At 73.9% G+C, this 57,671-nt stretch carries 38 protein-coding genes (1 of these 38 running past the window's edge); 23 read left to right on the top strand and 15 right to left on the bottom strand.

The features are described 5' to 3' along the window. Positions 1–422, bottom strand: the 5' portion of a protein-coding gene (locus ACF061_RS32375; protein WP_392270566.1) for a serine/threonine-protein kinase. Its footprint begins 1,297 nt before the window's first position; the window shows 422 of its 1,719 coding nt (coding positions 1–422); its start codon is at positions 420–422; its stop codon lies beyond the left edge, outside the window. A gap of 441 nt (positions 423–863) precedes the next feature. Here ACF061_RS32375 and ACF061_RS32370 point away from each other — a divergent pair, with 441 nt between their 5' ends. From ACF061_RS32370 to ACF061_RS32330, 9 genes are all read left to right on the top strand, one after another. Continuing rightward, positions 864–4,673, top strand: a complete 3,810-nt coding sequence (locus tag ACF061_RS32370) for an FHA domain-containing protein (protein WP_392270565.1) — start codon at positions 864–866, stop codon at positions 4,671–4,673. Positions 4,674–5,145: 472 nt separating this feature from the next. After that, complete coding sequence (locus tag ACF061_RS32365) at positions 5,146–6,558, top strand: ABC transporter substrate-binding protein (RefSeq protein WP_392270564.1); 1,413 nt, start codon at positions 5,146–5,148, stop codon at positions 6,556–6,558. 39 nt (positions 6,559–6,597) lie between these two features. Continuing rightward, positions 6,598–7,950, top strand: a complete 1,353-nt coding sequence (locus ACF061_RS32360; protein ID WP_392270563.1) for a carbohydrate ABC transporter permease — start codon at positions 6,598–6,600, stop codon at positions 7,948–7,950. Beyond that, entirely contained in the window at positions 7,947–8,852 is a 906-nt protein-coding gene (locus ACF061_RS32355) for a carbohydrate ABC transporter permease (protein WP_392270562.1), read from the top strand. Before ACF061_RS32360 ends, ACF061_RS32355 begins: the two co-directional genes overlap by 4 nt. A 178-nt stretch (positions 8,853–9,030) precedes the next feature. Further along, positions 9,031–11,328 (top strand): CDP-glycerol glycerophosphotransferase family protein, encoded by a 2,298-nt coding sequence (locus ACF061_RS32350; protein ID WP_392270561.1) that lies wholly within the window; start codon positions 9,031–9,033, stop codon positions 11,326–11,328. A gap of 206 nt (positions 11,329–11,534) precedes the next feature. After that, positions 11,535–13,841 (top strand): bifunctional glycosyltransferase family 2 protein/CDP-glycerol:glycerophosphate glycerophosphotransferase, encoded by a 2,307-nt coding sequence (locus ACF061_RS32345; protein ID WP_392270560.1) that lies wholly within the window; start codon positions 11,535–11,537, stop codon positions 13,839–13,841. 8 nt (positions 13,842–13,849) lie between these two features. After that, a complete protein-coding gene (locus tag ACF061_RS32340; protein WP_392270559.1) occupies positions 13,850–16,132 on the top strand; it encodes a CDP-glycerol glycerophosphotransferase family protein in 2,283 nt (760 codons plus the stop codon). Further along, entirely contained in the window at positions 16,129–17,466 is a 1,338-nt protein-coding gene (locus ACF061_RS32335; RefSeq protein WP_392270558.1) for a hypothetical protein, read from the top strand. Before ACF061_RS32340 ends, ACF061_RS32335 begins: the two co-directional genes overlap by 4 nt. 138 nt (positions 17,467–17,604) lie before the next feature. Next, entirely contained in the window at positions 17,605–19,215 is a 1,611-nt protein-coding gene (locus tag ACF061_RS32330; protein ID WP_392270630.1) for a hypothetical protein, read from the top strand. Between the two features lie 22 nt (positions 19,216–19,237). Here the strand turns inward: ACF061_RS32330 and ACF061_RS32325 are convergent, their stop codons facing one another. Continuing rightward, positions 19,238–19,651, bottom strand: a complete 414-nt coding sequence (locus tag ACF061_RS32325) for an organic hydroperoxide resistance protein (RefSeq protein ID WP_392270557.1) — start codon at positions 19,649–19,651, stop codon at positions 19,238–19,240. Positions 19,652–19,805: 154 nt separating this feature from the next. Here ACF061_RS32325 and ACF061_RS32320 point away from each other — a divergent pair, with 154 nt between their 5' ends. From ACF061_RS32320 to galE, 4 genes are all read left to right on the top strand, one after another. Then, on the top strand, positions 19,806–20,297 hold the full coding sequence (locus tag ACF061_RS32320) for a MarR family winged helix-turn-helix transcriptional regulator (protein ID WP_392270556.1): 492 nt from the start codon (positions 19,806–19,808) through the stop codon (positions 20,295–20,297). 200 nt (positions 20,298–20,497) lie between these two features. Then, the gene (locus ACF061_RS32315) at positions 20,498–21,784 is read left to right on the top strand and encodes a glycosyltransferase 87 family protein (protein ID WP_392270555.1); all 1,287 of its coding nucleotides are present in this window, start codon (positions 20,498–20,500) and stop codon (positions 21,782–21,784) included. 70 nt (positions 21,785–21,854) lie between these two features. Further along, complete coding sequence (locus ACF061_RS32310) at positions 21,855–23,459, top strand: glycosyltransferase family 2 protein (protein WP_392270629.1); 1,605 nt, start codon at positions 21,855–21,857, stop codon at positions 23,457–23,459. A gap of 53 nt (positions 23,460–23,512) precedes the next feature. After that, positions 23,513–24,493: a UDP-glucose 4-epimerase GalE gene (gene galE / locus ACF061_RS32305; RefSeq protein ID WP_392270554.1), complete on the top strand. Its 981-nt coding sequence runs from the start codon at positions 23,513–23,515 to the stop codon at positions 24,491–24,493. A 198-nt stretch (positions 24,494–24,691) separates the two neighbouring features. On the opposite strand, the gene ACF061_RS32300 is transcribed toward galE, so the two are convergent. After that, positions 24,692–25,318, bottom strand: coding sequence for a TetR/AcrR family transcriptional regulator (locus ACF061_RS32300; RefSeq protein ID WP_392270553.1), 627 nt, complete (start codon positions 25,316–25,318; stop codon positions 24,692–24,694). Positions 25,319–25,499: 181 nt separating this feature from the next. On the opposite strand from ACF061_RS32300, the gene ACF061_RS32295 reads away from it, so the two are divergent. Then, positions 25,500–26,414, top strand: coding sequence for an ABC transporter permease (locus ACF061_RS32295; RefSeq protein WP_392270552.1), 915 nt, complete (start codon positions 25,500–25,502; stop codon positions 26,412–26,414). Continuing rightward, complete coding sequence (locus tag ACF061_RS32290) at positions 26,407–27,195, top strand: ABC transporter ATP-binding protein (RefSeq protein ID WP_392270551.1); 789 nt, start codon at positions 26,407–26,409, stop codon at positions 27,193–27,195. The genes ACF061_RS32295 and ACF061_RS32290 overlap by 8 nt, the downstream gene beginning before the upstream one ends. Positions 27,196–27,230: 35 nt before the next feature. Here ACF061_RS32290 and ACF061_RS32285 read toward each other — a convergent pair whose 3' ends face one another. The 4 genes from ACF061_RS32285 to ACF061_RS32270 all read right to left on the bottom strand — a co-directional run bounded on the left by ACF061_RS32285 (position 27,231) and on the right by ACF061_RS32270 (position 36,159). Then, positions 27,231–28,739, bottom strand: a complete 1,509-nt coding sequence (locus tag ACF061_RS32285) for a hypothetical protein (protein ID WP_392270550.1) — start codon at positions 28,737–28,739, stop codon at positions 27,231–27,233. Between the two features lie 623 nt (positions 28,740–29,362). Then, entirely contained in the window at positions 29,363–34,297 is a 4,935-nt protein-coding gene (locus ACF061_RS32280) for an NAD-glutamate dehydrogenase (protein WP_392270549.1), read from the bottom strand. Positions 34,298–34,938: 641 nt separating this feature from the next. Continuing rightward, positions 34,939–35,607, bottom strand: coding sequence for an HAD family hydrolase (locus tag ACF061_RS32275; RefSeq protein ID WP_392270548.1), 669 nt, complete (start codon positions 35,605–35,607; stop codon positions 34,939–34,941). 30 nt (positions 35,608–35,637) lie between these two features. Next, positions 35,638–36,159: a DUF6912 family protein gene (locus ACF061_RS32270; RefSeq protein WP_392270547.1), complete on the bottom strand. Its 522-nt coding sequence runs from the start codon at positions 36,157–36,159 to the stop codon at positions 35,638–35,640. Positions 36,160–36,623: 464 nt separating this feature from the next. Here ACF061_RS32270 and ACF061_RS32265 point away from each other — a divergent pair, with 464 nt between their 5' ends. Continuing rightward, the gene (locus ACF061_RS32265; RefSeq protein WP_392270546.1) at positions 36,624–37,274 is read left to right on the top strand and encodes an Rv3235 family protein; all 651 of its coding nucleotides are present in this window, start codon (positions 36,624–36,626) and stop codon (positions 37,272–37,274) included. Between the two features lie 156 nt (positions 37,275–37,430). On the opposite strand, the gene secA is transcribed toward ACF061_RS32265, so the two are convergent. Beyond that, entirely contained in the window at positions 37,431–40,250 is a 2,820-nt protein-coding gene (secA, locus tag ACF061_RS32260; protein WP_392270545.1) for a preprotein translocase subunit SecA, read from the bottom strand. Between the two features lie 271 nt (positions 40,251–40,521). Here secA and ACF061_RS32255 point away from each other — a divergent pair, with 271 nt between their 5' ends. Both ACF061_RS32255 and ACF061_RS32250 read left to right on the top strand, forming a co-directional pair. Then, positions 40,522–41,094, top strand: coding sequence for a GNAT family N-acetyltransferase (locus ACF061_RS32255; protein WP_392270544.1), 573 nt, complete (start codon positions 40,522–40,524; stop codon positions 41,092–41,094). 67 nt (positions 41,095–41,161) lie between these two features. Then, complete coding sequence (locus ACF061_RS32250; protein ID WP_392270543.1) at positions 41,162–42,337, top strand: winged helix-turn-helix domain-containing protein; 1,176 nt, start codon at positions 41,162–41,164, stop codon at positions 42,335–42,337. A gap of 3 nt (positions 42,338–42,340) precedes the next feature. On the opposite strand, the gene ACF061_RS32245 is transcribed toward ACF061_RS32250, so the two are convergent. The 7 genes from ACF061_RS32245 to mtnA form a co-directional block, all read right to left on the bottom strand. Continuing rightward, the gene (locus ACF061_RS32245) at positions 42,341–43,087 is read right to left on the bottom strand and encodes a response regulator (protein ID WP_392270542.1); all 747 of its coding nucleotides are present in this window, start codon (positions 43,085–43,087) and stop codon (positions 42,341–42,343) included. A gap of 207 nt (positions 43,088–43,294) precedes the next feature. After that, positions 43,295–43,984: a ribosome hibernation-promoting factor, HPF/YfiA family gene (gene hpf / locus ACF061_RS32240; RefSeq protein WP_392270541.1), complete on the bottom strand. Its 690-nt coding sequence runs from the start codon at positions 43,982–43,984 to the stop codon at positions 43,295–43,297. A 339-nt stretch (positions 43,985–44,323) separates the two neighbouring features. After that, entirely contained in the window at positions 44,324–45,142 is an 819-nt protein-coding gene (locus ACF061_RS32235; RefSeq protein ID WP_392270540.1) for a ComF family protein, read from the bottom strand. Between the two features lie 206 nt (positions 45,143–45,348). After that, the gene (locus ACF061_RS32230; RefSeq protein ID WP_392270539.1) at positions 45,349–47,184 is read right to left on the bottom strand and encodes an LpqB family beta-propeller domain-containing protein; all 1,836 of its coding nucleotides are present in this window, start codon (positions 47,182–47,184) and stop codon (positions 45,349–45,351) included. Continuing rightward, the gene (gene mtrB, locus ACF061_RS32225; RefSeq protein ID WP_392270538.1) at positions 47,174–49,258 is read right to left on the bottom strand and encodes an MtrAB system histidine kinase MtrB; all 2,085 of its coding nucleotides are present in this window, start codon (positions 49,256–49,258) and stop codon (positions 47,174–47,176) included. Before mtrB ends, ACF061_RS32230 begins: the two co-directional genes overlap by 11 nt. 1 nt (position 49,259) lies before the next feature. Next, positions 49,260–49,949: a two-component system response regulator MtrA gene (gene mtrA / locus ACF061_RS32220; protein ID WP_009188938.1), complete on the bottom strand. Its 690-nt coding sequence runs from the start codon at positions 49,947–49,949 to the stop codon at positions 49,260–49,262. A 646-nt stretch (positions 49,950–50,595) separates the two neighbouring features. Next, positions 50,596–51,738, bottom strand: coding sequence for an S-methyl-5-thioribose-1-phosphate isomerase (gene mtnA / locus ACF061_RS32215; protein ID WP_392270537.1), 1,143 nt, complete (start codon positions 51,736–51,738; stop codon positions 50,596–50,598). 140 nt (positions 51,739–51,878) lie between these two features. Between mtnA and ACF061_RS32210 the strand changes: the two genes are divergently transcribed. Genes ACF061_RS32210 through ACF061_RS32190 form a run of 5 tightly spaced genes read left to right on the top strand, consistent with a single transcriptional unit; the run spans position 51,879 to position 57,531 of the window. Continuing rightward, complete coding sequence (locus ACF061_RS32210; RefSeq protein ID WP_392270536.1) at positions 51,879–53,249, top strand: glycerophosphoryl diester phosphodiesterase membrane domain-containing protein; 1,371 nt, start codon at positions 51,879–51,881, stop codon at positions 53,247–53,249. Between the two features lie 4 nt (positions 53,250–53,253). After that, positions 53,254–54,030 (top strand): DUF4129 domain-containing protein, encoded by a 777-nt coding sequence (locus ACF061_RS32205; RefSeq protein ID WP_392270535.1) that lies wholly within the window; start codon positions 53,254–53,256, stop codon positions 54,028–54,030. Continuing rightward, entirely contained in the window at positions 54,027–55,232 is a 1,206-nt protein-coding gene (locus tag ACF061_RS32200; RefSeq protein WP_392270534.1) for a DUF4350 domain-containing protein, read from the top strand. Before ACF061_RS32205 ends, ACF061_RS32200 begins: the two co-directional genes overlap by 4 nt. Beyond that, on the top strand, positions 55,232–56,221 hold the full coding sequence (locus tag ACF061_RS32195; protein ID WP_392270628.1) for an AAA family ATPase: 990 nt from the start codon (positions 55,232–55,234) through the stop codon (positions 56,219–56,221). Before ACF061_RS32200 ends, ACF061_RS32195 begins: the two co-directional genes overlap by 1 nt. After that, on the top strand, positions 56,221–57,531 hold the full coding sequence (locus ACF061_RS32190; RefSeq protein ID WP_392270533.1) for a DUF58 domain-containing protein: 1,311 nt from the start codon (positions 56,221–56,223) through the stop codon (positions 57,529–57,531). Before ACF061_RS32195 ends, ACF061_RS32190 begins: the two co-directional genes overlap by 1 nt. Positions 57,532–57,671 lie beyond the last annotated feature (140 nt).

Genomic DNA, 57,671 nt, shown 5'->3' with positions numbered 1-57,671 from the left:
CGGTGGACCACTCCGTCGGCGTGGCTCGCGGCGAGGGCGTCGGAGATCTGGGCGGTGAGCAGCGCGGCGGCGACCGGGGTGAACGGGCCGTTCTCGCGCAGGTGGCGGTGCAGGTCGGGACCGTCGACGAGGTCCATGACCAGCGCCAGCAGGTCGCCCTCGACCACCAGGTCGCGGACCCGGACGATGTTCGGGTGGGTGAGCCGGAGCAGCACGGAGCGCTCCCGCAGGAACCGCATCACGACATCGGCGTCGTTCGCCAGCTCCTCCTTGAGGACCTTGATCGCGACGGTCTCGCCGGGCTGGCCCGGCACGGCCGCCTCGGCGCCCGCGGTCTCCCGCTGGCGGGCTCGCCAGACGGTGCCCGTGGCGCCGCGTCCGAGCGGCTCCTCGAGCAGGTACTTGCTGCCTACCGGCCGCACGTCATGCGCTCCCTGCTGCTTGCTTGCCTGTACCCCGCCACCCTCCGGGGCCTCCCGCGGGTGTTCCGCCCCACTGTAGTGCCGCTCCTCGACCTCGCTCCGGCTCCCGCGGAGCCAGGTGCGCGGAGGACGTACATGTTCGACGGGAAGACGCTCGACTCGGGGCGGTTGGTTGCCCAGAGGCGGACGTGACCGATCTCAAGGCGTTATCAAGCAAACATTCGCCGGGCACCGGTCAGGCACTTTTGGGGGCAGAGCCGACCAATCAAGATCACTTGCCGGTGGGCGGCGGGCGCGGTGTCAGCGGCAGGTGCGAGGATGCTGGCAGTACTGGCCGACGTGCTCGCGCGGCGGTGGGGGGAAGTCAGCGGTGGGGGGATCGCTGGGCGGCTTCGTCCTCCCCGTGCCCGGGCGCCCGCGCAGAAGGGACCGCTGACGGCGATGCAGATCCGGCTGACCGTCGTAGACCCGCTGGGCCCGCCGTCCCCCAAGCCCTCGACTCCGCTCGGGCAGGGAGGACCCCCATCGCCCCGGGGCCGCGCCGTGAGCTGTGACGTGCTGGTCACGGCGCCCGCGGGCACGGCGCTGGCCGCGGTGGCGTCGGCGCTCGCCGCCGCGGTCGCCGGGGACGGCGGGACGGCCCCGGAGCGCGGCGGCCGGGAGCGCGGCGCCGAGCGCGGCGGCCGGGAGCCCGGCGCGGGCCCCGTGGTGCTGTACGCGGGCACGGAGCGGCTCGACACCCAGCGCTGCACGCTCGGCGAACCGCCGCTGCTGGACGGCGCGGTGCTGTCGCTGGGCGCCCCCGCCGAGACCGAGCCGCACCCCGAGCTCGACGAGGCCCCCACCCAGTTGCACGTGGTCGCGGGGCCGGACGCCGGCGGGGTCCATCTGCTGCACGGCGGTCAGATCACCGTGGGCCGCTCCGCCGACGCCGACGTACCGCTCGACGACCCCGACGTCTCCCGGGTGCACTGCGCGGTGACGGTCGCCCCGGACGGCCGCGTCCAGGTCGCCGACCTCGGCTCCACCAACGGCACGGTGCTCGACGACCGGCAGGTCGGCGCCCGCCCGGTCCGGTTCGCCCCGGGCGCGCTGCTGCGCATCGGCGAGTCGGTGCTGCGCCTGACCCCGGCCGCCGGACCGGCGGTGCGCGTGGCGACGGCCCCGGACGGCGAGGGGCACGTGCGGATCTCCGTGCCGGGCGGCGCCGGGCCCGTCGCGGGCGACGGCGCGGCACACGCGCGTGTGCCGGTCGGCGGTGCCGACGGTGCGGGCCCGGGCGCGGCCACGACGACGGGCACCGGCACCGCCAGGGGCATGAGCGCCGGCACCGGCCCGCGGCAGGCGTCCGGAGGCACGCCGGGGGGCGCGCCCGCGCCGGACGCGCCGGGGAGCCCGGGACACGGCGGAGGAGGAAGCCGGGAACACGGCTTCACCGAGTCTCCCGGGCTGCCCCCGCGGGGCCGCGCGTACCGGGTCGACAGCCATGACGGAGGGGACACCCACGCCGGTCGCGGCGGGGTCGGCGGCCACCCCGGCGCCTTCGCCGGGGACCCGGACGACGCCGTCGCGGGGACCGGGGAGAGCGGGCGCAAGGGGACCCCCCTGCGAGGCACCGAGGTTCCGCCGGGCCTGCGCAGGCGGGGCGGGCTCGGGGCGTGGGCACGGCGCCTGGCCGGCGGGCGCGGCGAGTCCGCGGCGGTCCGGACCGGGGCGTACGACGACCCGGCGCCCGGCCTGCCGGAGCGGGACGCGCCCACGCCGCACGGGACGCCCCAGCTGCCTGAGACCTGGCCGGACCCGGCGGCACTGCTGCTGACCGCGCTGGGACCGGGACCACGGCTGTGGGAGCGCGGCCCGGGGCATCCGGAGGCGCTCACGGTGCGGCTCGGCACGGCCGACCGGCCGGTCCCCGACGGCTCGGGGCGGCTGCTGGCCGCGGTGCCGGTGACCGCGGGACTGCGCGAGGTGGGCGCGCTGGGCCTGGCCGGGCCGCGCGCCCGTCTGTCCGGGCTGGCCCGCGCGGTGCTGGCGCAGCTCGCCGCGCTGCACTCCCCGGAGGGCCTCGAGATCGTCCTGATCAGCGCCGACCGCGCCCGCCCCCTGGAGGAACGCACGGCCGAGTGGGCCTGGCTCGGCTGGCTCCCGCATGTGCGGCCGGGCCACGGCCAGGACTGCCGGCTCCTGCTGGCGCACGACCGCGAACAGGCCGAGGCCCGCACGGACGAACTCCTGCGCCGCCTCGACGACCACCTGACCGACACGCGTGCGGCCGGTCCCGCCCGGACCGGCGCCGACGCCGGGGGCGCGCCCGCGCCGCGGCACTCGCCGGGCCCCGGGGACCTCGGCCACGCGGCGCCGGGCGGGCCGTCGTCCATGCCGTCGTCCGCGAGCGGCGCCGCCCGACGGCCCTCCTGGGCCAGGGACGGGGACCCGGTGGGCGAGCGGGCGTTCGCGGGGCCGTACACCGTGGTCGTCGTGGACGGCGACCCGGGCGGGGCCGTGGTGCGCGAGGCGGTGGCGCGGCTGGCGCAGGAGGGGCCGCGGGCCGGGATACACGTTCTGTGCCTCGCCGAGGCGGTGCCCGCCTCGCCCGCTTCACCGGTGACGGAGACGTACGAGGCGGCGTGCGCGGTGTCGCCGGTGTTCCGCGAGTGCGGGGCCGTCGCGCTGCTCAGCGGTGACGTGGCGACGGCGCTGCGGCTGATGCGCGTCGCGCGGTCCGGCGCGGAAGCGCGCCGGCCCGGCCCCGCGCACGCCGTCACGTCGGCGCAGGCGGGCCCGCACGCGCACCGGCGGGCGCAGGCGCGTCCGGACGCCTACGCCTCCGCGCCGCCCGCGCGGGCGCAGGACGTGGAGACCGCCCGCCCCACTCCGGTGGCCCCCGGCACCGTCGCCGTCGTCGACGCCGTGTCCCTCGCGTGGGCCGAGCGCTTCGCGCGGGCGCTGGCGCCCCTGCGGACGGCGGACCCGGCCGACGACGAGCGGCCCGCGCGGGTGTCCGCGCCGCTGCCGCTGTCGGCTCGGCTGCTCGACGAGCTGGGACTGGCCCGGGCCACGCCGGCGTCGCTCCAGGCGCGCTGGGCCGACGCGGCGGACGACGCCGGGGCTCTCGGCGGGCGGGCGGTGCTGATACTCGGCGCCGGTCCGCGCGGGCCGGTCTGCGCCGACCTCGTGGCCGACGGCCCGCACCTGCTGATCGAGGGGCCGGCCGGCAGCGGCCGTACGGAGCTGCTGCGGTCGGTCGTCGCCTCGCTCGCCACCGCCGAGCGCCCGGACCGGCTCGGCATCGTCCTGCTGGACGGCCGGGACGGCGTCGGCGCGGGCGGCGGGCACGGCGACGGGCTGCGGGTCTGTACGGACGTACCGCATGTCACCACCCACCTCACCGCCAACGATCCGGTGCGCATGCGGGAGTTCGCCCAGTCGCTGAGCGCCGAGCTGAAGCGGCGGGCAGAGCTGCTGGGGCTGGCCGACTTCGCCGAGTGGCACACCCGGCGCGAGGTGTCCGGCCGTATCGTCGCCCAGCGCACCGCGCCGGGCCGCGGCGTCGCGGGCCGCACCCCGGCACAGCCGAGGCCGGCCGACGCCGCGCCGGGCGGCGCGGCGGCCTTCGGGGCGGCCGATCTCGACGCGCCGCCCAGTTCCACCCTGCGGCTGCGGCCGCCGGCGGCCCGGGCGCGGGCCGAGGCGGCTCCGCCGCTGCCCCGGCTCGTCGTGGTCGTGGACGACCTGGACCTCCTGGTCTCCCCCGCGCTCGGCTCGCCCGGGCGTCCCGCGGCCGGCTCGGTGATACGCGCGCTGGAGGCGGTGGCCCGGGACGGCGAGCGGCTCGGCGTCCACCTGGTCGCGGCCACCGCCCCCGGGGGCCGTACGGCGGAGACGGAACCGGCCCGCCGGGCCACGCTCCGGGTCGTCCTGGACGCCCCCGCCAGCGGCCGTGGGAGCGCCTCGCCGATGGAGGGAAGCCGGGAGCCCGCGGGAGAGCCGGCGCCGGGGCGCGGTCGGCTGACCGGCGCGGACGGCCGTGCCGTCCCGTTCCAGGGCGGCCGGGTCACGGGCCGTATCCCGCGGACGGCGACCCAGCGCCCCACGGTCGTCCCCCTGGAGTGGCAGCGCATGGGCGACCCGCCGGCCCGCCGCTCGGTACGGGAGCTGGGCAACGGACCGACGGACCTGGCCCTGCTGGCCAGCGCGCTGGAACGGGCGGCGCGGGAGGTGTCGGCCGCACAGGTCCCCTCCCTGCTGTGACCACCCCGCCGCGGCACTCCGGTGCCGCGGCGCTGTGGCGCTCCGGGACGCCCGGCCCCTGCCGCCGCCGGCCGTCCCCGGTCCCGCACCACCGCCGTCACCGCGGGGTGCCCCGGTCCCGCACCGCCGCCGTCACCGCCCGGCGTCACCCGCCCACGCCAGCCGTCGCCTCCTGCCACCACCCGCCGACGACCTCCGCACCGCACCACAGGACACCTCCGCGCCCCGCCACCGGACGCCACCGCGCCGCACCGCAGGACGCCACCGCGCCGCACCGCAGGACGCCACCGCGCCGCACCGCAGGACGTACCCCACCGCATCGCCGGACGCCAACGCTGACGGTGAGTCACGACGTGTTAACGATCGCGTGGTTGACACCGTGGGCGCTCTTGCCGACGTCCGGAGCCCGGCGTAGACCAGAGCGCACGGGACAGCCCTCGGACGTTCGACGAGTACGAAGAACGGGGCAGTGATGCGCAGCACGAGCAGCACCATCCGCAAACGCAGGGCCGCCAGGACCGCGGCGGCCGTCGCCGCGGGGGCCCTGGCCCTCTCCCTCACCGCGTGCGGCGGCGGGAACGACGACGACAAGACCAGCGGCGACAAGAGCAGCACGGGCGCCGGCGGCGGGGGCGGCGGCACGGAGACCGGCGCCACCGTCACCCTTCCGAAGCTGAACGGCACGACCCTGGAGGTCGCGGCCGTCTGGACCGGCGGCGAGCAGGCCAACTTCAAGAAGGTCCTCGCGGAGTTCACCCGGCGCACCGGCGCCAAGGTCACCTTCGTGCCCGCCCAGGACCCGATCATCAACTTCCTCGGCTCGAAGGTCGCGGGCGGACAGCCGCCGGACGTGGCGCTGCTCCCGCAGCCGGGCGCCATCAAGCAGGCCGTGGACAAGAAGTGGGCCAAGCCGCTCGGGCCCGAGGCGCGGGCGCAGCTCGCCAAGAACTACGCGCAGGGCTGGCAGGACATCGGCAAGGTCGGCGGCAAGCAATACGGCGCCTACTACAAGGCCGCCAACAAGTCGCTGATCTGGTACAACACCAAGGTCTTCGAGGGCGCGGGCGCGGCCGAGCCCAAGACCTGGAAGGACCTGCTCACCACCGCGCAGAAGGTCTACGACTCCGGTGTCACCCCGTTCTCGGTCGGCGGCGCCGACGGCTGGACCCTCACCGACTGGTTCGAGAACGTCTACCTCTCCCAGGCGGGCCCGGAGAAGTACGACCAGCTCGCCCAGCACAAGATCAAGTGGACGGACCCGTCCGTCAAGCAGGCCCTGACCACCCTGGCGCAGATCTGGTCCAGGAAGGACTACATCGCGGGCGGCCCGGCCGGCGCGCTCCAGGTGGAGTTCCCCGCCTCCGTCACGCAGACCTTCACCGGCGGCGACCAGCCGAAGGCCGGCATGGTCTACGAGGGCGACTTCGCCCAGGTCAACATCGGCGAGACCAAGGCCAAGGTGGGCACGGACGCCAAGGTGTTCCCGTTCCCGGCCGTGGGCTCCACGGCGCCCGTGGTCTCCGGCGGCGACGCGGCGGTGATCCTGAAGGACTCCAGGGCGGCGCAGGCGCTGGTCACCTTCCTGGCCTCGCCGGACGCGGCGACCATCCAGGCCAGGCTGGGCGGTTACCTCTCGCCGAACAAGAACGTGCCGGAGTCGGCGTACCCGAACGAGGTGCAGCGAACCATCGCCAAGGCGCTGATCGCGTCGGGCGACTCCTTCCGCTTCGACATGTCCGACCAGGCCCCGCAGGCGTTCGGCGGAACGCCCGGCAAGGGCGAGTGGAAGGACCTCCAGGACTTCCTGAAGAACCCGTCGGACGTCGCGGGCACCCAGGCGAGGCTGGAGCGGGACGCGGCGGCGGCGTACGGCGGCGGGAGCTGATCCGGCGATGACGGCTCGCACCCACCGAGGACGGGACCGATGACGTCGGCAGCCGCCAAGGGCGTCGCCGGGACCCCGGTGACGCCGCCCGCCCCCCGCCGGCGCAAGAGCGTGACCGGCACCCGCAAGACCGTGGCGGCCCTCTTCCTGCTGCCCGCCCTGGTGCTGCTCGGCGCGCTCGTGGTCTACCCGATCGGGTACTCGATCGTCCGCAGCTTCTACGACTCCTCCGGCGACGGCTTCGCCGGGTTCGACAACTACCGGGCGCTCTTCACCGACGACGGCATCCGCACCGCGCTGAAGAACAACGTCATCTGGGTGGTGTTCGCCCCGGCGGTGGCCACCGCGCTCGGTCTGGTCTTCGCGGTGCTGACCGAACGGGTGCGCTGGGGAACGGCGTTCAAGCTGGTCGTCTTCATGCCGATGGCGATCTCGATGCTGGCGGCCGGGATCATCTTCCGGCTGGTGTACGACCAGGACCCGGACAAGGGCGTCGCCAACGCGGTGTGGGTCGGCGTCCACGACACCTTCGCCCAGTCCTCGGCGTTCCCGAAGGCGCACCCGGGCCGCGACTCGCCGCTCGCGCCCGACCACGGCGGGTTCCTCACCACGAGCCCCGTCCACACGGGCCAGTCGGTCGCCCTGCCGCTCGTCGGCGTCGCCCCCGACCAGATGCCGGCCGGCGCGAAGAGGGCCGTGCGGGCCGGGGCCGAGCCGGGGAGGATCACCGGCACCACCTGGCAGGACTTCACCCGCGGCAAGGGCGTCGGGCGGCTCGGCGCGGTCGACCCGTCGGAGCTGGGCTACTCCGGGATGCGGATCGAGGCGGTCAGGGACGGCAAGGTGGTGGCGACCGCGAAGGCCGCGGCCGACGGCACCTTCACCCTGCCCGCGAAGGCCGACGGCGCCCGGCTCCGACTCCCGGCGAGCAACTTCAAGGCGCCGTACAACGGGGTGGACTGGCTCGGCCCCTCGCTGGTCACCCCGGCGATCATCGGGGCGTACGTGTGGATGTGGGCCGGGTTCGCGATGGTGCTGATCGCGGCCGGTCTGGCGGGCGTGCCGCGGGAGCTGCTGGAGGCCGCCCGGGTGGACGGCGCGGGCGAGTGGCAGGTGTTCCGGCGGATCACCGTCCCCCTGCTGGCGCCGGTGCTCGCGGTCGTCGCCGTCACCTTGATGATCAACGTGCTGAAGATCTTCGACCTGGTCTTCATCATCGCCCCCGGTTCCTCCCAGGACGACGCCGACGTGCTGGCCCTGGAGCTGTACCGCAAGGGCTTCTCGGAGGACCGCCCGGGCGTGGCCAGCGCCATCTCGGTCTTCCTGCTCCTGCTGGTGATCCCGGTGATGCTGTTCAACATGCGGCGGTTGCGACGGGAGGCGCGGCGATGACCACAGAGGCCGTCACGAAGGCGACCCCCGCTTCCCGGCCCGTAGGAGCCCGGCGGCCGCTCGGCTCCCGGCTCGCCGAGGCCGTCGGCGGCGGCCTGGTCCGGGTGTTCCTGATCCTGGTGGGCCTGTTCTGGCTGGTCCCGACGATCGGACTGCTGCTGTCGTCGCTGCGCTCGCCCGAGGACATGAGCGCGAGCGGGTGGTGGTCGGTGTTCGGCAAGCCCTCGCAGCTCACCTTCGACAGCTACCAGAAGCTCCTGGAGAACGGCGACATCACCGACTCCCTGCTGAACACCGCCCTGATCACCGTCCCGGCGACGGTCCTGGTGGTCGTGGTCGGCTCGCTCGCGGGCTACGCGTTCGCGTGGATGGAGTTCCCCGGCCGCGACTGGTGGTTCCTGGCGGTGGTCGGGCTGCTGGTCGTGCCGGTGCAGGTCGCTCTCATTCCGATCGCCGAACTGTTCGGCCGGATCGGCCTGTTCGGGACGATCCTCGGCGTGGTCCTGTTCCACACCGGCTTCGGGCTGCCGTTCGCGGTGTTCCTGCTGCGGAACTTCTTCGCGGAGATCCCGCGCGAACTGCTGGAGGCCGCCCGGCTCGACGGCGCCGGCGAACTGCGCCTGTTCGCCAGGGTGGTGATGCCGCTCGGCGGCCCGGCCATCGCCAGCCTGGGCATCTTCCAGTTCCTGTGGGTGTGGAACGACATGCTGGTCGCGCTGGTGTTCACCAAGTCCGGCACGCAGCCGGTCACGGTCGCGCTGCAGACCCAGGTGCGCCAGTTCGGCAACAACGTCGACGTGCTGGCGCCCGGCGCGTTCATCTCGATGGTGATACCGCTGGCCGTGTTCTTCGCGTTCCAGCGGCAGTTCGTGTCCGGTGTGATGGCGGGCGCCGTCAAGTGACCGCGTGACGGCCCGGGGTGGGAGGGGCCGGGCCGTCACCGGGCCGCCCTCTCCCGTTCACCTCTTGTCCCCCACATGCCGTATCGGACCGTAACCGATTCACTCCATCGGCCGTTGCCGGGCACAGCCCCCTCGTGACGACGGGGCCGACCGCCCGCGCCGACCCTTGGATGGCCCGTTGCCCAGGTTCAGTGTCATCGTCCCCGCGTACCGGGTCCAGGCGTATCTGCCCGAGTGCCTGGAGTCGGTGCTCTCCCAGTCCTTCACGGACTTCGAACTGATCGCCGTCGACGACTGCTCGCCGGACGCCTGCGGCGCGATCGCCGACGAGTTCGCGGCCCGTGACCCGCGGGTCCGCGCCGTCCACCTGCCGCACAACCAGGGCCTCGGTCCCGCCCGCAACGCGGGGATGGCCGAGGCCGGCGGCGACTACCTGGTCTTCCTGGACGGCGACGACACGCTCACGCCGGACGCGCTGCGGTCGATCGCCGACCGCCTGGCTCGGACCGGTGAACCCGACGTGCTGGTCTACGGCTTCGCCCGCACCCACTGGAACGGCGAGACCGTCCGCGACCCGATCCGCGCCCCGCTCGCCCAGGACGGCCCCGCCCCCTTCCGGCCGGCCGACCGTCCGGAGCTGCTCCGGGTGCTGATGGTGGCCTGGAACAAGGCGTGCCGGCGGGACTTCGTGGCGCGCGAGGGCTTCGCCTTCCCCACCGGCTACTACGAGGACACGCCGTGGACCTACCCGGTCCTGCTGGCGGCGGGCTCCGTCGCGACCCTGGACCGGGTGTGCGTGCACTACCGGCAGCGCCGCCGGGGCAGCATCCTGGGCACCACCAGCCGCCGGCACTTCGAGGTGTTCGAGCAGTACGACCGGGTCTTCGCCTTCCTCGACACACGGCCCGAACTGGCCCGCTGGCGGCCGTTGCTGTTCCGCCGGATGGTCGACCACCTCTGCACGGTGTTCACCCGGCCCGGCCGGCTGCCGCGCGGCTCCCGCGCCGAGTTCCTGCGCAGGGCACGGACGTACTACCGCCGCTACCGCGCCCCGGGGGCCGAGCCCGGACCGCGCTCCCGGCTGCGGCACGCCCTGGTCCGCCTCGGCGCGCACCGCGTCTTCCGCGCGCTGCTGCTGGCGACGGCGCTGCGCCGCCGGGCCGGCGCGGTGACCGTCCGGTCGCTGCGGGCGCTGCGCGCGGCCCTGCTCCAGGCGCACTACCGGATCCAGCTGTGCCTGCCGGTGCGCGCCGACCGCGCCGTCTTCGCCGCGTACTGGGGACTCGGGCACTGCTGCCACCCGGGCGCGCTGGAGACGGCGTTCCGCGAGTTCGCGCCGCACATCCGCACGGCGTGGATCGCCCGGCCCGAGCACCACGGCACGGTCCCGGCCGGCACCCGCCCGCTGGCGCCGGGCACCGCCGCGTACTGGACGGCGCTGGCCCGCTCCAGGTACCTGGTCAACAACGTCAACTTCGACCACCGCCTGGTCAAGCGCCGCGGTCAGGTGTTCGTCCAGACCCAGCACGGCACCCCGCTCAAGCACATGGGCCTGGACCTCCAGGAGCGTCCGGCGGCGGCCCGCGGCATGGACTTCGCGCGGCTGCTGGCCAACGTCGACAAGTGGGACTACGTCCTGTCCGGCAACCGGCACACCACGCTGACCTGGGAACGGGTCTACCCCGGCCGCTACACCACCCTGGAGTACGGCGGTCCGCGCAACGACGTCTTCCAGCGGGCGACCTCGGTCGACGTGGCCCGGCTGCGCGAGTCGCTGGGCGTCCCGGAGGGCGCGGTGGCCCTGCTGTACGCGCCGACCCACCGCGACCACCGCCGCACCCAGCACACCGCCCTGGACCTGGAGCGCCTCCTGAACCGCCTCGGCCCGCGCTTCGTCGTCCTGGCCCGCGCCCACTACGCGCGGGGCGGCCCGCTCGCCACCGCCTCCGGGGCGACGCCGGACGCGGACGGCCGGGTCATCGACGTCAGCGGGCACCCGAGCGTGGAGTCCCTGTGCCTGGCCTCCGACGCGCTGATCACCGACTACTCGTCGATCATGTTCGACTACGCCAACCTGGACCGGCCGATCGTGCTCCTCACCGACGACTGGGAGGCGTACGAGGCGGCCCGCGGTACCTACTTCGACGTGCGCGCCCACCCGCCGGGCGCGGTCGCGCGCAGTGCCGACGAGCTGGCCGACATCCTCGCCGGCGACCACTGGCGCGGCTCCCGCTCCGCCCAGTTGCGCGCCGCGTTCCGGGAGCGGTTCTGCGCGTACGACGACGGGCGCGCCGCCGAGCGGGTCGTACGCCACGTGGTGCTCGGGCAGACCGACGAGGCGGCCGGGCTGCCGCCCGTCGTCCCGCCCGCCCGGCGGCACCCGGTGCCGTCGCAGGCCGCGGCGGGCCCGGCCCGTTCCCTGCTCGCCACCGTGCCGCAACCCGCGGGCCCCCAGACCGTCACCGAGAGCCGCTGAACACCGTTTGACCTTCCGGGAGTCCGCGTGCGCCCCGGTATCCCGCGGCCCGCCGCCGGCCCGGCCCGGCGGCCGCCGGGGCGGGGCGGGCCGGGGCGCCGGGAGGCACACCCGGACGGCAGGCCGGGACACCGGCGGACGCGCCCGTGGCGCGGTCCGGCCCGCCGTCGGGCGCACCGGACCAGGACATCGACGAAAAGAGCAGAATGCCCCGCTTCAGCATCATCGTCCCGTCCCATGGGGTGGCGGGCCGGCTGTCCCAGGCGCTGGACTCCGTCCTCGCCCAGTCCTTCGGCGACTTCGAGCTGATCCCGGTGTGCGACGCGCCCGACGCCCCGGCCGCCGACGTCGCCGCCGGCCACGCCGGGCGGGACGCCCGGGTGACCGTGGTGCACTCGCCGCCGGCCGCGGGACTCGCCGGGGCGCGCAACGCCGGGATGCGGGCGGCGACCGGGGCGTACCTGCTGTTCCTCGACGGTGACGACGTGCTCCTGCCGGGCGCGCTGGGCGCGCTGGCCGCCCGGCTGGCGGAGACCGGCGACGTCGACGCGCTGTACTTCGAGCACGAGCGGACGCCCTGGTGGGAGGAGATGCCGGCCGGTCCGGCCGGACGGCTGCCGGTGGAGCTGCCCGCGCACGCCGTGGCGCCCGGCGAGGCTCCGCGCCTGACGGGCGTGCGGTGGCCCGCCTGGAGCGCCGCCTACCGCCGTGCCTTCGTGACCGGCCGGGGCATCGGCTTCCCCGCCGGGCACCACACCGACCTCGGCTGGGGCGGTTTGGTCACCGTGGCCGCCGAGCGGATCGCGGTGCTGCGCCGGGTCGTCGTACAGCACCGGGAACGCCGGCAGGGCAGCCGGCTCGATCACCCGGGCGAGCACCAGTTCGACCTCCTCGACCAGTCCGAGCGGGTGCTCGCCCGGGCCGCCGAGCAGGGCCTGTCCGCCGAACGGTTCGCGCCGCTGTTCGAGCAGGTCCTGGCCGCCGTGCTGGAGACGGCCGCGCACCCGCGACGGCTGCCCGCGCGCCGCCGACGCGTCTTCCTGCGCCGGGCCCGCGACCTCTACCGCCGCCACCGTCCGGCGGGGTTCCGCCCGGCCGGGCCGCGCCGGACCGCGCCGCCGGCGGCCGGGCCGCTGCCGGACGGCGGCGGGCCCGAGGGCCGGCCGCCCGAGCGGCCCCCCGGCCGCCTCGCCGGCCGGATCGGCCTCGGCGGCCCGCTGCCCACGGTCGTGGCGTACCCCGTCTTCCGCGCCCTGTGCGCGGCCGGCCGGGCCGCCCGGCGGGCCGCCCGGGCGCGCACCGGCTGCCTGGACCGGGTCCGGGGCCGGTGCGCGCGCCTGGCCTACCGGTGGCACCTGCGCCGCCCCCTCGACGAGGGCCTCGTCGTGTACTGCGCCTACTGGGGCCGCGGTTACGCCTGCAACCCGGCGGCGCTGCACGCCGCCGCCCGTGAACTCGCCCCGCACCTGCGGGCGGTGTTCCTGGTGGAGCCCGGCCAGGAGCACACCGTCCCCGAGGACGTCGACCACGCGCTGATCGGCAGCCGCCGGTACTGGGAGGTGCTGGCCCGCGCCAAGTACCTGGTGAACAACGCCAACTTCGCCGACGCCGTCGTCAAGCGCCCCGGCAGCGTGCACCTCCAGACGCAGCACGGCACCCCGCTGAAGATGATGGGCTGCGACCAGTCGACGTACCCGGTGGTGGCGGCGCGGACCGGCAGCTTCACCAAGCTGCTGCGCCGCGTGGACCGCTGGGACTACAACCTCTCCGCCAACCGGCACTCCACCGAGATGTGGGAGCGGGCCTTCCCCGGCTCCTACGAGACCCTGGAGTACGGCTATCCGCGCAACGACGTCTTCTGCACGGCGCGCGCCGAGGACGTGGCCCGGGTCCGCCGCGAACTGGGCGTCCCCGAGGGCGCGACGGCCGTCCTGTACGCGCCCACCCACCGCGACCACCGCACCGGTTTCGAGACGGGCCTCGACCTTGAGGCGTTCTGCGCGGCGGCCGGCGAGAACGTCGTCGTGCTGCTGCGCGCCCACTACTTCTACGACCGGGGCGGGCGGCACGGCTCCGGCCGGGTCATCGACGTGACCGCGCACCGCTCGACCGAGGAGGTGTGCCTGGCCGCCGACGCTCTGGTCACCGACTACTCGTCGATCATGTTCGACTACGCCAACCTCGACCGGCCGATCGTGGTCCTCGCCGACGACTGGGAGGTGTACCGGGAGACGCGGGGCGTCTACTTCGACCTGCTGGGGACTCCGCCGGGCCCGGTGGCGCGCACCCCGGGCGAACTGGCGGCCCTCTTCCGCGACGGCTCGTACGCGGGCGCGCGGTCGGCCGCGCTGCGGGCCGCGTTCCGCGAGCGGTTCTGCCAGTTCGACGACGGCCGCGCCGCCGAGCGCGTCGTACGCCGGGTGTTCCTCGGCCAGCCGCCGGAGACGCTGCCGCCCCTCGTCCCCCTGGCACAGCGCGTCCCGGCCCCCGCCGCCACCCTCACAAGGAGCTGACAACAGCCGTGCCCCGCTTCAGCGTCATCGTCCCCTGCTTCAAGGTGCAGGGCTTCCTGCGCGAGTGCCTGGACTCGGTCCTCGGGCAGTCCTTCCGGGACATCGAGGTGATCGCCGTGGACGACCGCTCCCCGGACGGCTCCGGCGCGATCCTCGACGAGTACGCCGACCGTGACCGGCGGGTCCGGGTGCTGCACCTGCCGGAGAACGTCGGGCTCGGCCGGGCCCGCAACGCCGCGCTGCCGCTCGCCTCCGGCGACTTCCTCCTCTTCCTGGACAGCGACGACACCCTCGCCCCGGGCGCGCTGCGCGCCATGGCCGACCGGCTGGCCGAGGCCGCCGACCCGGACGTGCTGGTCTTCGACTACGCGCGCACCTACTGGTGGGGCGGTACCCGGCGCAACGCCCTGGCACGGGTGCTGGCCGAGGCCGCCGACGGCACCTTCACGGCGGCCGAACGCCCCGACGTGCTGGACCTCCTGATGGTGGTGTGGAACAAGGCCTACCGGCGGGAGTTCGTCGAGGAGGGGCGTTTCGAGTTCCCGCCCGGCTACTACGAGGACACGCCCTGGACGTTCCCGGTCATGCTCAGCGCGGGCCGGATCGCCGCGCTGGACCGGATCTGCCTGTACTACCGCCAGCGCCGGCAGGGCAGCATCCTGTCCACCACCAGCCGGAAGCACTTCGACGTCCACGACCAGTACGAGCGGGTGTTCGCCTTCGTCGACTCCCGCCCGGAGCTGGCCTGCTGGCGGCCCTACCTGCACCGGAAGATGGGCGAGCACTGTCTGGACATCCTCGCCAAGCCGGACCGGCTGCCCCCGTCGGACCGGGCCGAGTTCTTCCGCCGCACGGCCGAGCTGTTCCGCGCCCACCGGCCCCCGGGAGCAGTCCTGGACGGCGATGTCCGTGTGCTGGAGGGCGGTTACGCCGCCTACCGGCTGCGGCGGCAGGCGGGGCGGGCCGAACGGGAGCTGGCACGGCGGGCGCTGAAGGTCCGCAAGGCGGCGGCCCGGCGGGGCAAGGACGGCTGGGCCGCCCTGCACGCCCGCCGGCCGCTGGACCCCGACCTCGTCCTGTACTCGGCGTTCCACAGCCGCGGGGTGCTCGGCGACCCGGCGGCGGTCCACCGGGCGGCGCGCGAGGTCGCCCCGCACCTGCGCGGGGTGTGGGTGGTGCGCGACCCCGAGCAGGCGCGGGAGACCGGGCTGCTGCCGCCCGAGGTGGAGTACGTCCTGCCCGGCACCCCGCGCTACCGCCGGCTCGCGGCACGGGCCTCGTACTTCGTCAACAACGTCAACTGGCCCAACGCACCCGCCAAACGCCCCGGCAGCGTGCACATCCACACCCATCTGGGCACGCCGCTGAAGTACATGGGCGCCGATCTGCTGGACAGGCCGGGCGCCCGGCGCGGCCTGGACGTGCCGCGAATGCTGGACCGCGCCGACCGCTGGGACCACAGTCTGGTCGCCAACCGCCATTCCGAGCTGGTCTGGGAGCGGGCCTACCCCTGCCGGTTCGCCTCCGCGCGCACCGGTAGCCCGCGCAACGACGTGCTGGTCGGCGCGGCGGCCCGGGGCGGGCCGGACGCGTCGGACGGCTCGGCGGTCCGCGCCCGCCTCGGCATCGCGGCGGACCACACGGTGGTGCTGTACGCGCCGACCCGGCGCGAGTACCGGCGCGGCGGGCACGTCGAACGGATCGACCTGGCCCGGTTCGCCGAGGACCTGGGCGCTGGCCACACACTGGTGGTCCGGCTGCACCCCTCGCTGGCGGCCGGCCCGGCGCGCGGGACGGGCCTGGCCGAACTGCACCGGCGCGGGGTGCTCGTCGACGCGACCGACGAGCCGCACGTCGAGGAGGTGATGCTCGCCTCGGACGTGCTGGTCACCGACTACTCCGCCCTGATGTTCGACTACGCCAACCTGGACCGGCCGATCGTGGTGCACGCCGACGACTGGGCCGCGTACGCGGCGAGCCGGGGCGTCTACTTCGACGTGCGGGCCGAACCGCCCGGCCATGTGTCGCGCTCCTACCCGGAACTGGTGCGGCTGTTCGCGTCCGGCCGCTGGCGGGACGCCGAGTCGGCGCGGCTGCGGACGGCGTTCCGGGCGCGCTTCTGCGAGTTCGACGACGGCTGGGCGGCCGAGCGGGTGGTGCGGACGCTGATCCTCGGCGAGGAGGACTGGACCCCGCCGGAGCCGTCCGCCGGGACCGCCGCGCCGTCCCCCGGCACGGCCGGCCAGGTGCCCGCGCAGGCCTCCGGCCGCGACCGGCTCACGTCCTCATGAGGGCGCTCGCCGGGCCGCGTGACCGGCTCCGCCCGCGAAGCCCGCGCGGCTGGGTGCTGCTGCTGGCCGTGCTCTTCGCGCTGCTCCAGCTCGGCACCGTCACCGGCCGGGACTCCCCCGACACCAAGAACTACCTGTCCTACGCCCTGAGCCTGCGCGGCGAGGACAAGCGTGAGACGGCGGCCGTCACGATCGACTACGCCTGCGCCGGCCGGGCCGCGCGGGCGCGCCGCCGGCACGGCGTGGACGTGCTGCGCTTCCGGGAACCGAGCCCGGCCGCCCGGGTGACCGAGGAGTGCCGGGCCCGGCTGTGGCGCGAGGTGGACGCCCGGCTGCGGGCCGGGCAGACCGGCGGGCACACCCTGCCGTTCATGCCGGTGCGGTTCATGCGGATCTTCGAGGCGCGGCCGGGCTATCCGGTGCTCCTGGTCCCGTTCGTCACGGTGTTCGGCGTGACCTGGGGCCTGTGGGCGGCGGGCGTGGCGGTCACGGTGGCGGGCGGCGTCCTGGTCTACCTGGTGCTGCGCACCCGGCGGGTGCCCGTGCCCCTGGCGCTGACCGGTCAGGCCCTCTACTACGTCCTGCCGTGCGGCACCACCGCGATGCGGCCGATGGCCGAGGGCCTGATGCTGGCGCTGACCCTGGCGGCGCTGTGGGGCTGCGCGCTGGCCCTGGACGGGCGCGGCCGGTCCGGCGTCGTCCTGGTCGGCGGGGCGCTGGCCGCCCTGTTCGCGGTCAAGCACTCCCAGGCGCTGTTCCTCGCACTGGGCATGGCCGCCGCGAGCGCGCTGGTCACCGTGCGGCCCTGGCCGCGACGCGGGCCGGCGCGGCGCGCGGTGCCGGCGATCACGGCGGTGGCCTGCTGCGCCGTGGCCGGCACGCTGCTGCTGGCGCGGGCGCTGCACTACCCGACCGAGACCGACAGTCTCCAGGACCTGCTCACCGATCACTACGCCCTGCCCGACCGGGCCCGGCCGTGGCCGGAGCTGCTGCGGCTGGAGGGCGGCTTCTGGCGGGAGTGGCTGCGGCGGCAGTTGTGGCAGCCGCTGTTCGCCGCCCTGCTCGCCGCCGGCGCGTGGGGCGCGCTGCGGCGGGGCGGGCGGGCGTTCGGCGTCTTCGTGGTGGCGGCCGCGTCCACCGGGTTCCTCACCCAGGCGGCGCATCCGGACATCACCGTGTGGGGCGAGCGGCTGATCGTGCTGGCCTGGCTGCTGCCGGTGGTGGGGGTGCCGCTGCTGCTGGACCGGGTGGCGCGCGCGGCGCCCTGGTCGGCGGCGGGCGTCCCGGGGCCGCGGTCGGCCGGGGGCACGGCGACCGGGGCGGTCACCCGATGAGGTGATGCGGACGGGCCGGGCGTACACCGGTCGGAGTGACACGGGCGGGGCCGCCGAGGCAGGTGGGAACATACGAACAATGCCCCGTAGATCCCCGTCCGCCCCCGCGTCCACACCGGCGCCGTGAGCGCCGGCGTCATGAGCGCCGGGGTCCTCGCCGGGCGGCGGCCCGTGCGCGGCCGGACCGCGCCGGAGGGCGCCCGCGGCCGGCGGCCGAGCCCCTACCTGGTGTGCGGACTGCTGTTCTGGCTGGTGATGTCCCTGGCGTACTGGCGGGTGCCGCTGTGCTGCGACGCCGGCCAGCACGCCGCGGTGATCGAACGGCTCAGGGCCGATCTCCTCCACCCCCGCCACCCGATGGCGGACCTGCCGGGAGCGGGCAGCCCGTACTACTCGCCCTACGCCCTGGCCGAGGGTCTCTTCGCGCGGCTGACCGGGCTGTCGGGGTGGCATGTGCTGCGGCTCGCCGGGCCGTTGAACCTGCTGGTCCTGCTGACCGGTCTCGGGCGCTTCGTGCGCGCGCTGACCCCGCGGCGCTGGGCGCCGGTGCTCGCGCTCGGCTCGATGACGCTGCTGTGGGGCACCGAGCGGGCCTGGTGGAGCGGCTACCTCGGGCTGATGTCGATGACGGGCAATCTCGGCTACCCGTCGACGTTCGCGACCGGTCTCGCCTTCTGGGCGTGGGCGCTGACCGGACGCCTGGCGCGGGACGCGGGGCCGGAGCGCGCAGTGGGGCCGCGGCGGTGGGCGGACGGTGTGCGCTTCGTGGGGCCGGGTGGGCTGCCCGGCTTCTCCGGCTACGCGGCGCTCGGCGCGCTGTGCGGACTGGTCCTGCTGGTCCACCCGATCACCTCGGTGGCGGCCGGCGCGGGCGTGGTCGCCTGCGCGGCGGGCCCGTGGGGCGCCCGGCGGGGGGCCCGGCGGGGCGCGCTGGCGGGCCGCTGGGCGCTGGCGGCGGCCGTGGCGCTGGCCGTCGCGGCGAGCTGGCCGTACTTCGACGTGTTCGCGCTGGCCGGGGACGGCCGGCTGGACGGACTGCACCGGTCGCTCTACGACGGCCTCGGCGGCCACTTCTGGCTGGCGCTGCTCGGGCTGCCCGCGCTGTGGAAGCGGGCGCGCCGCTCGCGCGGCCCGGACCCGTTGGCGCTGATGTTCCTGCTCGACTGCGCGGTGGTGGCGTACGGCTGGTTCAGCGGCCACTACACCTACGGCCGGATCCTCGGCCTGACGCTGCTGGGGCCGCAGCTCGCGCTCGCCGTGGAGCTGGCGGCCCCGCGCCCCTGGGGGCCCTGGCGCCACGCGCTCGGCCTGCTGGCTGCCGCCGGCGCCTGCGTCGGACTGGTGACCGTGCAGGCCGGGGCGGTGGTGCCGCGCTCACTGGATCCGGTCGGCTTCGCCCAGCCGCCGCGCTGGCCGTCGTACGACTGGGCGGCACGGTACCTGCGGCGCGGCGACGTGGTGCTCGCCGACGGCTACTACGCCCGGCACGCCGTCGCCGGGTACGGCGTCGGCCTGGTCGCGCCCCTGTGGCCGGACCCCGCGCTGGACGAGCGGGAGCGGGCGCGGCGGACGGCCGCCGTGCGCGCCTACCTCGCTCCGGCGGCCGGCCGCGCCGCCCGCACCGCCGTCGTCCACCGCTACCACGTGCGCTGGCTGCTGCTGACGCGGTGGCGCGCGGTGCCCGGGGAGGCGGTGGTGGTGGCGTGGAACCGGCGGACCGGGGAGGTGCTGGCACGGGTCGCGGGCTGAACCGTCGCCGGGCCGGGAGGTGTTACTCGATGACGAGTTCGACCGGGATGTTGCCGCGGGTGGCGTTGGAGTACGGGCAGACCTGGTGGGCCTGCTCGACCAGTTCGCGGCCGGTCGCCTCGTCCACGGACTCGGGCAGCTCCACGCGCAGGGTGACGGCGAGCGCGAAGCCCTCGCCCTGCCGGCCGATGCCGACCTCGCCGGTGACGGCGGCGTCGCTCACGTCCACCTTGGCCCGGCGGCCGACGAGGGCGAGGGCGCTGGCGAAACAGGCGGCGTAACCGGCGGCGAACAGCTGCTCGGGGTTGGTGCCCTCTCCGTCGCCGCCGAGCTCCACCGGCGGGGCGAGCTGCACGTCCAGCTTGCCGTCGGTGGTGAAGGCGCGGCCCTCCCGGCCGTGGGTGGCGGTGGCGACGGCGGTGTAGAGCGCGTCCATGGAAAACCATCCCTCTCGAGAACGGGTGAACGTCGGGTCCGGGCAGTCGGCGCGGCCCGGACGGTCCGGGCGTCCGGGCCGCCCGGACGACCACGAGTAGAGCACACAATTAAGTTGTGCACAACTTAATGATGCCCAGAGCTATCCTGGGGGCATGACTACCGAGCTTCCGACGGCCGCCGCACCGGACGAGGACTGGCTGCGCCTGGACGACCAGATCTGCTTCTCGCTGCACGCCGCCGCACGCGCCTTCAACGGCGTGTACCGGGTGCTCCTCAAGGAACTGGGCCTGACCTACCCCCAGTACCTGGTGATGCTGGTGCTGTGGGAGGACGGCGAGACTCCCGTGAAGCGGCTCGGCGAGCGCCTGCGCCTCGACTCCGGCACCCTGTCCCCGCTGCTCAAGCGGCTGGAGGCGGCCGGCCTGGTGAGCCGGGAGCGCAGCGCGCGCGACGAGCGGTCGGTTCAGGTGCGGCCCACCGCGCGGGGCGCGGCGCTGCGCGAGCGCGCCGCCCTGGTGCCGCGCCGGATCATGACGGCCACCGGCTTCACCCTCGACGAGATCCGCGACCTGCGCGCTCGCCTCGACCGGCTCACCGGCGCCCTGGACGCGGCCGCCCTGGAGGAGACACCGGGCTGCCGGTGACCGGCCGGGCGCACCGCCGCCGGTGACCGGCCCGCCCGCGCGGCGGCCGCACCGCGCCGCACCGCGCCGCACCGGGCGGGCGGGCAGGCGGGCCGCCCGGCCGGCGTCGGCCGGGCGGTTCGACGCGGTTGGCGGCCTTTTCGCCGGTGGACGGCGTATCGGCGCTCACACGGCATTCGCGAGGTCTACGATCCGCCGTGATGAGTGCCTTCCGGAGCGTGCCGCGCGCCCTCGCCCGCGCGTCGACGAGACACCGCCTGCTCGCCCTGACGGCCGCCTGGCTCCTCACGCGCGCCGCCATGCTGTGGCTGCTCGCCCACAACACGCGGCCGCTGCTGGGCCGGGGCGCGGTGGCGCGCGAGGTGTGGAAGCTGTACCAGCACTGGTACGCGGTGCTGTCCCACGGCGCCTTCCCCGCCCACGACACGCTGTGGCAGTACCCGCCGGGCGCCGGGCCGGTGCTGCTGTCGCCCTCGCTGCTGCCGGGCCTGACGTACTTCCAGTCCTTCGTGGCGCTGACCCTGGCCGGCGACGCGCTGATCGCGCTCGCGCTGGCCCGCGCGGGCACCCGCCCCGGACGCCGGCTGCTCGGGGCCGGCTACTGGACGCTGGGCCTGCCGCTCCTGCTGCACGTGCCGCTCGCCCGCTACGACGTCCAGGTCACCGCGTTCGCCGTGCTCTCGCTGCTGGCCCTGGGACGCTCCACGCGCGCGTGCGGCGCGCTCGCCGCCCTGGGCGCGCTGGTGAAGGTGTGGCCGGCCCTGGTGCTGCTGGGCACCCCCCGGGGCCGCGGCAGCCGGTCCGCGTGGACCTGGGCGGCGGTCACCGGGGCCGCCGCCGCGCTGGTCCTGGTCGGCGTGTTCCGCAACCCGCTGGCCTTCCTCCGGCAGCAGGGCGGGCGGGGGGTGCAGATCGAGTCGCTGGGCGGCACGGCGCTGGCCTTCGCCACGCACGCCGGGTGGCCGGGGAGGGTGCGCTACCAGTACGGGGCGCTGGAGTTCACCGGACCGCACGTGACCACCGTGGCGCACGTCTCGCTGGCCCTGTCGGCGGCGGCGTTCGGGCCGCTGCTGCTGTGGCGCCTGCGGGCCCGCCGGTGGACGCCGGCGACCCCGTACGACGCCGCGCTGAGCGCCGTGCTGCTGTTCACCGTCACCAGCCGGGTGATCAGCCCGCAGTACATGATCTGGCTGCTGGGGCTGGCCGCGGTGTGCCTGACCTCGCGGGAGACCGGGCAGCGGCCGGTGGCCGCGCTGGTCGCGGCCGCGTGCCTGGTCAGCGCGGCCGCCTACCCCACGCTCTACCACCTGGTGGCGTCCTGCACCTGGACGGGCTGCGCGCTGATGCTCGTCCGCAACGGTCTGCTCACCGCCGCCGCGGTACTCTCTTTCGCCCGGCTGTGGGGCGCGACGAGACCGGCGGCGCCGCGCAGGCAACCCGGGCCGGGCCCGCACCGTCTTCCGCGGGGGACTCTGAGTCCCTCCTGACGGTAAGGACCGCCCTCCCCCCCAACAGCAGATTTACCGCCCTCGCCTACGATTCCCGCCCGTGGACCCCATGCACCCGCACCCCCACCAGACACCCCGCGTCGGCGTCGTCGTCATCGGATACGACGACGCCGCCCACATCGCCCATGCGGTGCGCTCGGCGCTCGCGCAGGGGCCCGCCGTCCGCGAGGTCGTCGCCGTCGACGACTGTTCGACCGACGGCAGCCACGAGCTGCTCACCCGTCTTGCCGGGACGGAGCCGAGAGTGCGGGTGATCCGGCGCGAGACCAACAGCGGCGGCTGCGGCAGCCCGCGCAACGCCGGCATCGACGCGGTGACGTCGCCGTACGTGATGTTCCTCGACAGCGACGACGTGCTGCCGCCGGGCGCGGTGGACGCGCTGCTCGCGGCCGCCGAGGAGGAGCTCGCGGAGGTGGTCGGCGGCCTGTGCGTGCGCCGGGAGCTGCCCTCCGGGCGCGAGGTGCCGTGGCAGGAGTCGCTGTACGCGCGACGGACCGTCCTCACCCGCCCCGAGCAGCTTCCGCGCCTGGTGCACGACACCCTCTGCGTCAACAAGCTGTACCGCACCGACTTCCTGCGCGAGCACGCCATCCGCTTCCCCGAGGGCCGCTTCCCCTACGAGGACATCGTGTTCACCGCGCGGGTGCTGGCCGCCGCACCGCGCCTGGCCCTGATCCCGGACCGGGTGTACGTGTGGAACGTGCGCCGGTCCGCCGCGCGGCTGTCGATCTCGCTGGACCGCGCGGACGTCGGCAACTGGCGGGCGCGCACCGAGGCGAACCGGCAGGCGTACGAGATCCTGCTGGGCGCCGGGCGGAAGAAGCTCGCGCGGACGGCCCGCGCCAAGTTCCTCGACCACGAGCTGCGCATGTACGCGCGCGAGCTGGGCCTGCGCGACGCGGAGTACCGTCGCGCCTGGTGGGCGCAGACCCGGGAGCACCTCGGCGAGTACGACGCGGCCGACTGGGCCGCCGACCCGGCCGCGCCCGGCCGGCTCCTCGCCCGGGTGGTCATGGCCTCGCCCGAGCCGCGCGACCTGGGTCGGCTGAAGGAGCTCGCCGCCCGCCCGGCCCGGCTGTGCCCGCCCTACGCGCGCGCCGAGGACGGCACCCCCCTCTGGTCGGCCGACCTGCCGCAGGTCACCCTGGAGCCGTACCTGACCCGGCCGGCCCACCAGCTCCCGCTCGCCGTGGACGCGGCGCTGCGCCCCCGGGCGCGTGCCACCGTCCTGCGGCTGCGCCTGCACGAGATGTACGGCCGGGTGGCGGCCGCGCGGCCGCGGGCGCTGGAGGTGGAGTGGCGGCACCGGGAGACGGGCCGCCCGGCCGCCGGGCCCGTCACCGTGCCGCTCGCGCTCTCCGCCGACGACACCTGGTCGGCGGAGACGACCGTGGACCTGACGACGCTGGGCGCGGGGACCTGGGACCTGCGCCTGAGCGTGAGCTTCGCCGACGGCACCTCCCGCGAGGTGACGGCGCACGCCCGCACGGGCGCCGGCCTGCTGCGCCGCAGCGTCGTGCCGAGCCTCCGGTTCGGCGTCCTGCTGGCCCAGCCGTACGCCACCCACTCCAGCGCGCTCTCCGTGCGCCTGGCGACCGGCCTGCGCGGCGTGACGTCCGTTCTGCGCGGCAGGCTCCGCCGCCTGCTGCGCTGAGGCCGCGTCCGGCAAGACGACGACCCCTGCCTTCCCTGACGAGGAGACGCTCCATGACCTGGCTGATCACCGGCGGCGCCGGCTACATCGGAGCGCACGTGGTCCGCGCGATGACCGAGGCGGGACTGCGGGCCGTGGTGCTCGACGACCTGTCCACCGGCATCGCCGAGCGCGTGCCGGACGGGGTCCCGCTGGTGGTGGGCTCCACGCTGGACGCGGACCGGGTGGCCCGGGCACTCGCCGAGCACGAGGTCACCGGCGTCGTGCACATGGCGGCGAAGAAGCAGGTCGGCGAGTCGGTGGAGCGACCGCTGCACTACTACCGGGAGAACGTCGAGGGCCTGCGGGTGCTGCTGGAGGCGGTGACGGCAGCCGGGGTCGGCTCGTTCGTGTTCTCCTCCTCGGCGGCGGTGTACGGCATGCCGGACGTGGAGCTGGTCACGGAGGAGACCCCGTGCGCGCCCCTGTCGCCGTACGGCGAGACCAAGCTGGCGGGCGAGTGGCTGGTCCGCGCCACGGGGCGCGCCACCGGCCTGTCCACGGCCTGTCTGCGGTACTTCAACGTGGCGGGCGCGGCACGTCCCGAGCTGGCGGACACCGGCGTGTTCAACCTGGTCCCGATGGTCTTCCAGAAGCTCACCGAGGGCGCCTCGCCGCTGATCTTCGGCGACGACTACGCCACGCCCGACGGCACCTGCGTCCGCGACTACATCCACGTGGTGGACCTCGCGGAGGCCCATGTGGCCACGGCCCGCGCCCTGCAGGCCTCCCCCGGCCGCGCCCTGACCCTGAACATCGGCCGCGGCGAGGGCGTCTCCGTGCGTGAGATGATCGACACGATCCACGCCGTGACCGGCCACCACCGCCCCCTGGCGGTCGCCCCGCGCCGCCCCGGCGACCCGGCCCGCGTCGTCGCCTCGGCCGACCGCGCCGCCGCCGAACTCGGCTGGAAGTCCCGGCACGACGTCCACGACATGATCGGCTCGGCCTGGTCCGGCTGGCTGCGCCTGCACCCGGAGGCGGCCCGGGACTGACCCGGGGACCGCCCGCGCGCCAGGCCGGAGACCGCCTCGGCCCCGGTGCGCACGCGATGAGCCCGCGCCGGAAGATCCGGCCGCCCGCACGCGGGGGACGGGGCCCGCTTCGGCGGGCTCCGTCCCCCGCGTGTTTTGGTCCCCAGGGCCTGTGGTCGCCTTCCCGTCGTCGGGAAGGCGACCACAGGCCCTCCGGCCTCAGAGAGCCTTGATCGCCTCCGCCGTGCCGCGGGCCAGGGCGCCCAGGTAGCCCTTGGGCAGTTTCGGGGTGCGGATGACGACCGAACGCCAGTACAGCGGTCCGGAGATCAGGTCCAGGGCCAGGTCGCGGTCGAGGCCGGCGCGGATCTCCCCGCGCTCCTCGGCCGCCGCGAGGATGCTGCTGGCGACGCTCTCCTGGCCGTCGCGCAGCGCCTTCTGCATGGCTTCGGCGATGTCGGGGTTGCGGGCCGCCTCGGCCTGGAGGTCGGGGATGATCTGCGAGGCCACGGGGTGGCGCAGGGCCCGGGAGGTCACCTCGTACAGCAGCCGCAGATCCGTCTGAAGGGAGCCGGTGTCGGGCGCGGGCAGGCCCTGGACCGCCAGCGCGGAGACGACGTCGAGCACCAGGTGCAGCTTGGAGCGCCAGCGGCGGTACACCGCAGTCTTGCCGACGCCCGCGCGCCGGGCGATCCCCTCGATGGACATGCGCGCGTAGCCGACGGCCGCGAGCTCCCCGAAGACGGCCGCCCGGATCGCCTCGGTCACGTCCTCGCGGAGTACGGCCGCCCCGGCGGGAGCGCGGCGGCGCGGACGCGTCTGGGGTTCGTCGGCGTTCGTCGTCATGCCGTCCAGCATAGGGCGTGACGACGATACGGTTGCGTTCCGACGCCCGTTGGCCCTACGCTCCCGTTGCGACGATACGGTCCCGTTCCGACGTAAGAGAACGAGAAGAGAACCGTAAGGAAACGGACGACGGACACGGAGCGGACGCCGCACCCCCTCCCCCCGAGCGAAAGCAGCGGATGTGAGCCAGGTCCTCCACACACCGCCCCCCGCCCCGGCCCAGGCCGAGGACGACCTCGCGGCGCTCGCCGCCCGCCACGGCCTGTCCGTCAGCGGCGCCCGCCCCTCCCTGCCGGAGTACGTCCGCCAGCTGTGGGCGCGGCGCCACTTCATCACCGCGTTCGCCACCGCCAAGCTCACCGCCCAGTACAGCCAGGCGAAGCTCGGGCAGGTCTGGCAGGTGGCCACCCCGCTGCTGAACGCGGCGGTCTACTACTTCATCTTCGGTGTGCTGCTCGGCACCAAGCACGGCGTGGCCGACTACATCCCGTTCCTGGTCACCGGCGTGTTCGTGTGGACGTTCACGCAGAGCTCGGTCATGGCGGGCACCCGCGCCATCTCCGGAAACCTCGGTCTGGTGCGGGCCCTGCACTTCCCGCGGGCCGCGCTGCCCATCTCCTTCGCGCTCCAGCAGCTCCAGCAGCTGCTGTTCTCCATGGCCGCGCTGGTGCTGATCCTCTTCCTGTGCGGCGTGCCGGTCGCCCTGTCCTGGGTGCTGACGGTCCCGGCGCTGCTGCTCCAGTTCGTCTTCAACGCCGGCGTGTCGATGATCATGGCCCGGATGGGCGCCAAGACACCGGACCTCGCCCAGCTCATGCCGTTCGTCCTGCGCACCTGGATGTACGTCTCGGGCGTCATGTTCAGCATCGACAAGACGCTGAAGAACACCACCCTGCCGCACTCGGTACAGGTGCTGCTGGAGGCCAACCCCGCCGCCGTCTACATCGACCTGATGCGCTTCGCGCTGATCGACAGCTTCCACGCCAAGCAGCTCCCGCCCCATGTGTGGGCGTACGCGCTGGGCTGGGCGCTGCTCGCCGGCGTCGGCGGCTTCGTCTACTTCTGGAAGGCTGAGGAGAGGTACGGCCGTGGCTGAGCAGAGCACCGAGAAGGTCCCCACCGTCGTCGCCGACAAGGTCGACATCGTCTACCGGGTGCACGGCACCGGCGCCGGGCGCGGTTCCGCCACCGCCGCCCTCAACCGCATCATGCGCCCCGGGAAGGCCGCCAAGGCCGCCGGCGTGCGCCGGGTGCACGCGGTGAAGAAGGTGTCGTTCGTCGCCTACAAGGGCGAGGCGATCGGCCTGATCGGCACCAACGGCTCCGGCAAGTCCACCCTGCTCAAGGCGGTGGCGGGCCTGCTGCCGGTGGAGAGCGGCAAGATCTACACCAATGGCCAGCCCTCCCTTCTCGGCGTCAACGCGGCGCTGATGAACGACCTGACCGGCGAGCGCAACGTCCACCTCGGCGGCCTGGCCATGGGCATGTCCCGGGAGCAGGTCAAGGAGCGCTACCAGGACATCGTCGACTTCTCCGGGATCAACGAGAAGGGCGACTTCATCACGCTGCCGATGCGGACGTACTCCTCCGGCATGGCGGCCCGGCTGCGGTTCTCCATCGCCGCCGCCAAGGACCACGACGTGCTCCTCATCGACGAGGCCCTGGCCACCGGCGACCGCTCCTTCCAGAAGCGCTCGGAGGAACGCATCCGGGAACTGCGCCGGCACGCGGGAACGGTGTTCCTGGTCAGCCACAACAACAACTCAATCCGCGACACCTGCGAACGCGTCCTGTGGCTGGAGCGCGGCGAACTGCGCATGGACGGCCCCACCGAGGAGGTCCTGAAGGCCTACGAGTCCTTCACCGGCGGCAAGTGACCCGCCGGGCCGGGGCGCGGCGGGTCACGGCCGGATCACGGTGCCACCGCGTACAGGACCTGGCCCCCCGGGCCCCGGGCGACCGGGCGCAGTCCGGGGGCCGCCGCGGCGCTGTCCACGACCCAGCGGACGCCGTACGTCCGCAGGATGCGCCCGCGGACGTCGCGCGGCGTCCCGCGCCGGTAGTAGCGCTGGACGGCGTGCTCGCGCTCCGCCTCGTCCGGCAGGAAGAACTCCGGGTAGCCGGGGACGACGGTGAAGGCGCCGTAGGCCGGGATCAGCCGGGAGGGGAAGTCGCGGGCCATGACCACGTCGCCGTACCTCACGTACGGGGTGATCCAGTGGTAGCCGGCCCAGGGTGACGTGTAGTTGACGGAGAGCGCCGCGGGCAGCCGGGCGCGGCCCACCACGTATCCGAGCACCCCGGACTGGGTCCACGCGCCCACCGCGAGCGCCGCCGCCAGCGCCCAGGCCCAGCGGATCCGCACCGCGCGCGGGCCGCCCTGGACCACCGCCAGCGCGGCGGCGAGCTGGGCCGGGACGAGGGCGGCGGGCAGCGCCCGCCCCCAGGAGTAGTGCCCGCTCACGAAGCCCGCCGCGCACACCAGCGCGCCCAGCGCGAAGAACACGACCAGGGGGTCCCGGTGGTCGCGTCGCCACCGCGGGACGAGCGCGGCCGCCCCGAGCAGCGCCAGCCAGTACCGGCCGGCGAAGTGGTCGTAGAGGGCTCGGTGCACCTCCTCCAGGTCGCCGCCGGCCGAGAACAGCGCGAAGAAGTCGTAGTACGGCCACAGCCACAGCACCAGCAGCCCGAGCGCGGCGCCGGCGGCGAGCCTCGGCCACTGTGCGCGTGGGGGCCGGGCGGCGAGCACCGCGGCGAGGGCGCCGAGGGTGGCCACGACCCCGGTGAACTGGTGGCACAGCAGGATCACCGCCCACAGTGCCCCCAGTCCGAGCCAGGTCCCCCACCCGGTCGGCGCGCGCAGCGCCCGGCTGAGCCAGGCCCAGTGGTGGAAGGCGAGGCCGAGGGCGAGGACGCTCGGGTACGACACGGTCAGCGCGAACGAGTTCAGGGAGAGGAAGCCGCTCCAGTTGATGAGGACGGTGCCCCACAGCAGGACGAGGCTCAGGGCGGCCAGGGCGGGCGCCGCCCGGTGCGCGCTCAGCGTGCGCACGTACCGCCATACGCCCGTCGCCAGCAGCACCGACCCGGTGAGCGCCGCGAGCCGCAGCACGACGAAGACCGACAGTCCGCTCACCCGGGCCACGCAGCCGAGCACCAGCATCCACGGCGAGTAGTACGGGCTCGGCGTGTCGACGTCGACGAGCGGGTTGCCCGGGTGCCGGAGGCTGTGGCGCAGGCGCTGGATGGTGGCCGCGTGCATGCCGAGGTCGCCGGCCCACGGCAGCCGGACGATCACCAGGAGGAGCAGGACGCCGAGGAGCGCGACGGCTGCCCAGGGTGCGACGGAACGTTTCGCGACCACCGGTGGCCGGGGGGCGGCCCTTCCGGCGGGACGCGCCTCAGGCGGCGCGGAGTGCATTGTTCCGGGAAAGCCGGGCGCGGTGGACGAGGAAACGGAATGCCGGCGCCGGGCCGAGGGAGAGGACCTTTGGCGTATTCACGACGGTCGGGCCGCGCATTCCGGGACCGTGACCGGCGGGACGGAACCGGCCGCTTTCCCCGGTCCCCTCGAACTCGCCGGAGACGGGAAAGAGGGCGCTTCGGCGGGGCGTGCGGGCGGCCCGGGGACGCCGGGCGGAAGGACGGGAGCCCAGGTGGTTCCCGTTCCTGGTGGGACGGCCGGCCGGGGCTGCGGCGGGCGTCGCCCGTCGCGCCGTGCCACGCGACGGGAAAACCCAAAAGTTGATGATTACACGACTACCGGGGAAGGGAACGGCGAATTCCGCCGCCGCCAGGAGGCCGCGCGTGACTGACAGAGGCCGAGGAGGAGGGCCCGCGCTCACCGCGACACGTGCGGGTACGGGAATGGGTGCGGCCGGACGACTCTCGGCGAGATTCACAGTCACTCGACAACGCTACCCGAATGATCCCGATAAACAGGAAAGGTTAAATTCCCGTGTGGCGTTCCCTGGAAAGTGACAAGAAACGACATGACCGCGCCCCCGGCCGTGACGGCCGGGGGCGCGAATCGGCGAGGGACGACTACGAATGCGTGCGCAGCAGCGTCCGCATCGTCCGCATCGCCACCGACAGGTTGGCGAGGTCGAACGCGTCCGAACCGCGGATCTCCTCGAGCGTGGTGCGCGCCCGGGACAGGATCGCCGCGTTCTTCTGCTCCCACACCTTGAACCGCTGTTCCGGCGTCGAGGTGCCGTTGCCGGCGGCCAGGACGTCCGCCGTCAGCGCCGAGTGCGCCGCGTACAGGTCCTCGCGGATCGCCGCGCGGGCCATGGACTGCCAGCGGTCCGCGCGCGGCAGCTCGATGATGCGGTCCATCAGCTGGGTGATGCTGAGCCGGTCGGCGAGGTCGTAGTACACCTCGGCGACGTCCATCGGGTCCTTGCCCATGCGGTCGGCCACCGAGACGATGTCGAGCGCCGGGAAGGCGGAGGAGAACCCCGCCACCCGCGTGGCCAGCTCGTCCGGGACGCCGGCGCCGGACAGCTCGTCGTAGACCTGCTGGTACCACTCCAGGTCCGTGCCCTTGAGCAGCTTGGGCAGCTGCGCCCACACCTGCTCCACCCGCTCGGCGAAGAACTCCACCGTCTCGCCGAGCTGGAGCGGCTGCGGCCGGTTGTTCAGCAGCCAGCGCGTGCCGCGCTCGACCAAGCGGCGCGAGTGCAGCCGGATCCGGGTCTGGACATCGGCCTCGACCTGGTTGTCCAGTGCCTCCACCGCGTCCCACACGGGTGCGGAGCGGAAGATCGCACGGGCCACGGTCTGCGCCCGGACGATCTCCTCCAGCGACGCGCCGGTCTCCTCCCGCAGCCGGTGCAGATAGGTCGTGCCACCGGTGTTGACCGTGTCGTTGACCAGGACGGTCGTGGTGATCTCGCGGTGCAGCGGGTGGCTGTCGATCTGCTCGCCGAACTGCTCGCGCAGCTGGGTCGGGAAGTAGGCGTGCAGCAGCGTGCGCAGGTACGGGTCGTCGGGCAGCGAGGTGTGCAGCAGCTCCTCGGCGACCGTGATCTTCGTGTACGCCAGCAGGACGGCCGTCTCCGGGCCGGTCAGGCCGTGCCCGGCGGCCAGTCGCTCGCGGATCTGCCGGTCGGTGGGCAGGAACTCCAGCGCCCGGTCGAGATGGCCCTCGCGCACCAGGTGCCTCATGAAGCGCTGCTGGGCGTGGACCATGTCCTTGGACTGGGCGAGCGCGTTGGCGATCGCCGTGTTCTGCGCGTAGTTGTTGCGCAGCACCAGCGCGCCGACCTCGTCGGTCATCTGGGCGAGCAGCTTGTTGCGCTGCTTGACGGTCATGTCGCCGTCCGTGACCAGACCGTTGAGCAGGACCTTGATGTTCACCTCGTGGTCGGAGGTGTCCACGCCCGCGCTGTTGTCGATGGCGTCGGTGTTGACCCTGCCGCCGTCCTGCGCGAACTCGATCCGGCCGAGCTGGGTGCAGCCCAGGTTGCCGCCCTCGCCGACGACGGCCACCCGCAGGTCCTTGCCGTCGACCCGGATGGCGTCGTTGGCCTTGTCGCCGACGTCGGCGTTGGACTCGGTGGACGCCTTGACGTAGGTGCCGATGCCGCCGTTCCACAGCAGGTCCACGGGGGCCTTGAGGATCGCCCGCATCAGGTCGGCCGGGGTCAGCTTGGTGACGCCGGACTCGATGCCGAGGGCCTCGCGGATGTGCGCGTTGACCGGGATGGACTTCAGGCTGCGCGGGAAGATCCCGCCGCCGGCCGACAGCAGTCCGGTGTCGTAGTCGGCCCAGCTGGAGCGCGGCAGGTCGAACAGGCGGCGCCGCTCGGCGTAGCCGGTGGCCGCGTCCGGGTTCGGGTCGATGAAGATGTGCCGGTGGTCGAAGGCGGCCACCAGCCGGATGTGCTCGCTCAGCAGCATGCCGTTGCCGAACACGTCACCGGACATGTCACCGATGCCGACGACCGTGAAGTCCTGGCTCTGGGTGTCCACGCCCAGCTCCCGGAAGTGCCGCTTGACCGACTCCCAGGCACCGCGGGCGGTGATGCCCATGCCCTTGTGGTCGTAGCCGGCCGAGCCGCCGGAAGCGAAGGCGTCGCCGAGCCAGAAGTCGTACGACTGGGCGACCTCGTTGGCGATGTCGGAGAACGTCGCCGTGCCCTTGTCGGCCGCGACCACCAGATAGGTGTCGTCGCCGTCGTGGCGCACCACGTCCTGCGGGGGAACGACCTCGCCCGCGACCATGTTGTCGGTGATGTCGAGCAGCGCCGAGATGAACGTCCGGTAGCTGGCGACGCCCTCGGCCAGCCAGGCGTCCCGGTCCACGCCCGGGTCGGGGAGCTGCTTGGCGACGAAGCCGCCCTTGGCGCCCACCGGCACGATGACGGTGTTCTTCACCATCTGCGCCTTGACCAGGCCGAGGATCTCGGTGCGGAAGTCCTCGCGCCGGTCGGACCAGCGAAGACCACCCCGGGCGACCTTGCCGAAGCGCAGGTGCACGCCCTCCACCCGCGGCGAGTACACCCAGATCTCGTACGCCGGGCGCGGCGCCGGCAGGTCCGGGATGGCCTGCGGGTCGAACTTCATGGAGACGTAGTCGTGCGGCCGGCCGGCCGCGGCCTCCTGGAAGAAGTTGGTGCGCAGGGTCGCCTTGACGACGGTGAGGAAGGACCTGAGGATCCGGTCCTCGTCGAGGGAGGCCACCTGGTCGAGGGCCGCGTCGACCTCTTCGAGCAGGGCGTCCACCAGTTCGTGCCCGGCCCGCTGCCGCTCCGGCGCCATCCGCGCCTCGAACAGGGAGACGAGCAGGCGGGTGGTGTGGACGTTGTTGCGGAGGGTGTCCTCCATGTAGTCCTGGCTGAAGGTGGACCCGGCCTGGCGCAGGTACTTGGCGTAGGCGCGCAGCACCATGGCCTGCCGCCAGGTCAGCCCGGCGCTCAGCACCAGCGCGTTGAACCCGTCGTTCTCCGCCTTGCCGGTCCAGGCGGCGGCGAACGCGTCCTGGAAGCGCTCACGGGCGTCGTCGCCGAGGTGGTCGCCGATCCCGGCCGCGTTGCGGGGCATCCGCAGACCGAAGTCGTAGATCCAGGCCGTCGTGCGGTCCGCGCAGCGCAGCTCGTACGGCCGCTCGTCGGTGACCTCCACGCCGAGCCGGCTCAGCACCGGCAGGACCTGCGAGAGGGAGACCGAGCCACCCTTCTGGTAGATCTTGAACCGGCGCTCCTCGGAACCGGCGCCCACCGGCTCGTACAGGCTCAGCGCGAACGTCTTGTCCTGGTCGAGCTGCTCCAGGTTGACCAGGTCGGCGACGGCGGCGCGCGGGGGGTGGTCCGCCTTGTAGCCCTCGGGGAAGGCCGCCGAGTAACGGCGCAGCACCTCGGCGGCGCGCTCCTCGCCGAGTTCGGCGGTCAGCGCCTCGGAGAAGGCGTCGGCCCAGGACCGGGCGGCCTCCACCAGGCGGGCCTCGATGCGCTCCCGGTCGGCGTCGGAGAGCTGCGGCAGCTCGGTGCCCTGGGGAACGCGGACGACGAAGTGCAGCCGGGACAGGATCGACTCGGTGTTCCAGGCGGTGAAGTCGACGCTGGTGCCGCCGAGCTCCTCCTTCAGGATGTCGATGATCCGCAGGCGCACACCGGTGGTGTAGCGGTCGCGCGGGAGGTAGACGAGGGCCGAGTAGTAGCGGCCGTACTCGTCCTGGCGCAGGTACAGCCGCAGCCGACGGCGCTCCTGCAGGTAGAGCACGGAGGTGACGATCGACTGGAGCTCGGCGGCCGGGGTCTGGAACAGCTCGTCGCGCGGGTAGGTCTCCATGATCTGGAGCAGGTCGCGACCGTCGTGGCTGTTGGGCGAGAACCCGGCGCGGTCCAGGACCTCCGCCACCTTGCGGCGGATCACCGGCACCCGGCGCACCGACTCGGTGTACGCGGCGGACGAGAACAGGCCGAGGAAGCGGCGCTCGCCGACCACCTCGCCCTTGTCGTCGAACTTCTTGACGCCGATGTAGTCCAGGTACGACGGCCGGTGCACGGTGGCCCGGCTGTTGGCCTTGGTCAGGACGAGCAGCTTGTGCTCGCGGGCCTTGGCGCGGGCGTCGGCGGGCAGCCGCTCGAAGGACGGGCTGACCGGGTGGCTGTCGTCACCGCCGTGCTGGGGGTCCGATCGCAGTATGCCGAGCCCGGTGCCGGGCACGGCGGCCAGGGAGTCGTCGTCGCGCAGCCGGTACTCGCGGTAGCCGAGGAAGGTGAAGTGGTCGTCGGCCAGCCAGCGCAGCAGCTCGCGGGCCTCCTCCACCTGCGGCCCGGGCAGGTCGGCGGGGACCGGCTCGTCGGGCAGGCCGTCCGCGATGCGGGTGGCCGCTTCGCGCATCTTCTCCCAGTCCTCGACGGCCTCGCGGACGTCGGAGAGCACGCGCAGCAGGTCGGAGGTGATCTGCTTGAGGTCGGCGCGGTCGGTCTCGCGGTCGATCTCGACGTGGATCCAGGACTCGACGTGCGCGTCGTGCGGCAGCGGCTCGCCGGCCGACGTGGCGGGCAGCACCTCCAGGAGCTTGCCGGTCAGGTCGCGGCGGACCACGAACTGCGGGTGGACGACGACGTGGATGCCGCGTCCCTGCCGGGTCAGTTCGTTGGTGACCGAGTCCACGAGGAAGGGCATGTCGTCGGTGACGACCTCGACGACGGAGTGGCTGCAGGTCCAGCCGTTCTCCTCGACGGTCGGGGTGTGCACCCGCACGTTGGCCGTGCCCTGCGGGCGGGTCTCCGCCAGCCGGTAGTGCGAGAAAGCGGCTCCGAAGACGTCGACCGGGTCGCGGTCGGCGAGGTCCTCCGGGGCGGTGTGCAGGTAGTAGCGCTGGAGGAACGAGAGCACCGAATCCCGGTCCGGGGTGCCCTCGCCTGTCGTCCCGGCCGGGAGGTGCCCCCCGGCCGGACTGTTCTCAGCTACCCGAACGGCCCTTTCGAGCAGCTCGGCCTTGGCTTCGTCCAGCTTGGTCTGCATTGTCCTCTGGCTCCTGTCGCGCGCCGTTGCGTGACGTTGAAGGAAGTACGGTCTCTTCCCCTTCGGCGTAACGTCCCGGTCCGGGTTGTCCGGCCCATACCGACGCTATGCCGCTGGGTGAGATGAGCGGGGGGTTATCGGCCATCTTCGACGCGCCCGGGGGATGTGACGCTGCTCTCCACGGCGCCGCTTCCCGGGGTTGACGCGGCGTCCTGGGGGCCGTCGAGGCCCCGTCCCGCCCGCGAGGACCAGCGACCGCCGCCCGGTCACGGATGTGGTCCGTGCGCACCGGGCGCTGGGCGAGGGCGACGGCGCCCCCGCGAACTATCGCGCTGATCACGCCACAAGGCTATCGCTCTTGCGGGGTGAGCCGTCATGAGCCGTATGTGTACAAAACCGAGGGCATAACTTTGACGTTCTGCACAGGGGGCGGGAGGTGCGCGTGGCGTATGCGCCGCGCATGCGGGGCGGCATGGGCGGGGTGGGGCAGCGTCTGGGGCGCAGGCACCGGCCGGTGGGTCGGCGACGGGCCGGCGCCCGGCTCATGGGCCCATGGCCCGGCCAGGCGGCCCGACGGACGGCCCCCGGCGCGGTGGAGCGGCGGACCGGCTCACCGGCAGCCCTGCGGGCCGGTCGGCTCCTCAGGCCGCGAGGCGCTGCGCCTCGGCGACCGCTTCGCCCAGGGTGTCCACCACGGGCACGCCGACTCCCTCAAGGCTCGCACGGCCGTGCGAGCCGCCGGTGTAGAGCACCGCGTGGGCCCCCGCGTGCCGGGCGGCCACCGCGTCGTCCGCGGCGTCCCCGATCACCACCGTGCGCGCCGGACGCACCGTGTCGGCCAGCGCGCCCAGGTGCCGCACCATGTGCTCCGCCTTGCTGCCGCCGGACGGCCCGGTCCGCCCGTCGACGCGTATGAAGTGCGCCTCGATCCCGAAGCCCCGCACCAGCGGGACCAGGTCCTCGTGCCCGTGCATGCTGAGGATCGACTGGCTGTGCCCGGCCGACGTCCATCCCGCGAGCAGCTCCGCCGCCCCCTCGGTGAGCCCGCAGCGGACCCGGTGCTCGGCGTAGTACCGGTGGAAGACCTCGTCCATGAGGTCCCATTCTGCGGCGGTGGGCAGCCGCCCCATCAGGCGCTCGTAGAACTTCGGTACCGGCACGCAGTACAGCGCGCGGTACCGCTCCAGTGTGATCGGCGCGAGACCGATCTCGGCGAACGCCGCGTTCGTCGCCGCGACCACCGCGTCGTTGTCGTGGAACAGCGTGCCGTTCCAGTCCCAGACGATGTGCGCCCCTGTCCGCGTCCCCATGCCGGAGAACGTACCCGTCGCCACTGACGATCAGGACCCCTCGTACGGTCCGACCAGGTTGGCGATCTCCTGCGTGGCGTACCAGAGCAGTTCGTGGTCCTCGGCGCCGTCCACGACGGACCGGGCGCCGTCGTCCCCGGCGTCCGCCGCCGCCAGCGCCACGGCGGCCGCGGTCACGTCCGCCTCGGCGTCGTCCGAGTCGACGTGCACGGCGGCGGCCCTGGCCAGCGGCACCGGCCCGGTCACCCGGACCTCGCCGGGCTCCGCGGGGTCCGGTCCCCGGCCGGGTCCGGCGCTCGCCGCGCCGTCCGGCACGTCCACGGCGACCACGGCCCGGCGGCGCGGCGCCTGCGGGTCCGCCGCGAGCAGCCGCAGCGAGGCCAGTGCGGCCTGGCCGAGCGCGGCGTACTCCAGTTCCTCCGTGTCGTCGGAGGCGTACCACTCGCGCAGGGCGGGCGTGACGGCGTAGGCGGCGAGCGGCCCGGCCCCCAGCTCCCCCGTCCTGTGCGCCTCGGCGAGACCGGGGAGGGTCAGGGGGACGTAGACGCGCATGGCTGGCCGCTTTCGTGGTCGGAGGGCTTCGCGGGCCCCGGGCGGGGCATCGCCGGGCGGACCGGCCACGGCGCGCCAGGACCACCCGGACGGCCTTCAGGATACGTGCGGGCGTCCCCTTTCGTGTCTCCACCGGTGCCCCGCAAGGCGTCCACACCGCGCCGCACGGTTCACCCCGGGTGCCACCCGCTCCCCCAGTTCCCGAAGGTCCCTGACATCCCGGCTCACTCTGATAGGTGAATTCACCGGCCGCCCGACCCGCGCCGCGTCCTCGTTGCCCGCCCCGATCCGGGTCACGTACAAGATCCCTGCGAGAAGTTACCGACTGGTACTGCGACTCCGGAGCCGACGCCGGCACCGCACGACCACAGCGGAACGACCACTCGCAAGACCACGTCACAGGACGAACTCTCCGCGGACCGACCGCCGGCGCGCAGCGCCGTCGGACCGCAGAACGGGGACCCATGAACAAGGTCATGACACGGGCACAGCGCCGTCCGGGCACCCGCCCGCCGGGCCGTCACGACGCCCGCCGCCCCGGTGGCGCCCCGCCCCGCACTCCCGGCGGGGGCACGGCCCGGACGACGAGCGGCGGCCGTCCGCCGGGCCCGGCACGCGACGGCGCCCCGGCGCGCACCGCCCCCGCCGACAACCGCCCGCCCACCGCGGCCCCCGCCGCCGCGCCCGGCACCGGCACGGCCCGCTCAGCGGCCACCATGGCGGCACCGGCCAGGCCGGCCGCCTCCGGGACGGCCGCGTCCTCGGCGGCCTCGCACCCCGTCACCACCGACCTGTTCGCCGACCGGCTCCTCGCCGTGCTCAGCGGGCAGCGGCCCGTGCACTGGATGCTCCGGCACACCGCGGGGCGCGCCTACGACGAACTGGCCCGGCTCGCCGAACGCGGCCCCCTGCGCGCCCGCGGCACCCGCCCCGTGGTGCGCGACATCGGCTACTTCGAGCCCCGTCCGGGCGCGATCGAGGTCTTCGCCCGCATCGGCGCCGGCGAGCAGTTGCGCGCGATGGCCTTCCGGCTGGAGCAGGGCCGCGACCTGCGCTGGCGCTGCACGGCGGTCGAGCTGGGCGGCTCGCGCGCGTCCCGCCCGCACGACGGCTGATCCACCACACGGGCCGGCACGCCCGAAGGACCGGACACGGACGAAGGACCAGGAACGCCCGAAGGGCCGGGCACCCGCTGCGGGGTGCCCGGCCCTTCGACGTCCCACCGCTCCTGACGGAGCGGCGGTCACTTCATCTGCGTCACTTCACGCCCGTCACTTCTTGCGGCGACGGCCGCCCGCCTTGGCCTGCTTGCGGCGCTCCGCGCGGGTGAGGCCGTCGGACTCGGAGCGGACCGGCTCGTCGTCGCTGGCGAACTCGCCCTCGACGACGCCGCCCTCGCCGTCCACGGTCGGCGCGGAGAAGTGCAGGTCGCGCCGCTGCGGCGCGTCCAGTCCCTTCGCCCGGATCTCCGGACGCGCGCCCGCCTGCGCCGGCACCGCGTCCTGCGGCGCCTTCTCCAGGGACGGCGCGGCGTCCTCGACCTCGACCTCCTCGACCTGCTGCTCGACCTGGACCTCCAGGTTGAACAGGTAGCCGACGGACTCCTCCTTGATGCCGTCCATCATCGCGGAGAACATGTCGAAGCCCTCGCGCTGGTACTCGACCAGCGGGTCCTTCTGCGCCATCGCGCGCAGGCCGATGCCCTCCTGGAGGTAGTCCATCTCGTAGAGGTGCTCGCGCCACTTGCGGTCCAGGACCGACAGCACCACCCGGCGCTCCAGCTCGCGCATGATCTCGGAGCCGAGCTGCGTCTCGCGGGCCTCGTACTGCTCGTGGATGTCGTCCTTGATGGACTCCGAGATGAACTCCGCCGTCAGACCCGCACGGTCGCCGGCCGCCTCCTCCAGCTCCTCGACGGTGACCTTCACCGGGTAGAGCTGCTTGAAGGCGCCCCACAGCCGGTCCAGGTCCCAGTCCTCGGGGAAGCCCTCGGCGGTCTCCGCGCCGACGTAGGCGTCGATGGTGTCGTCCATGAAGTGCTGCACCTGCTCGTGCAGGTCCTCGCCCTCCAGGACGCGGCGCCGCTCGCCGTAGATGACCTCGCGCTGGCGGTTGAGGACCTCGTCGTACTTCAGGACGTTCTTACGGGTCTCGAAGTTCTGCGTCTCGACCTGCGACTGGGCGGAGGCGATGGCCCGGGTGACCATCTTGTTCTCGATCGGCACGTCGTCGGGGACGTTGGCCATCGACATCACGCGCTCGACCATCTGGGCCTTGAACAGGCGCATCAGGTCGTCGCCGAGGGAGAGGTAGAAGCGGGACTCGCCCGGGTCGCCCTGACGGCCGGAGCGGCCGCGCAGCTGGTTGTCGATGCGGCGCGACTCGTGCCGCTCGGTGCCGAGCACGTAGAGGCCGCCGAGCTTCTCGACCTCCTCCTTCTCCGCCTTGACCGCTTCCTCGGCCTTCTCCAGGGCCGCGGGCAGGGCGGCGGCCCACTCCTCGATGTGCTCCTCGGGGTCGAGGCCGCGCTGGCGCAGCTCCGCCTCGGCGAGGTCCTCGGGGTTGCCGCCGAGCTTGATGTCCGTACCACGGCCGGCCATGTTGGTCGCCACCGTCACGGCGCCCTTGCGGCCGGCCTGGGCGACGATGGACGCCTCGCGTTCGTGCTGCTTGGCGTTGAGCACCTCGTGCTGGATGCCGCGCTTGCTGAGCTGCTGCGAGAGGTACTCGGACTTCTCGACCGAGGTGGTGCCGACCAGGATCGGCTGGCCCTTCTCGTGCTTCTCGGCGATGTCGTCGACGACCGCCTCGAACTTGGCGATCTCCGTGCGGTAGATCAGGTCCGACTGGTCCTTGCGGACCATCGGCCGGTTGGTCGGGATCGGGACGACGCCGAGCTTGTAGATCTGGTGGAACTCGGCGGCCTCGGTCATCGCCGTACCGGTCATGCCGGAGAGCTTGTTGTAGAGGCGGAAGAAGTTCTGCAGGGTGATCGTGGCGAGCGTCTGGTTCTCGTCCTTGATGTCCACCCCTTCCTTCGCCTCGATCGCCTGGTGCATGCCCTCGTTGTAGCGGCGGCCGGCGAGGATACGGCCGGTGTGCTCGTCGACGATCATGACCTCGCCGTCGATGACGACGTAGTCCTTGTCGCGCTTGAAGAGCTCCTTGGCCTTGATGGCGTTGTTCAGGTAGCCCACGAGGGGGGTGTTCACCGACTCGTAGAGGTTGTCGATGCCCAGCCAGTCCTCGACCTTGGAGACGCCGGACTCGTGGATGGCGACGGTGCGCTTCTTCTCGTCGACGTCGTAGTCGCCGGTCTCCTCGACGCCCTTGAGCGGGTTGCCCGCCTCGCCCTTCTTAAGGCGGGTGACCAGCTTGGCGAAGTCGCCGTACCACTTGGTGGCCTGGTCGGCCGGGCCGGAGATGATCAGCGGCGTACGGGCCTCGTCGACCAGGATCGAGTCGACCTCGTCGACGACGGCGAAGTTGTGCCCGCGCTGCACCAGCTCGTCCTTCGACCAGGCCATGTTGTCGCGCAGGTAGTCGAAGCCGAACTCGTTGTTGGTGCCGTAGGTGATGTCGCAGGCGTACTGCTCGCGGCGCTGGGCCGGCGTCATGTTGGCGAGGATGCAGCCGACGTCCAGGCCCAGGAACTTGTGCACCCGGCCCATCATCTCGGAGTCGCGCTCGGCCAGGTAGTCGTTGACCGTGACGATGTGGACGCCGTCGCCGGAGAGTGCGTTGAGGTACGCGGGCAGGGTGCCTACGAGCGTCTTGCCCTCACCGGTCTTCATCTCGGCGACGTACCCCAGGTGGAGGGCGGCGCCGCCCATCAGCTGCACGTCGTAGTGCCGCTGGCCGAGTACGCGCTTGGCGGCCTCGCGCACGGTGGCGAACGCCTCCGGCAGCAGATCGTCCAGGCTCTCGCCGTCGGCGTACCGCTGCTTGTACTCGTCGGTGAGGGCCCGCAGCTCGGCGTCGGAGAGGTCGACGAAGTCCTCTTCGATGGAGTTGACCTGGCCCGCGATGCGGTGCAGCTTGCGCAGGATCTTGCCTTCGCCTGCACGCATGATCTTCGAGAGGACGGACACGGGGGTTGGTCTCCTTGCCGGTCGGGCCTGGGACGGTCGGTTTCCATTTGACTTGACTGAGCAACGGCCATCGTATGCGAGGACCCCGCCACGCCGGGAGGGCCTGCCGCGACGGCACGCGTCCACTGCTACGCATCGCCTGCAAAGGGGACAACGGCCGAGGGCCGTGGATGGTGCCGCGACCGGGCGACGAATTGCGCGAATTGTGATCACCCGCTCACGCGTCGCGAAAGGATGGCGGCGATCCGTGGCCGCCGAGCAGAATCGACCGATGGACCCCGTCACGCTCACCACCGACCGCCTGCTTCTGCGCACCGTCGGCCCGCGGGACAGCGACGCGGTGCACGCCGCGGCGCAGGACCCCGTGATCCATCGCTGGATCCCCCGGCTGCCCTCCCCCTACCTCCACGAGCACGCGCGTGCCTTCACGCGGCGGATCGTTCCGGAGGGCTGGGCGAACGACTCGATGTTCACCTTCGGCCTCTTCCTGCCCGAGGGGGACCTGGCCGGCATGCTCGGCCTCTCCATGCGCGGGCCGGCCGAGGCCGAGATCGGCTACTGGGGCACGAAGGAGCACCGCGGCAACGGCTACGTCACCGAAGCCGCGGCGGCCGCGTCCCGCTGGGCCTTCACCGAGCTGCGCGTGGACCGCGTGGAGTGGCGGGCCGAGGCCGGCAACCACGCCTCCCGCGCGGTCGCCGAACGGGTCGGCTTCACCGTGGAGGGCACCCTGCGCTCCGCGCTGGACAACAGAGGGGTGCGACGCGACTGCTGGGTGGGGTCCCTGCTGCCGTCCGACCTGGGTCTGCCGTCGACCGCGCCCTACCTGCCGACTCCCTCGTGACCGTCCTCCCCACCGATATCCGCAGGCGGGCACCGGCTGTCGGTGCCACCGCCTATCGTGCTCAGCCATGACCTCGCTCCCGCGCCCCACCATCGAGCTCTCCGCGGACGAAGCCCGCCGGATCGCCCTGCGCGCACAGGGCTTCCTCGGCGCTCCCGACCGGCGTTCCGGCGTCCGGGGCGTCCTGCGCCACCTCGGCGCGGTCCAGCTCGACACCATCTCGGTCCTCGCCCGCTCGCACGAGCTGATCCCCTACGCGCGTCTCGGCGCTCTCGGCCGCAAGACGGTCGAGAGCGCCTACTGGACGGACGCCCACGCCTTCGAGTACTGGTCGCACGCCGCCTGCCTCCTCCCCATCGAGGAGTGGCCGCACTTCGCCTTCCGCCGCCGCGCCTACCGCGACCGCCCGCACTGGAACCACGAGCTGCCCGACGGCGCCTACGACCAGGTCGTCAAGCAGTTGCGCGCCGAAGGCCCGCTGACCGCCACCGAGCTGGGCGGCGCCAAGAGGACCAGCGACTGGTGGGACTGGTCCGGCGCCAAGGTCGCCGTCGAGCGCGCCCTGATGTACGGCGAGGTCGTCTGCGTCGAGCGCCGCGGCTGGAAGCGGGTGTACGACCTCGCCGAGCGCGCGGTCCCCGCGGCCCTGCTGCACGACGAGCTGGACGACGCCGAGTGCCTGCGCCGGCTGGTCCGGCTGGCCGGCCGGTCCCTCGGCGTGGGCACACGCGCGGACATCGCCGACTACCACCGCCTCAAGGGCGAGCAGGTCGACGCGGTGATAGGGGACTCGGGCCTGGTCCCGGTCACGGTGCAGGGCTGGTCCCGGCCGGCCTGGGCCGACCCGGCCGCCCTGGCGACGCCCCCGCGCGGTCGGCACCGCACCACGCTCCTGTCGCCCTTCGACTCCCTGGTCTGGGAGCGGGCGCGCACCGAGCGGATCTTCGGCTTCACCCACCGTCTGGAGGCCTACGTCCCCAAGCCCAAGCGGGTGTACGGCTACTTCGCGATGCCGGTGCTCGCCGGGGGCCGCCTGGTCGGCCGCGTCGACCCCGCCCGCGAGGGCCGCACGCTCGTGGCCAGGCAGGTCACCCTCGACGGCGCCGGCTCCGTGCCCGCCGTCGCCCAGGCGCTCATCGAGGCGGCGAGCTGGGTGGACTGCACGGACGTACGCATCGAACGGGTGGACGCGCCCGAACTGCGCGAACCGCTCGCCCGGGAACTCGCCCGCTCCCTCGGCTGAGGGTCAGCGGATCTCGAGGATCTTCTCCCGCATCGCGTAGACGACCGCCTCCATCCTGGAGTGCAGCTGCAGTTTCTCCAGGATGTTGCGGACATGGTTCTTCACCGTGTTCTCGGAGATGAACAGTTCCTTGGCGATGTCCCGGTTGTTCATACCGGTGGCGACGAGCTTGAGGACCTCGAGCTCCCGGTCGGTCAGCCGGGGGGCGGGGACGAGCCGGCGCTCGTCGGTGCGCTGGATCATCGACTTGAACTCGGTGAGCAGCTTCGACGCCATGGACGGGCTGATCTGCGACTGGCCGTCGGCCACCGCCCGGATGGCGGTGGCCACCTCGTCCGTGGAGATCTCCTTGAGGAGGTACCCGGTCGCACCGGCCTTGATGGCGTCGTAGAGGTCTGCCTCCTCGTCGCTGATCGTCAGCATGATGATCTTCGCGCTGGGGGCGACCTCCTTGATGGAGGTGCACGCCTCGATCCCGCCCCGCCGGGGCATCCGGACGTCCATCAGCACGATGTCGGGCAGCAGGTCTGCGGCCTTGTCGACGGCCTCGGCGCCGTCGCCCGCCTCACCGACGACCTGGATGTCCTCCTCGGCGGCGAGCACGATCTCCAGGCCGCGGCGGAAGAGGGCGTGGTCGTCGACGACGAGGACCCTGATCGGCTCCTCGCGCGACGCGCCCGTGTCCGGGCCCGTGCCGGCGGCGCCGCCGTCGGCACCCTCGTCCCGCAGCGGTCCGAAGCTGTCCGTCATCGTTGTTCCTCCCCCTGAGGCTGTGGCCGGGTGTGCGGTGCCGTGGCCAACCCAAGGCAGCGGCCCACCGGTTGGACCGTTGCGGCCATGATTCCATGTCCGGCCGACACTGCGGTGACCAAGCGGGGCGCGAAGGGGTCGCACACCGGTGCCCCTGGGGGCGCACACGCGCTCCAGGGGCACCGGCTCGACCGTCGGCCGGGTGGGTCAGCCGCCCAGGGTGCCGCCCGCCTCGGGAGAGTTCTCCTGAGCGACCATCGTGTCGGTCCTGAGGTGGATCACGCCGTAGTCGTAGGCGTGCCGCCGGTAGACGACGCTGGGTTCCTTCGTCTCGGAGTCGACGAACAGGTAGAAGTCGTGCCCGACCAGCTCCATCTCGTACAGGGCCTGGTCGAGGGTCATCGGAGAGGCGACATGCGTCTTCTCGCGGACGACGAGAGGTCCGTCCCCCTGCACCTCCAGCGATCCCACCTTCTTGGTGGGCACCTGCCCGGCTTCCTCGTCCGCGAGCAGGCCGTTGCCGTTCAGCGTCGCCGCGCCCGGGACGTGGTCGGCCACCTCGGCCGCCGGGATCCGGCGCGCGCCGCGGCGCGAGAAACGCTTGTCGTGCTGCTTGCGCAGCCGGGCGCCCAGCTTCTCCGCCGCCATGTCGAGCGCCGCGTACGGATCGCTGGCCGCCGCCTCCGCCCGGATCACCGGTCCCCGGGAGCGGAGCGTGATCTCCACCCGGTCGCTCCGGTCGGCCTGTCGGGGGTTGGGCTCCTTGGACACCTCGACGTCGAGGCTGATCACCTTGCCGTCGAGCTTCTGGATCTTCTCCAGGTTCAGCTTCTCGGCCACGTGCTTGCGGAACCGCTCGGGCACCTCGGTCTTGCGGCCCTTGACGACGATGTCCACGCAGAACTCCGTTCCCGGATCGCTCCGCTGCGACGGCGGAGCGTCTCCCTTTCGCACCCGGTTCCGGTGACGCCCGGAACCTCGGACTCGGTGACGTCCACCTCCTCCTCCCCCGTGGGCGAGATCTCCACCCTGCCGGTACGGGTGATTGCGGAAAATCAGCGAACCCGCGAACCGCAAAACCCGCAGCACGGCAATCCGATATGACGGGAGCGGCCTGCGCCTTTCCCTCACAACCGAACATATCTCGCCCGGACGGATGACGTCACCCTCTACTGCGGCGTACCTCCGTTCAGGTCAATTGACCTTCTCATTGCCTGCAACGACGCAAGTTCACAGTCAGTTCCGGTTCTTTTCGAAAGAATCCGGCGACGACGCCACGACAGCCGCGCAGATCACTTCGCCGGCTCCGTACGCACCCGCCTTTTCCGGTGCGTCATACTCCGGGTTCCCCTCCTCGCGCCGTGTTCCCGACTTCCGTTCCCCCATCCCTTCCCGGGTCGGCGCTTCGTACACGGCCTTCCGCACCGCCCGCGCCGCCTCCGCCAGCGATGCGCCCGTCGTCATCAGGTCGTCGACCAGCACCACCGGCCCCGCCACCAGCAGGCGGACTCCGCCCGCCGCCACCCGGAGCGCGCCGGCGAGGTTCTCCCGCCGCTGCCGGGAATCCAGCCCCGCCTGGTCGGCCACGGCGCGCCGCTGCCGCAGGACCGCCGGCGCCCGGGCGGGCGTCCCGGACCGGCGCAGCTCGGCCGCCGCCGCGAGCGCGATCCGTCTGGCCGGATCATGTCCACGGGCGCGCACGGCACGCCGCGAGGACGGCACGGCCACCAGCAGCACGGGCTCCGCGCCACCGTGCCCGGCGTGCCCGAGCCCCGCGCGCACGGCGCCCGCCAGAGCCGCGCCCAGCGGGGCGGCGAGGGCCAGCGCACCGCGTTCCTTGTGGGCGAGGATGGCCGCCCGCACCTCGTCCGCGTACGGAGCCGCCGCGTGCACGGCGGGCAGGCCCGGCGGCTGTGGCACGGGCCGCACCCGGCGCGGCGCGGAGCCGCCGAGGACGGCACGGCACTGGGGGCAGAGCACCGTGCGCGGTCTGCCGCAGCCTCCGCACTCGGCCGGCACCACCAGGTCGGTGAGGTCCCGCCACCACCCGCGCATGACACCACTGTGCCAAGCCCGCCCCGGCCCGGCCACCCCTGTGGACAACGGTGGACGACACGGGACGGGCCGCTGTGGACAACGGTGGACGACACGGGACCAGCCCCTGTGGACGACTCCTCCCGCTCCACCCGCTCCTCACTCTCACGAGTGACGGGACGAGTGTGCCGGGGACCGGTGCCCGGGCCGCCGCGCGGACCGGCCCGTCAGCCGGGATAGACCGGCGCCGCCCCCTCCTTGACCACCTTCTGCCACTGTGCCCCGGCCGGCATCCGGACGATGCCGTCCGCCGAGTACGCCACCAGCGGCAGCCGGTCGTCCTCGGACGCCGCGATCGCCTTCACCCCGGTGAGCGCGGCGGGCGCCGGCCCCTCCGGCGTGGAGCCGTCCACCTGGACGTACCGCACGGTCTGCACGCCCCCCTGCTCCTGACCGGCCACCACGAGCCGGCTGTCGCCCGCCCACGACATGGTGGTGACGTCCTCCAGCTCGGGCGCCGCGGACCGCAGGTCGAGCACCGACACCACCGGCCGCTCCCCGCTCCGCTCGTCACGTTCGATCCGCCCGATGAGCAGTGCCTTGTTGCCGTCCTCGTGCTCCACGTTCAGCGCGATCCGCACCCCGTCGGCGGCCACCCGCACCGCGACGATGCGCCCGTCCAGGCCGGGGACCCGCACCTCCAGCGGCCGGCCCGAGCCCCGCTCGAGCACCTTCAGCCGCGGCCGGTCCGGATCGCGGTCGGCCACCCACAGATCGCCGCGCGCGTCCCAGCTCGGCGCCGTCAGCCGGTCGTCCTCGGTCGCGCCCCGGCTCTGCAGCACGGGGTCGCCGAGCGCGCCGCCCGTCACCATCGAGCCGACGAACAGCGACTTGCTGTCGTAGCCGACCCCGGCGGCGGTGTGCTCGTCCCACGACACCGCCGCGGAGCTGAGCTTCTGGATGCCCTCGCCCAGCGCGCCCGGCACCGGTTCGGCGCTCGTCCCGGCGCTGCCGCCGGCGATCCGCACCAGCCGCCGCTTGTCGTCGAGGAAGTACAGGTACTCGGGCCGCTTCGCCGACCCGCGCGCGGCGACGGTCTGCGCCCGGTCCTCGCCGAGCGTGCACAGCGTGCTCCCGTCGGCCCGCTGCAACGCCACCGAGTCCACGGTCGGGGTCAGGCTCTGCAGCGTGAACAGCAGCTGGGTCGCCATCTCCGAGCACCTGGCACGGCCGACCTGGGACGCCTTCTCGTTCAGCGGCACGGTCAGCCGGTTCTGGTCGTCGGGCGTCAGTGCCGTCACGCCCTTGCGCAGCGCGGTACCGGTCGGGAAGCTCGACCTGACCACCCGCCGCAGCCACCGGGTGGGCCCGTCGAGGACGGAGCGCACCATCTGCGTCATCGCGTCCACCCGCCGGCGCACGAAGACCGGGTCGGCGACGGCCGTCGCCGGCGTCCCCGCCGTCCAGGTGTTGGAGGCGAAGTAGTACTTGTCGACGGACATGTAGTTGCGCTGGAAGTCCGACTGCCCCATGACGACGCCCTGCGGCAGCGCGTCGATGCGCCACTGCCCCGTCTTCCGGTCCCGGGTCAGGTGCACCGGCTGGCCGTAGCGGCCGGCGAGCGGTGTGTACGACTGCTCCTTGTCCACCTGGGCCATCTTGCTGCCGGTCAGGGTGAACGCGTAGTCGTTGGTGACCTCGCGCCCCGGCGCGCGTTCGAACTCGATGTCCGGTCCGTTGGCGAGCACCGTCGTGGACGCCTCGGGCTGCCACTTCCGCGAGGCCGCGTCGGTCAGATACTGGCGCGCCGTCGCGTACGTCGGATCGTCGCTGGTCAGCGACTCCAGGAAACCCTGCACGATCTCCTGCGGCGGGGCGTCCTCCCGGGGCGGCATGGCGAACACGCGTACCTCGGTGTCCTGCCGGGGAGTGGACTCCACGTCCCGCAGGTCCCCGCTGTCGGGCATCGAGGCGCACCCGGCCAGCAGGACCGCCCCACAGGCGGCGTACGCCACCGCGCGCACCGGCCGACGCCGCGCGCCCCCCTCGCGCTCAGCGCCCACGAAATGCCTCCCCTGGCTGCTTCACGTCCCGCGGCCCGGCACCCTCCGGGTCCGCGGAGCCCGCGCTCCGGTCGTCCGCCGTCTCCGTGCCGGGCACGGTGTCCTGCCGTCGCCCGCCCGAGGCGGGCCGGGGCACCACGCGCGCGCCGTTGCCGGGCAGCGCCGTCGGGTCGGCCGTGGGAGCCGCCGCGGCCGGCCGGGCCGCTATCGGATCCCGGCCCGGCACCGTCGTCCGGTCACCGGTCGCCTGCACCGGCACGGTGGCCCGCTTCGCGTCGCCGCCCGGCGGGCCGGCGTCGTCGGGGCCCCGGTTGCGGCGCGAGTCCTTGGGTTCGAGCGGGATGGGCGAGCCCCGCAGCGGCTCGTCCGCCGTCCTGGGCATCGTCAGCCGGAACTGCGAGCCGCCGCCCGGCTCGCCCCACGCCTGCAGCCAGCCGCCGTGCAGCCGGGCGTCCTCCAGGGCGATCGACAGCCCCAGGCCCGTACCACCGGTGGTCCGGGCGCGTGCCGGGTCGGCGCGCCAGAAGCGGCTGAAGACCCGGGTCGCCTCGCCCGGCTTGAGCCCGACGCCGTAGTCGCGGACCGCGACCGCGACCGCACCGCCCGCCGCGGCGAGCTTGACGACGACGTCGCGGCCCTCGCCGTGCTCGACGGCGTTGACGACGAGATTGCGCAGGACGCGCTCCACGCGCCGCGCGTCGGCCTCCGCGACGACGGGCTGCTGGTCGCCGACGACGCGTATCCGGGTGCCCTTGCGCTCGGCGAGCGGCGCCGCGCCGCTGACCACCCGCCGAACGACCTCGCGCAGGTCGATCGGCTCGGCGTCCAGCGCCGCCGCGCCCGCGTCGAAGCGGCTGATCTCCAGCAGGTCCGCCAGCAGCGACTCGAACCGGTCCACCTGGTCGAGCAGCAGCTCCGCCGAGCGCGCGGTGACCGGGTCGAAGTCCTCGCGCGCCTCGTGGATGACGTCGGCGGCCATCCGCACGGTCGTCAGCGGCGTACGCAGCTCGTGCGAGACGTCCGAGACGAACCGGCGCTGCATCCGCGAGAGCTCCTCCAGTTGCTGGATCTTCAGCTGGAGGTTCTGCGCCATCTTGTTGAAGGCCTCGCCGAGCCGTGCGATGTCGTCCTCGCCGGTGACCTTCATCCGTTCCTGGAGGCGTCCGGCCGACAGCCGCTCGGCGATCCCGGCCGCCATCCGCACCGGCGTGACGACCTGCCGCACCACCAGCCAGGCGATGGCTCCGAGCAGCACGACGACGAACAGGCCCGCCGTCGCCAGGGTCCCCTTGACCAGGCTCAGCGACTTCTCCTCCTGGCTGAGCGGGAAGAGGTAGTACAGCTGGTAGGGGTCGCCGTTGGGGTCGTTGACCTGCTTGCCGATGACCAGGGCCGGCTGCGGCTTCTTGTCGGTGTCCTTGTAGACGATGCGGGTGTAGCTCTGCGCGGCGGTCACGCTGGCGCTGAGCCGGGCCCGCAGGTTCTCGGGGACGCTCGCGGTCGGGTCCACCCGGCCGGAGGCACGCGGGCCGCGCCCGCCGGCGCCGTCGTCGCCGGTGGGGAGCGTGACGACGTCGAACGCGCCCTGGCCGCCGCTGGACAGCGACGACACCAGCTCGCTCATCCACGAGATGAGGTTCTGGGAGGCACGGCCGTCACCGGGCGTGCCGTCGTCGCCGGTGCCGGTCGCGGCCTCGTCGGCCTTCTGCTTGGCCACCGCGAACCCGCCGGTGGCCTGGCTCTGCGACGCCTTCACCTTGGCGTCCAGCAGCCCGTTGCGGACCTGGCCGATCACCACGAAGCCCAGCAGCAGCACCACGCCCAGCGACATCAGCAACGTGGTGGCGACGACCTTGAGCTGGATGTTGCGCCGCCACAGCCGCATGACCGGCAGCAGCGGCCGGCGCACCCAGCGTATGAGCAGCCGCAGGACCGGGCTGCCCTGCACGCCTCCGTTCAGCAGCCCGCCCTCCAGGAGGCGACCCCAGCGGGAGCCCGCGCGGGTCCGGCCGACAGGCCGCTCCACGCCGGCTCCGGACCGTCCGGACGCCGAAGCGGCACTGTCCCCCGACATGTCAGCTCGGCCCGGCCTTGTAGCCGACACCGCGGACGGTCACCACGATCTCCGGCTTCTCCGGGTCCTTCTCCACCTTGGAGCGCAGCCGCTGCACATGGACGTTGACCAGGCGCGTGTCGGCCGCGTGCCGGTAGCCCCACACCTGCTCGAGGAGCACCTCGCGGGTGAACACCTGCCACGGCTTGCGGGCCAGCGCCACCAGCAGGTCGAACTCCAGCGGGGTCAGCGCGATCGACTGCCCGTCCCGCTTCACGGAGTGACCGGCCACGTCGATGACCAGGTCGCCGATGGCGAGCTGCTCCGGCGCGGGCTCCTCCGACCTGCGCAGCCGTGCCCGGATACGGGCCACCAGCTCCTTCGGCTTGAACGGCTTCACGATGTAGTCGTCGGCGCCGGACTCCAGGCCCACGACGACGTCGACCGTGTCGCTCTTGGCCGTCAGCATCACGATCGGCACGCCGGACTCCGCCCGGATCAGGCGGCACACCTCGATGCCGTCCCGGCCGGGCAGCATCAGGTCCAGCAGCACCAGGTCCGGCTTGGCCTCCCGGAAAGCGGCCAGCGCCTTGTCGCCGTCGGCTACGAAAGACGGCTCGAAACCCTCGCCACGGAGCACGATTCCGAGCATCTCGGCCAGTGCGGTGTCGTCGTCGACGACAAGGACTCGTCCCTTCATAAACGACATCATCCCATTCTCGTAACGGTGGCGAAGATCCAGGTGAGGCAGCTCACTGGCCTGTGACGATAGCCGCACGCCACCGTCACTGTCTGCCCGCACCCGGAGAACCGGGACCGAAGCGGGTACGGGGACGGGGAGAAGAGGGACGGGAAGCCGCTCGCGCGCGAGGGCCGCGGGCGCCAGGGCCCGCCCTCGCCTTCCCGTCCTCACCGTCCCGTCATCGCCCGGAGGGCGGCCCCGCGTCGTCCGGTGCCCGCCCCGGGAGTCCCCCTGCTCGAAGAGCGCGGGGACTCCCGGGGCGGAAGTCCTCGCACCACCGGACGTACTCGGGCTTTCGCCCGGTGCGGCGGACGGTGGTCCCCTGCTCGAAGAGCTCGGGCGGAGCGTACCGGACGCCGCGGGACGGATACGACTCCGCCGACAGTCCCCACGAGTGCCGCGGCAGGCGGTGCTCGTCCGTCGAGGAGCGTCGTCCGGTGCGTGCTCTTCGGTGGTGCCCCCTGCTCGAAGAGCTGGGGGGAGTGCCCGCCGGAAGCCTCGCACCGGACGTACTCGGGCTTTCGGCAGGTGCGACGAGTGGGGAGTCCCCCTGCTCGGAAAGGTCAGGAAAGGCGTGCCGGACGTCGCGACGGGGCGAGCGTCGCCTGTCGCCGCACTAGCCGCCCGTGGCCGGCCGGGAGCGCGCGCACAGCTCGGCGAGCCCCTTGCCGGTCACCGGCGAGACCGTGCCCTCCTCGGTGACGATCGCGGTCACCAGTTCGGGCGGGGTCACGTCGAACGCCGGGTTGTAGGCCTGCGTGCCCAGCGGTGCCACCGGGATGCCACCGCCGGCCCCCGTCACCGGGGCCTGGGGGGCGATGAGCTCGGTCACCTCGTAACCGGGCCGCTGCTCGACCTCGATGGACGCCGCGTCCGAGGTGTCCAGGTCCACCGTCGTCACCGGGGCGACCACGACGAACGGCACGTGGTGGTAGCGCGCGAGCACCGCCAGCGGATACGTGCCCACCTTGTTCGCCACCGATCCGTCCGCCGCGATGCGGTCCGCGCCGACCAGCACCGCGTCCACCTCGCCGGCCGCGAACAGCGAACCGGCCGCGTTGTCGGTGAGCAGGGTGTACGCCAGGTCGTTGCGGGCCGCCTCGTACGCCGTCAGGCGCGCGCCCTGGAACAGCGGCCGGGTCTCGTCCACCCACAGGCGGCGCAGCCGCCCCGCACGGTGCGCGGCGAGCGCCACCGCGAACGCCGTGCCCTCACCGCCCGACACCAGCGACCCGGTGTTGCAGTGGGTCAGGACGCGGTGGCCGCCGCCGGGCAGCAGCTCGTCCAGCAGCGCCAGCCCGTGCTCGGCCATCCGCGCGCTGGCCCGGGCGTCCTCCTGGTGCAACTGCCGCGCCGCCGCCAGCGCCGCCGCGGCCGCCTGCCGGGAGTCCCCGGTCCGGGCGAGCGCGGCCCGGTGGGCGGACCGCGCCCGCCGCACGCCGACGGACAGGTTCACCGCGGTGGGCCGGGCGCCGGCGAGCGCGGCGGCGGCGTCGTCCACGTCGAAGCCCCGGGCGGCGGCGAGCGCGACGCCGTACGCCCCGGCGATGCCGAGCAACGGCGCACCGCGCACGGCCAGCGTCCGGATCGCCTCCACCAGCGCGGGCGCGTCCGTGCACACCAGCTCGACCTCCTCCGCCGGCAGCCGGGTCTGGTCGAGGAGGACCACGACCGGGCCCTCGGGCGGCTCCTCCCAGCGAATGGCCGGCGACCCCGCCGGCCGGTTGTCCTCAAGGGTCTGCGCGTACTGATCAGCCATGTCGTCAGTCTTCCCCGGATCCACCTGACAAATGAAGCGGCGCAGCCCCTACCGCGGCCGGTCACCCGAAGACCACCCCATGGCACGATGGCAGCCAACCTGCCGCCGCGACCGCGGACGGGCACCGTGAAGGAGCGACGATGAACGACACTCCGGGCTGGGCCTCGCCCGGATCCGCCCCCTCCGACGGCCAGGAACCCGGCGCGACCGCACCTGCCGACGCCGCCGGCCGCCCCGGTCCCGCGCAGCCCGCGGAGCAGCCGGGCGCGCAGCCGCAGGGTCCCGGCGTGAAGTGGTCCAAGGAGCAGCCGCCGGCCGGCCAGTGGTCCGCGCCCACCGGGCCCCCCGCCCCCGGCCACACCCCGCCGCCGCCTCCCCCCGGTTCCGGCTGGGGCGCCCCGCCCCCCGCCGGCGGAACCCACGGCGGCCACCGCCCGCCCGGCCCCGGAGGCCCCGGGGGCTACCGCGGTCCCGGCTACGGCGGTCCTGCTTACGGCGGCTGGGGAGGCGGCTGGGGCGGGCCCCCGCCCGCCGCGAAGCCCGGCGTCATACCGCTGCGCCCGCTCGGTCTGGGCGAGATCCTCGACGGCGCCGTGTCGACCATGCGCACCCACTGGCGCACGGTCCTGGGCGTCTCCCTGGTCGTCGCGGTCGTCACCCAGGTCGTCCTGATCCTGGTGCAGCGCCTGGCCCTCGCCGACGCCACCACCAGCGTGCTCGACGACCCGAACCCCTCCCCCGACGACGTGTTCCGCGCCATGGGCGACGCCCTGCTCGGCTACGCCGTCCTGCTCCTGGTCTCCCTGGTCGGCACCGTCCTGGCCACCGCGCTGCTCACCACGGTCACCAGCCGCGCGGTGCTCGGCAGGCCGGTCACCGTCGGCGAGGCCTGGCGGGACGCCCGCCCCCAGGTGCTCAAACTCTTCGGCCTGATCCTGACGCTGCTGCTCATCGGCTTCGGCGTCTTCGGCGTGGGCCTGCTGCCCGGCATTCTCGTCGCCGTGTCGGGATCGCCCTTCGGGGGCACCGCGCTCGCCGTCCTGGGCGGCCTGGGCGCCACGGTGGTCGCCGTGTGGCTGGGAGTCCGCTTCTCCCTGGCCTCGCCCGCCCTGATGCTCGAGAAGCAGGGCATCAGGAAGGCGATGAGCCGCTCGACCAAGCTCGTCAGCGGCTCCTGGTGGCGGATCTTCGGCATCCAGCTGCTGGCCGCCGTCATCGGCGCCGTCGTCTCCGCGGTCATCGTCATCCCCTTCAGCATCGTCGCCGTGGCGGTCGGTGACGACGGCGTCTCCGGACTGCTCGACGGCACCGGCACCCTCAGCTGGTCGTACCTCGTCATCAGCGGGATCGGCTCGGTGATCGGCTCCATGATCAAGTTCCCGATCACGGCGGGCGTCACCGTGCTCCTCTACATCGACCAGCGCATCCGCCGCGAGGCCCTCGACCTCGAACTGGCCCGCGCCGCGGGCGTCCCGGGCCACGGCCCCGGCGCACCCGCCTCGGGGAGCTGATGCCGTGAGCCTGCCGGGGGGAGTTCTCACAGCGCTGTCCGCGCTCCCAGGCGCGGCACGAGGAGCCGCACGACCGCGGCCGCACGCCGCCGCCCTCCTGGCGCGGCCGGGAACCGACGGGGAACCGCCCGTCACCCTCCCGCGCGACCCCGCGCGGGAGGCGGCCCGGCGCGAACTGTCCAAGCGGATGTACCACGAGAACGACCCCGGCCCGCTGCAACGCGCCCTCGACCACTTCTGGGACTGGATCGACGGACTCCTCGGTTCCGCCTCGGCCGCGACACCGGGCGGAACCGTCGGCCTCGTCGTCGTCATCGCGGCCGTCCTCGCGGTGGCGGTCGCCCTGTGGTGGCGCCTGGGCACCCCCCGCCGCGAGCCCGCCTCCGCCGCCGCCCTGTTCGACGACCGCCCCCGCAGCGCCGCCGACCACCGCGCCGCCGCGGAGGCGCACGCCGCCCAGGGCCACTGGAACCAGGCCGTCCAGGAACGCATGCGCGGCATCGTCCGCTCACTGGAGGAACGCGCCCTCCTCGACACCCGGCCCGGCCGTACCGCCGACGAGGCCGCCGCGGAGGCCGGCCGCACCCTGCCCGCCCACGCCGACGGGCTCCGCGCCGCCGCCCGGGACTTCGACGACGTCATTTACGGCGGCCGCAGCGCCACCGAGCAGTCGTACCAGCGCATCACCGAACTCGACCGCGACCTGGCACACGCGAAACCCCGGCTCGCCGGCAGCGAGGAGCACACGCCCGCCCACACCCGCCAGGGAGCCGCCGGATGACCGCCCAGAGCGCCCCGGAGGCCCCGCCCGCCACCTCCTCCGCGACGCCCAGCGTCCGCCGGGCATGGCCCCGTACACGGGGCGTCCTCCTCGCGATCGTGCTCCTGCTCGCGGCGGCCGTCGCCATCGCCGCCCTCCGCTCCGGCGACCAGCACGGCCGCCTCGACCCTCGCTCCGCCGACCCCCACGGCAGTCGCGCCGTCGCCGCCCTCCTCACCGAGCGAGGCGTGTCCACACGAGTGGTCACCACCCTCGACCAGGCCCGAGCCGCCGCCGGCCCCGACACCACCCTGCTGGTCGCCGTCCCCGACCTGCTGACCGACGGCCAGCAGGCCCGGCTGCACACGGCGACCGCCGGCGGCGGACGCACCGTCCTCGTCTCCCCCGGCCCCCCTTCCCTCGGCCGGCTCGCCCCCGGCGTCACCGCCGACCCAGCGCCGAGCCTCGACACCGCCCTCGCCCCCGAGTGCCCCCTGCCCGCCGCGCGCCGCGCGGGCACCGCGGAAACCGGCGGCTACCTCCGCTACTCCACCACCGCCCGCGCCGCCGACTCCTGCTACCCCAGCGACGGCCGGCCCACCCTGGTGCGCGTACCGCGGACCACCGGGGGCGGCGACACCGTCGTCCTCGGCGCGCCCGACGTCCTCTACAACAACCGTCTCGACAAGCAGGGCAACGCCTCGCTCGCCCTCCAGTTGCTCGGCTCCCGCCCCCATCTGGTCTGGTACCTCCCCTCGCTCGCCGACGACTCCGCCCCCGACCCCGGCCGGCGCGACTTCTTCGACCTGCTCCCCTCCGGCTGGCTCTGGGGAACCCTGCAACTCTTCATCGCCGCCGCCCTGGCCGCCCTGTGGCGGGCACGCCGGTTCGGCCCCCTGGTGCTCGAAAAACTCCCCGTCGCGATCCGCGCCTCGGAAACCGTCGAAGGCCGCGCCCGCCTCTACCGCAAGGTGAACGCCCGCGACCGCGCCGCCGCCGCTCTCCGCTCCACCACCCGCACCCGCCTGGCTCCCCTCGTGGGCGTCCCCGACACCCAGGCACACACGCCCGAGTCCCTGCTCCCCGCGCTCTCCGCCCACCTCGACGGCGAGGCCGAGCCCCCGCACGACCTCCTCTTCGGCCCGCCGCCCGGCGACGACGCGGCCCTCGTCTCCCTCGCCGACCGACTCGACGCCCTCGAAAGAGAGGTACGCCGTCCATGATGGACCCGACCACTGACACCGCCGGGCGCACCGGGGACGCGGCCACCGCCCGTTCCTCCCTGGAAGCCCTGCGCGCCGAGATCGCCAAGGCCGTGGTCGGCCAGGACCCCGCCGTGACCGGACTCGTCGTCGCCCTGCTCTGCCGCGGTCACGTCCTGCTCGAAGGCGTCCCCGGGGTCGCCAAGACCCTCCTGGTCCGCACCCTCGCCGCCGCCCTCGAACTCGACACCAAACGCGTCCAGTTCACCCCCGACCTCATGCCGAGCGACGTCACCGGCTCCCTGGTCTACGACGCCCGCACCGCCGCGTTCTCCTTCCAGCCCGGCCCCGTCTTCACCAACCTCCTCCTCGCCGACGAGATCAACCGCACCCCGCCCAAGACCCAGTCGTCGCTGTTGGAGGCCATGGAGGAACGCCAGGTCACCGTCGACGGCACCCCGCGCCCGCTCCCCGAGCCCTTCCTGGTCATCGCGACCCAGAACCCGGTCGAGTACGAGGGCACCTACCCCCTCCCCGAGGCGCAGCTGGACCGCTTCCTCATCAAGCTGACCATCCCGCTGCCCTCCCGCCGGGACGAGATCGACGTCCTCACCCGCCATGCCGCCGGCTTCGACCCGCGCGACCTCCGCTCCGCCGGGGTGCGCCCCGTCGCCGGCCCCGCCGACCTCGAGGCCGCCCGCGACGCGATCGCCAGGACCACCGTCTCCCCCGAGATCGCCGCCTACGTCGTCGACATCTGCCGCGCCACCCGCGAGTCCCCGTCCCTCACCCTCGGCGTCTCCCCACGCGGAGCGACGGCCCTGCTGTCGACCGCCCGCGCATGGGCCTGGCTGACCGGCCGCGACTACGTCATCCCCGACGACGTCAAGGCGCTGGCCCTGCCCACGCTGCGGCACCGCGTGCAACTGCGCCCCGAGGCCGAGATGGAAGGCGTGACCACCGACTCGGTGATCAACGCGGTCCTCGCGAACGTGCCGGTCCCCCGCTGATGGCCCTCACCGGACGCGCCGCCCTCCTCGCGGCCCTCGGCTCCCTCCCCGTCGGCATCTGGGACGCCGGCTGGACGGGCATCCTCGCCGTCAACGCCCCGCTGGCCTTCGCCTGCGCCTGCGACTACGCCCTCGCTGCCCCGGTACACCGTCTCGGCCTGGCCCGCTCCGGCGACACCTCAGTGCGCCTGGGCGAAGCGGCCGACGTCACCCTCACGGTCGCCAACCCCGCCCGCCGCCCGCTGCGCGCCCAGCTACGTGACGCCTGGCCGCCCAGCGGTTGGCAGCCCGGCACGGAGACGGCGGCCTCCCGCCATCGGCTCACCGTGCCGCCCGGCGAACGACGCCGCGTGACCACCCGGCTGCGGCCCACCCGGCGAGGCGACCGCGAGGCGGACCGCGTCACCGTCCGCTCCTACGGCCCCCTCGGCCTCGTCTCCCGCCAGGGCACGCACAGGGTCCCCTGGACGGTGCGCGTGCTGCCGCCGTTCACCAGCCGCAAGCACCTGCCGTCGAAACTCACCAGACTGCGGGAGCTCGACGGCCGCACCAGCCTGCTCACCCGCGGCGAGGGCACCGAATTCGACAGTCTGCGCGAATACGTGCCGGGCGACGACACCCGTTCCATCGACTGGCGGGCCACCGCCCGCCAGTCGGCGGTGGCCGTGCGCACCTGGCGTCCCGAACGCGATCGGCACATCCTCGTGGTCCTCGACACCGGCCGCACCTCCGCCGGTCGTGTGGGCGACGTGCCCCGCCTGGACGCCTCGATGGACGCCGCCCTTCTCCTCGCGGCCCTCGCCTCACGCGCCGGCGACCGCGTCGGCCTGCTCGCCTACGACCGCCGGGTACGCGCCTCCGTCCAGGGTCGCGCCGCCGGTCACCTCCTTCCGGCGCTGGTCAACGCCATGGCCACCCTGGAACCGGAACTCGTCGAGACGGACGCCCGGGGCCTCACGGCCACCGCACTGCGTACGGCGCCACGCCGCTCTTTGATAGTCCTGCTCACCAGTCTGGACGCCGCTCCGGTCGAGGAGGGCCTGCTGCCGGTACTGCCGCAACTCACCCAGCGCCACACGGTGCTGGTCGCCTCGGTGGCGGACCCCCATGTGGCTCGCATGGCCGGGGCCCGAGGGAATGTGGAGGCCGTCTACGAGGCCGCGGCGGCGGCCCGGTCGCAGGTCGAGCGCCGGCGCACCGCCGAACAGCTCCGTCGTCACGGGGTCACGGTCGTCGACGCGACACCGGAGGACCTGGCGCCGGCACTCGCGGACGCGTATCTCGCTCTGAAAGCAGCCGGTCGGCTCTGATTTCGGGGGCGCGAGCCCCCGCGGCCTCGGGCCCGGGCCCCTGAAACGCAGAAAACCCCGCACCATAAGGTGCGGGGTTTTCCTCAAAATTTGTTCGGCGGTGTCCTACTCTCCCACAGGGTCCCCCCTGCAGTACCATC

It is taken from the genome of Streptomyces sp. NPDC015220, from assembly GCF_043079345.1.
In the GTDB taxonomy this organism is placed as follows: Bacteria; Actinomycetota; Actinomycetes; order Streptomycetales; family Streptomycetaceae; genus Streptomyces.
The sequence above is the reverse complement of the archived record's forward strand: the minus strand, read 5'-3'. Positions and strand labels throughout refer to the sequence as shown.

Excerpts from the sequence above, each read along its gene's own strand:
- mtrB (WP_392270538.1), bottom strand. The coding sequence starts at position 49,258 with ATGTCGGGGGACAGTGCCGCTTCGGCGTCCGGACGGTCCGGAGCCGGC.
- mtnA (WP_392270537.1), bottom strand. The coding sequence starts at position 51,738 with ATGGCTGATCAGTACGCGCAGACCCTTGAGGACAACCGGCCGGCGGGG.
- ACF061_RS32310 (WP_392270629.1), top strand. The coding sequence starts at position 21,855 with ATGCACCCGCACCCCCACCAGACACCCCGCGTCGGCGTCGTCGTCATC.
- ACF061_RS32195 (WP_392270628.1), top strand. The coding sequence starts at position 55,232 with ATGGACCCGACCACTGACACCGCCGGGCGCACCGGGGACGCGGCCACC.
- ACF061_RS32285 (WP_392270550.1), bottom strand. The coding sequence starts at position 28,739 with ATGCACTCCGCGCCGCCTGAGGCGCGTCCCGCCGGAAGGGCCGCCCCC.
- ACF061_RS32200 (WP_392270534.1), top strand. The coding sequence starts at position 54,027 with ATGACCGCCCAGAGCGCCCCGGAGGCCCCGCCCGCCACCTCCTCCGCG.
- ACF061_RS32245 (WP_392270542.1), bottom strand. The coding sequence starts at position 43,087 with ATGACGGACAGCTTCGGACCGCTGCGGGACGAGGGTGCCGACGGCGGC.
- ACF061_RS32330 (WP_392270630.1), top strand. The coding sequence starts at position 17,605 with ATGAGCGCCGGGGTCCTCGCCGGGCGGCGGCCCGTGCGCGGCCGGACC.
- ACF061_RS32270 (WP_392270547.1), bottom strand. The coding sequence starts at position 36,159 with ATGCGCGTCTACGTCCCCCTGACCCTCCCCGGTCTCGCCGAGGCGCAC.
- galE (WP_392270554.1), top strand. The coding sequence starts at position 23,513 with ATGACCTGGCTGATCACCGGCGGCGCCGGCTACATCGGAGCGCACGTG.
- ACF061_RS32325 (WP_392270557.1), bottom strand. The coding sequence starts at position 19,651 with ATGGACGCGCTCTACACCGCCGTCGCCACCGCCACCCACGGCCGGGAG.
- ACF061_RS32320 (WP_392270556.1), top strand. The coding sequence starts at position 19,806 with ATGACTACCGAGCTTCCGACGGCCGCCGCACCGGACGAGGACTGGCTG.
- ACF061_RS32370 (WP_392270565.1), top strand. The coding sequence starts at position 864 with ATGCAGATCCGGCTGACCGTCGTAGACCCGCTGGGCCCGCCGTCCCCC.
- mtrA (WP_009188938.1), bottom strand. The coding sequence starts at position 49,949 with ATGATGTCGTTTATGAAGGGACGAGTCCTTGTCGTCGACGACGACACC.
- ACF061_RS32365 (WP_392270564.1), top strand. The coding sequence starts at position 5,146 with ATGCGCAGCACGAGCAGCACCATCCGCAAACGCAGGGCCGCCAGGACC.
- ACF061_RS32355 (WP_392270562.1), top strand. The coding sequence starts at position 7,947 with ATGACCACAGAGGCCGTCACGAAGGCGACCCCCGCTTCCCGGCCCGTA.
- ACF061_RS32265 (WP_392270546.1), top strand. The coding sequence starts at position 36,624 with ATGAACAAGGTCATGACACGGGCACAGCGCCGTCCGGGCACCCGCCCG.
- ACF061_RS32190 (WP_392270533.1), top strand. The coding sequence starts at position 56,221 with ATGGCCCTCACCGGACGCGCCGCCCTCCTCGCGGCCCTCGGCTCCCTC.
- ACF061_RS32235 (WP_392270540.1), bottom strand. The coding sequence starts at position 45,142 with ATGCGCGGGTGGTGGCGGGACCTCACCGACCTGGTGGTGCCGGCCGAG.
- ACF061_RS32275 (WP_392270548.1), bottom strand. The coding sequence starts at position 35,607 with ATGGGGACGCGGACAGGGGCGCACATCGTCTGGGACTGGAACGGCACG.
- ACF061_RS32250 (WP_392270543.1), top strand. The coding sequence starts at position 41,162 with ATGACCTCGCTCCCGCGCCCCACCATCGAGCTCTCCGCGGACGAAGCC.
- ACF061_RS32280 (WP_392270549.1), bottom strand. The coding sequence starts at position 34,297 with ATGCAGACCAAGCTGGACGAAGCCAAGGCCGAGCTGCTCGAAAGGGCC.
- ACF061_RS32255 (WP_392270544.1), top strand. The coding sequence starts at position 40,522 with ATGGACCCCGTCACGCTCACCACCGACCGCCTGCTTCTGCGCACCGTC.
- ACF061_RS32300 (WP_392270553.1), bottom strand. The coding sequence starts at position 25,318 with ATGACGACGAACGCCGACGAACCCCAGACGCGTCCGCGCCGCCGCGCT.
- ACF061_RS32315 (WP_392270555.1), top strand. The coding sequence starts at position 20,498 with ATGAGTGCCTTCCGGAGCGTGCCGCGCGCCCTCGCCCGCGCGTCGACG.
- ACF061_RS32345 (WP_392270560.1), top strand. The coding sequence starts at position 11,535 with ATGCCCCGCTTCAGCATCATCGTCCCGTCCCATGGGGTGGCGGGCCGG.
- ACF061_RS32360 (WP_392270563.1), top strand. The coding sequence starts at position 6,598 with ATGACGTCGGCAGCCGCCAAGGGCGTCGCCGGGACCCCGGTGACGCCG.
- ACF061_RS32210 (WP_392270536.1), top strand. The coding sequence starts at position 51,879 with ATGAACGACACTCCGGGCTGGGCCTCGCCCGGATCCGCCCCCTCCGAC.
- ACF061_RS32335 (WP_392270558.1), top strand. The coding sequence starts at position 16,129 with ATGAGGGCGCTCGCCGGGCCGCGTGACCGGCTCCGCCCGCGAAGCCCG.